General features: G+C 67.7%; 61 protein-coding genes and 1 pseudogene (2 of these 62 running past the window's edge). 37 read left to right on the top strand and 25 right to left on the bottom strand.

The window, feature by feature from the left end:
* The 7 genes from EV662_RS04475 to pyrC form a co-directional block, all read right to left on the bottom strand.
* Nucleotides 1-631, bottom strand: partial view of an ABC transporter ATP-binding protein gene (locus EV662_RS04475; protein ID WP_132460938.1) — the 5' portion only. Its footprint begins 116 nt before the window's first position; the window shows 631 of its 747 coding nt (coding positions 1-631); it begins with the start codon at nt 629-631; its stop codon lies beyond the left edge, outside the window.
* Entirely contained in the window at nt 628-1407 is a 780-nt protein-coding gene (locus EV662_RS04470; protein WP_132460937.1) for an MlaE family ABC transporter permease, read from the bottom strand. Before EV662_RS04470 ends, EV662_RS04475 begins: the two co-directional genes overlap by 4 nt.
* Nucleotides 1404-2456: an alanine racemase gene (gene alr, locus EV662_RS04465; protein ID WP_132460936.1), complete on the bottom strand. Its 1053-nt coding sequence runs from the start codon at nt 2454-2456 to the stop codon at nt 1404-1406. The genes EV662_RS04470 and alr overlap by 4 nt, the downstream gene beginning before the upstream one ends.
* Nucleotides 2425-2622, bottom strand: a complete 198-nt coding sequence (locus tag EV662_RS04460; protein WP_132460935.1) for a hypothetical protein — start codon at nt 2620-2622, stop codon at nt 2425-2427. The genes alr and EV662_RS04460 overlap by 32 nt, the downstream gene beginning before the upstream one ends.
* 215 nt (nt 2623-2837) lie before the next feature.
* Nucleotides 2838-4337 carry a replicative DNA helicase gene (locus EV662_RS04455; protein WP_132460934.1) on the bottom strand — a complete coding sequence of 500 codons (1500 nt, stop codon included), beginning with the start codon at nt 4335-4337 and terminating at the stop codon, nt 2838-2840.
* A 299-nt stretch (nt 4338-4636) separates the two neighbouring features.
* Complete coding sequence (locus tag EV662_RS04450) at nt 4637-5332, bottom strand: orotate phosphoribosyltransferase (RefSeq protein WP_132460933.1); 696 nt, start codon at nt 5330-5332, stop codon at nt 4637-4639.
* 76 nt (nt 5333-5408) lie between these two features.
* A complete protein-coding gene (gene pyrC / locus EV662_RS04445; protein WP_132460932.1) occupies nt 5409-6446 on the bottom strand; it encodes a dihydroorotase in 1038 nt (345 codons plus the stop codon).
* Between the two features lie 240 nt (nt 6447-6686).
* On the opposite strand from pyrC, the gene EV662_RS04440 reads away from it, so the two are divergent.
* Nucleotides 6687-6893 carry a DUF1127 domain-containing protein gene (locus EV662_RS04440; protein ID WP_132460931.1) on the top strand — a complete coding sequence of 69 codons (207 nt, stop codon included), beginning with the start codon at nt 6687-6689 and terminating at the stop codon, nt 6891-6893.
* A 43-nt stretch (nt 6894-6936) separates the two neighbouring features.
* Here EV662_RS04440 and EV662_RS04435 read toward each other — a convergent pair whose 3' ends face one another.
* Together EV662_RS04435 and EV662_RS04430 are read right to left on the bottom strand one after the other, a co-directional pair.
* A complete protein-coding gene (locus EV662_RS04435; protein WP_132460930.1) occupies nt 6937-7881 on the bottom strand; it encodes a phosphoadenosine phosphosulfate reductase in 945 nt (314 codons plus the stop codon).
* A gap of 92 nt (nt 7882-7973) precedes the next feature.
* A pseudogene (locus EV662_RS04430) lies at nt 7974-8591 on the bottom strand (LysE family translocator).
* A gap of 195 nt (nt 8592-8786) precedes the next feature.
* Between EV662_RS04430 and EV662_RS04425 the strand changes: the two are divergent.
* From EV662_RS04425 to EV662_RS04415, 3 genes are read left to right on the top strand one after another with little or no spacing between them, the layout of a single operon-like run.
* Nucleotides 8787-10028 carry an efflux RND transporter periplasmic adaptor subunit gene (locus EV662_RS04425; protein WP_132460929.1) on the top strand — a complete coding sequence of 414 codons (1242 nt, stop codon included), beginning with the start codon at nt 8787-8789 and terminating at the stop codon, nt 10026-10028.
* Nucleotides 10029-10032: 4 nt separating this feature from the next.
* Nucleotides 10033-10743 (top strand): ABC transporter ATP-binding protein, encoded by a 711-nt coding sequence (locus EV662_RS04420; RefSeq protein WP_132460928.1) that lies wholly within the window; start codon nt 10033-10035, stop codon nt 10741-10743.
* The gene (locus EV662_RS04415; protein ID WP_132460927.1) at nt 10743-11951 is read left to right on the top strand and encodes an ABC transporter permease; all 1209 of its coding nucleotides are present in this window, start codon (nt 10743-10745) and stop codon (nt 11949-11951) included. Before EV662_RS04420 ends, EV662_RS04415 begins: the two co-directional genes overlap by 1 nt.
* Before the next feature lie 70 nt (nt 11952-12021).
* Here EV662_RS04415 and EV662_RS04410 read toward each other — a convergent pair whose 3' ends face one another.
* A complete protein-coding gene (locus tag EV662_RS04410; protein ID WP_132460926.1) occupies nt 12022-12879 on the bottom strand; it encodes a PRC-barrel domain-containing protein in 858 nt (285 codons plus the stop codon).
* Nucleotides 12880-13139: 260 nt separating this feature from the next.
* Here EV662_RS04410 and EV662_RS04405 point away from each other — a divergent pair, with 260 nt between their 5' ends.
* Together EV662_RS04405 and EV662_RS04400 are read left to right on the top strand one after the other, a co-directional pair.
* Nucleotides 13140-13328, top strand: coding sequence for a PLDc N-terminal domain-containing protein (locus EV662_RS04405; protein WP_132460925.1), 189 nt, complete (start codon nt 13140-13142; stop codon nt 13326-13328).
* Nucleotides 13329-13359: 31 nt separating this feature from the next.
* On the top strand, nt 13360-14910 hold the full coding sequence (locus EV662_RS04400) for a phospholipase D family protein (RefSeq protein ID WP_132461237.1): 1551 nt from the start codon (nt 13360-13362) through the stop codon (nt 14908-14910).
* Here EV662_RS04400 and EV662_RS04395 read toward each other — a convergent pair.
* Nucleotides 14907-15971, bottom strand: a complete 1065-nt coding sequence (locus tag EV662_RS04395) for an AI-2E family transporter (RefSeq protein ID WP_132460924.1) — start codon at nt 15969-15971, stop codon at nt 14907-14909. The genes EV662_RS04400 and EV662_RS04395 overlap by 4 nt on opposite strands.
* 107 nt (nt 15972-16078) lie before the next feature.
* On the opposite strand from EV662_RS04395, the gene EV662_RS04390 reads away from it, so the two are divergent.
* The gene (locus EV662_RS04390) at nt 16079-16276 is read left to right on the top strand and encodes a CsbD family protein (RefSeq protein ID WP_132460923.1); all 198 of its coding nucleotides are present in this window, start codon (nt 16079-16081) and stop codon (nt 16274-16276) included.
* 69 nt (nt 16277-16345) lie between these two features.
* Here the strand turns inward: EV662_RS04390 and EV662_RS04385 are convergent, their stop codons facing one another.
* Nucleotides 16346-17077, bottom strand: coding sequence for a Crp/Fnr family transcriptional regulator (locus EV662_RS04385; protein ID WP_165915516.1), 732 nt, complete (start codon nt 17075-17077; stop codon nt 16346-16348).
* A gap of 79 nt (nt 17078-17156) precedes the next feature.
* On the opposite strand from EV662_RS04385, the gene EV662_RS04380 reads away from it, so the two are divergent.
* Nucleotides 17157-17549 (top strand): hypothetical protein, encoded by a 393-nt coding sequence (locus tag EV662_RS04380; RefSeq protein ID WP_132460922.1) that lies wholly within the window; start codon nt 17157-17159, stop codon nt 17547-17549.
* 8 nt (nt 17550-17557) lie between these two features.
* On the opposite strand, the gene EV662_RS04375 is transcribed toward EV662_RS04380, so the two are convergent.
* The gene (locus EV662_RS04375; RefSeq protein ID WP_132460921.1) at nt 17558-17920 is read right to left on the bottom strand and encodes a phage holin family protein; all 363 of its coding nucleotides are present in this window, start codon (nt 17918-17920) and stop codon (nt 17558-17560) included.
* Complete coding sequence (locus tag EV662_RS04370; protein ID WP_132460920.1) at nt 17920-18204, bottom strand: hypothetical protein; 285 nt, start codon at nt 18202-18204, stop codon at nt 17920-17922. The genes EV662_RS04375 and EV662_RS04370 overlap by 1 nt, the downstream gene beginning before the upstream one ends.
* Before the next feature lie 170 nt (nt 18205-18374).
* Between EV662_RS04370 and EV662_RS04365 the strand changes: the two genes are divergently transcribed.
* On the top strand, nt 18375-18545 hold the full coding sequence (locus tag EV662_RS04365; RefSeq protein WP_132460919.1) for a DUF1328 domain-containing protein: 171 nt from the start codon (nt 18375-18377) through the stop codon (nt 18543-18545).
* Between the two features lie 97 nt (nt 18546-18642).
* Here the strand turns inward: EV662_RS04365 and EV662_RS04360 are convergent, their stop codons facing one another.
* Nucleotides 18643-19461 (bottom strand): response regulator, encoded by an 819-nt coding sequence (locus EV662_RS04360; RefSeq protein WP_132460918.1) that lies wholly within the window; start codon nt 19459-19461, stop codon nt 18643-18645.
* A 101-nt stretch (nt 19462-19562) separates the two neighbouring features.
* Here EV662_RS04360 and EV662_RS04355 point away from each other — a divergent pair, with 101 nt between their 5' ends.
* The 6 genes from EV662_RS04355 to EV662_RS04330 all read left to right on the top strand — a co-directional run bounded on the left by EV662_RS04355 (nt 19563) and on the right by EV662_RS04330 (nt 23326).
* Nucleotides 19563-19763 (top strand): NepR family anti-sigma factor, encoded by a 201-nt coding sequence (locus tag EV662_RS04355; RefSeq protein WP_243695766.1) that lies wholly within the window; start codon nt 19563-19565, stop codon nt 19761-19763.
* Nucleotides 19757-20314, top strand: coding sequence for an RNA polymerase sigma factor (locus EV662_RS04350; RefSeq protein WP_132460917.1), 558 nt, complete (start codon nt 19757-19759; stop codon nt 20312-20314). Before EV662_RS04355 ends, EV662_RS04350 begins: the two co-directional genes overlap by 7 nt.
* Nucleotides 20311-22119 carry a sensor histidine kinase gene (locus tag EV662_RS04345; protein ID WP_132460916.1) on the top strand — a complete coding sequence of 603 codons (1809 nt, stop codon included), beginning with the start codon at nt 20311-20313 and terminating at the stop codon, nt 22117-22119. Before EV662_RS04350 ends, EV662_RS04345 begins: the two co-directional genes overlap by 4 nt.
* Nucleotides 22120-22195: 76 nt before the next feature.
* Entirely contained in the window at nt 22196-22336 is a 141-nt protein-coding gene (locus tag EV662_RS04340) for an entericidin A/B family lipoprotein (protein WP_132460915.1), read from the top strand.
* 81 nt (nt 22337-22417) lie between these two features.
* Nucleotides 22418-22606, top strand: a complete 189-nt coding sequence (locus EV662_RS04335) for a DUF3008 family protein (protein WP_132460914.1) — start codon at nt 22418-22420, stop codon at nt 22604-22606.
* A gap of 297 nt (nt 22607-22903) precedes the next feature.
* Nucleotides 22904-23326, top strand: a complete 423-nt coding sequence (locus tag EV662_RS04330; RefSeq protein WP_132460913.1) for a DUF1523 family protein — start codon at nt 22904-22906, stop codon at nt 23324-23326.
* 74 nt (nt 23327-23400) lie between these two features.
* Here the strand turns inward: EV662_RS04330 and EV662_RS04325 are convergent, their stop codons facing one another.
* Nucleotides 23401-24621: an acyl-CoA dehydrogenase gene (locus tag EV662_RS04325; RefSeq protein WP_132460912.1), complete on the bottom strand. Its 1221-nt coding sequence runs from the start codon at nt 24619-24621 to the stop codon at nt 23401-23403.
* Nucleotides 24622-24743: 122 nt separating this feature from the next.
* On the opposite strand from EV662_RS04325, the gene EV662_RS04320 reads away from it, so the two are divergent.
* From EV662_RS04320 to EV662_RS04280, 9 genes are all read left to right on the top strand, one after another.
* Nucleotides 24744-25667 (top strand): AAA family ATPase, encoded by a 924-nt coding sequence (locus EV662_RS04320; RefSeq protein ID WP_132460911.1) that lies wholly within the window; start codon nt 24744-24746, stop codon nt 25665-25667.
* 79 nt (nt 25668-25746) lie between these two features.
* The gene (locus tag EV662_RS04315; RefSeq protein ID WP_132460910.1) at nt 25747-27006 is read left to right on the top strand and encodes a vWA domain-containing protein; all 1260 of its coding nucleotides are present in this window, start codon (nt 25747-25749) and stop codon (nt 27004-27006) included.
* Nucleotides 27007-27310: 304 nt separating this feature from the next.
* The gene (locus EV662_RS04310; protein WP_132460909.1) at nt 27311-27853 is read left to right on the top strand and encodes a YeeE/YedE thiosulfate transporter family protein; all 543 of its coding nucleotides are present in this window, start codon (nt 27311-27313) and stop codon (nt 27851-27853) included.
* A 1-nt stretch (nt 27854) separates the two neighbouring features.
* Nucleotides 27855-28457, top strand: coding sequence for a DUF6691 family protein (locus tag EV662_RS04305; RefSeq protein WP_132460908.1), 603 nt, complete (start codon nt 27855-27857; stop codon nt 28455-28457).
* A gap of 128 nt (nt 28458-28585) precedes the next feature.
* Nucleotides 28586-29572, top strand: a complete 987-nt coding sequence (locus tag EV662_RS04300) for an XdhC family protein (RefSeq protein WP_132460907.1) — start codon at nt 28586-28588, stop codon at nt 29570-29572.
* Complete coding sequence (locus EV662_RS04295) at nt 29572-30570, top strand: molybdopterin-binding protein (protein WP_132460906.1); 999 nt, start codon at nt 29572-29574, stop codon at nt 30568-30570. Before EV662_RS04300 ends, EV662_RS04295 begins: the two co-directional genes overlap by 1 nt.
* Nucleotides 30571-30699: 129 nt before the next feature.
* Nucleotides 30700-31185, top strand: coding sequence for a (2Fe-2S)-binding protein (locus EV662_RS04290; RefSeq protein WP_132460905.1), 486 nt, complete (start codon nt 30700-30702; stop codon nt 31183-31185).
* A 49-nt stretch (nt 31186-31234) separates the two neighbouring features.
* The gene (locus EV662_RS04285; RefSeq protein ID WP_132460904.1) at nt 31235-33601 is read left to right on the top strand and encodes a xanthine dehydrogenase family protein molybdopterin-binding subunit; all 2367 of its coding nucleotides are present in this window, start codon (nt 31235-31237) and stop codon (nt 33599-33601) included.
* 10 nt (nt 33602-33611) lie between these two features.
* Complete coding sequence (locus EV662_RS04280) at nt 33612-34403, top strand: FAD binding domain-containing protein (protein ID WP_132460903.1); 792 nt, start codon at nt 33612-33614, stop codon at nt 34401-34403.
* A 69-nt stretch (nt 34404-34472) separates the two neighbouring features.
* On the opposite strand, the gene EV662_RS04275 is transcribed toward EV662_RS04280, so the two are convergent.
* Nucleotides 34473-35813 carry a globin-coupled sensor protein gene (locus EV662_RS04275; protein WP_132460902.1) on the bottom strand — a complete coding sequence of 447 codons (1341 nt, stop codon included), beginning with the start codon at nt 35811-35813 and terminating at the stop codon, nt 34473-34475.
* Nucleotides 35814-35989: 176 nt separating this feature from the next.
* The gene (infC, locus tag EV662_RS04270) at nt 35990-36481 is read right to left on the bottom strand and encodes a translation initiation factor IF-3 (RefSeq protein ID WP_243695765.1); all 492 of its coding nucleotides are present in this window, start codon (nt 36479-36481) and stop codon (nt 35990-35992) included.
* 246 nt (nt 36482-36727) lie between these two features.
* Between infC and EV662_RS04265 the strand changes: the two genes are divergently transcribed.
* Nucleotides 36728-37411: a hypothetical protein gene (locus EV662_RS04265; RefSeq protein ID WP_132460900.1), complete on the top strand. Its 684-nt coding sequence runs from the start codon at nt 36728-36730 to the stop codon at nt 37409-37411.
* 117 nt (nt 37412-37528) lie between these two features.
* Here the strand turns inward: EV662_RS04265 and EV662_RS04260 are convergent, their stop codons facing one another.
* Nucleotides 37529-38350: a ferredoxin--NADP reductase gene (locus EV662_RS04260; RefSeq protein WP_132460899.1), complete on the bottom strand. Its 822-nt coding sequence runs from the start codon at nt 38348-38350 to the stop codon at nt 37529-37531.
* Nucleotides 38351-38744: 394 nt separating this feature from the next.
* Here EV662_RS04260 and EV662_RS04255 point away from each other — a divergent pair, with 394 nt between their 5' ends.
* The 4 genes from EV662_RS04255 to EV662_RS04240 all read left to right on the top strand — a co-directional run bounded on the left by EV662_RS04255 (nt 38745) and on the right by EV662_RS04240 (nt 42893).
* Nucleotides 38745-39458 (top strand): Crp/Fnr family transcriptional regulator, encoded by a 714-nt coding sequence (locus EV662_RS04255; protein WP_132460898.1) that lies wholly within the window; start codon nt 38745-38747, stop codon nt 39456-39458.
* A gap of 213 nt (nt 39459-39671) precedes the next feature.
* The gene (locus tag EV662_RS04250) at nt 39672-40673 is read left to right on the top strand and encodes a DctP family TRAP transporter solute-binding subunit (protein ID WP_132460897.1); all 1002 of its coding nucleotides are present in this window, start codon (nt 39672-39674) and stop codon (nt 40671-40673) included.
* An 87-nt stretch (nt 40674-40760) separates the two neighbouring features.
* The gene (locus tag EV662_RS04245) at nt 40761-41492 is read left to right on the top strand and encodes a TRAP transporter small permease (RefSeq protein ID WP_132460896.1); all 732 of its coding nucleotides are present in this window, start codon (nt 40761-40763) and stop codon (nt 41490-41492) included.
* A 3-nt stretch (nt 41493-41495) separates the two neighbouring features.
* Complete coding sequence (locus tag EV662_RS04240; RefSeq protein WP_132460895.1) at nt 41496-42893, top strand: TRAP transporter large permease; 1398 nt, start codon at nt 41496-41498, stop codon at nt 42891-42893.
* A 97-nt stretch (nt 42894-42990) separates the two neighbouring features.
* Here EV662_RS04240 and tpiA read toward each other — a convergent pair whose 3' ends face one another.
* From tpiA to EV662_RS04225, 3 genes are all read right to left on the bottom strand, one after another.
* On the bottom strand, nt 42991-43740 hold the full coding sequence (gene tpiA, locus EV662_RS04235) for a triose-phosphate isomerase (protein ID WP_132460894.1): 750 nt from the start codon (nt 43738-43740) through the stop codon (nt 42991-42993).
* A 94-nt stretch (nt 43741-43834) separates the two neighbouring features.
* Nucleotides 43835-44203, bottom strand: coding sequence for a HesB/IscA family protein (locus EV662_RS04230; RefSeq protein WP_132460893.1), 369 nt, complete (start codon nt 44201-44203; stop codon nt 43835-43837).
* Nucleotides 44204-44275: 72 nt separating this feature from the next.
* The gene (locus EV662_RS04225; protein ID WP_132460892.1) at nt 44276-44638 is read right to left on the bottom strand and encodes an SUF system Fe-S cluster assembly protein; all 363 of its coding nucleotides are present in this window, start codon (nt 44636-44638) and stop codon (nt 44276-44278) included.
* A 151-nt stretch (nt 44639-44789) separates the two neighbouring features.
* Here EV662_RS04225 and EV662_RS04220 point away from each other — a divergent pair, with 151 nt between their 5' ends.
* Both EV662_RS04220 and EV662_RS04215 read left to right on the top strand, forming a co-directional pair.
* Nucleotides 44790-45236 (top strand): hypothetical protein, encoded by a 447-nt coding sequence (locus EV662_RS04220; RefSeq protein ID WP_132460891.1) that lies wholly within the window; start codon nt 44790-44792, stop codon nt 45234-45236.
* 71 nt (nt 45237-45307) lie between these two features.
* Complete coding sequence (locus tag EV662_RS04215) at nt 45308-45682, top strand: PAS domain-containing protein (protein ID WP_243695764.1); 375 nt, start codon at nt 45308-45310, stop codon at nt 45680-45682.
* A gap of 10 nt (nt 45683-45692) precedes the next feature.
* On the opposite strand, the gene EV662_RS04210 is transcribed toward EV662_RS04215, so the two are convergent.
* Complete coding sequence (locus EV662_RS04210; RefSeq protein ID WP_132460890.1) at nt 45693-46328, bottom strand: alternative oxidase; 636 nt, start codon at nt 46326-46328, stop codon at nt 45693-45695.
* Between the two features lie 229 nt (nt 46329-46557).
* Here EV662_RS04210 and EV662_RS04205 point away from each other — a divergent pair, with 229 nt between their 5' ends.
* The 4 genes from EV662_RS04205 (at nt 46558) to EV662_RS04190 (ending at nt 50545) form a co-directional block, all read left to right on the top strand.
* Nucleotides 46558-47673 carry a cytochrome b/b6 domain-containing protein gene (locus EV662_RS04205; RefSeq protein WP_132460889.1) on the top strand — a complete coding sequence of 372 codons (1116 nt, stop codon included), beginning with the start codon at nt 46558-46560 and terminating at the stop codon, nt 47671-47673.
* Nucleotides 47670-48068, top strand: coding sequence for a DUF1924 domain-containing protein (locus EV662_RS04200; RefSeq protein ID WP_132460888.1), 399 nt, complete (start codon nt 47670-47672; stop codon nt 48066-48068). Before EV662_RS04205 ends, EV662_RS04200 begins: the two co-directional genes overlap by 4 nt.
* A 17-nt stretch (nt 48069-48085) precedes the next feature.
* Nucleotides 48086-48526: a diheme cytochrome c gene (locus EV662_RS04195; protein WP_132460887.1), complete on the top strand. Its 441-nt coding sequence runs from the start codon at nt 48086-48088 to the stop codon at nt 48524-48526.
* A 99-nt stretch (nt 48527-48625) separates the two neighbouring features.
* Complete coding sequence (locus tag EV662_RS04190; RefSeq protein WP_165915515.1) at nt 48626-50545, top strand: heavy metal translocating P-type ATPase; 1920 nt, start codon at nt 48626-48628, stop codon at nt 50543-50545.
* Between the two features lie 24 nt (nt 50546-50569).
* On the opposite strand, the gene argE is transcribed toward EV662_RS04190, so the two are convergent.
* Complete coding sequence (argE, locus tag EV662_RS04185; RefSeq protein WP_132460886.1) at nt 50570-51736, bottom strand: acetylornithine deacetylase; 1167 nt, start codon at nt 51734-51736, stop codon at nt 50570-50572.
* Entirely contained in the window at nt 51736-52959 is a 1224-nt protein-coding gene (locus EV662_RS04180) for a M24 family metallopeptidase (protein WP_243695763.1), read from the bottom strand. Before EV662_RS04180 ends, argE begins: the two co-directional genes overlap by 1 nt.
* A 164-nt stretch (nt 52960-53123) precedes the next feature.
* On the opposite strand from EV662_RS04180, the gene EV662_RS04175 reads away from it, so the two are divergent.
* The gene (locus tag EV662_RS04175; protein ID WP_132460885.1) at nt 53124-53447 is read left to right on the top strand and encodes a pyridoxal-phosphate dependent enzyme; all 324 of its coding nucleotides are present in this window, start codon (nt 53124-53126) and stop codon (nt 53445-53447) included.
* Nucleotides 53437-54043 carry the 5' portion of a cyclodeaminase gene (locus EV662_RS04170; RefSeq protein WP_132460884.1) on the top strand. Its footprint extends 386 nt past the window's final position, so only the first 607 of its 993 coding nucleotides appear in the window; it begins with the start codon at nt 53437-53439; its stop codon lies beyond the right edge, outside the window. Before EV662_RS04175 ends, EV662_RS04170 begins: the two co-directional genes overlap by 11 nt.

Below are 54043 nucleotides of genomic sequence, written 5' to 3'. Positions count from 1 at the left end.
GCAGCATCGCGACGTCGTCGGCGATGGCGCGCACGGAGCTCATGTCGTGGGTGATGGTCATGGCGGTGGCGCCCATTTCCACCACGATCTCGCGGATCAGTTCGTTGATGACGCCGGCCATGATCGGGTCGAGGCCGGTGGTGGGTTCGTCGAAGAAGATGATTTCCGGTTCCGCGGCGATGGCGCGGGCGAGGCCGACGCGTTTCTGCATGCCGCCCGAGAGTTCCGCGGGGAACAGGTCGGCCACCTGCGCTTTCAGGCCGACGCGGCGGAGTTTCTCGATGGCGATCTCGCGGGCCTCTGCCTTGGGGCGCTTGCCGGGGCCGCGCAGCAGGCGAAAGGCCACGTTCTGCCAGACGGAAAGCGAGTCGAACAGCGCGCCACCCTGGAACAGCATGCCGAAACGGGCGAGAAATGCCTCGCGGTCGACGCGGGTCACGTCCTGCCCCTCGATCAGGATTTGCCCCGCATCGGGTTTCACGAGGCCGAGGATGCATTTCAGCAGCACCGATTTCCCGGTGCCGGACCCCCCGATGATCACCATGCTTTCGCCCCTGGGCACGGTCAGGTCGACGCCCCGGAGGACGCGGTTGGCGCCGAACGCCTTGTGGAGGCCCTGAAGTTCGATCATGCGGAGAAGAACAGTTCGGTCAGCAGGTAGTTGGCCGCGAGGATCAGCACCGAGGCGGTGACCACGGCGGATTTCGTGGCGCGGCCGACGCCCTGGGCGCCCCGGGCCGAGTTCATGCCGAAATAGCAGCCGATCAGCGCGATGATGAAGCCGAAGACCGCGCCCTTGATGAGGCCGGAGGTGATGTCCCAAAGTTCCAGGTAATCGGCGGTGTTCTTCAGGTAGGCGGCGGCGTTCAGGTCCAGCCGCCCGGTGCCGACGACGTAACCGCCGAAGATGCCGATGGAATCGCCCACGGCCACCAGCACCGGCACGGCGATGGTCGCGGCCAGCACGCGCGGCACGGTCAGATAGCGCATCGGGTCGGTGGAGAGCGTCACGAGGGCGTCGATCTGCTCGGTCACCTTCATGGTGCCGATCTCGGCGGCGATGGAACTGGCGACGCGGGCCGCGACCATCAGCGCGCCGAGGACGGGGCCCAGTTCGCGGGTCATGCCGATGGCCACGATCGAGGGCACGACCTGCCCCGCGTTGAAGCGCGAGCCGCCCTCGTAGATCTGCAGGGCCAGCGCCCCGCCGGTGAAGAACGCGGTCAGGCCCACCACGGGCAGCGAGTTGTAGCCGATCACCCAAAACGCGTTCAGCACCTCGCGCCAGTAGAAGGGCGGGCGTACCGCCGCCGCCAGCGTCGCCCCGAGGAACAGGGCGATCCGGCCAAGCGCCGCCAGCCCGCCAAGCGTCGAGCGGCCGATGGCGGCGACCGGGGCCAGGATCATGGCGCCGATCCGCCCGTGTAGTGCCGCGCGTAGCGGTGTCCGAGGCTTGTCAGGATCTCGTAGCCGATGGTGCCCGCGGCATCGGCCACGTCATCGGCGCCTTGATCGGGGCCCAGCAGGTCCAGCGCGTCGGGGGGGCGGGACAGGCCGGTGATGTCGGCGGTGATCAGGTCCATCGACACCCGGCCCAGGATCGGGCAGGGCTGGCCGTCGAACCACAGCGTGCCGCGGTTCGTGAGACAGCGCAGGATGCCGTCGGCATAGCCCGCGGCCACGGTCGCGACAACGCGGCGGTCTTCGGCCACCCAGGTGCAGCCATAACCGACGGCCTCGCCCGGTTCGACCTCGCGGGTCTGGATCACCGGCAGGGACAGCCGGACCACGGGGGCGGCGTCCTCGAAGGGGCGGCCGCCGTAAAGGCCGATTCCGGGGCGGGTGATTTCGAAATGGTAATCGGGGCCGAGCAGGATGCCGCCCGTCGCCGCCAGCGAGCGCGGCACGCCGCAGCCCTCGGTCATTTCCCGGAAACAGGCGAGTTGCCTGGCGTTGAACCCGGTGGTGTCCTCGTCGGCGCAGGCGAGGTGGCTCATCAACAGCCTCGGCCCCGCCGCCAGCGCGATGTCGCGCAGCGCGGCCCATTCGGCCGGTTCCATCCCCAGACGGTTCATGCCGGTGTCGAGCTGGATGCCGAACGGGTGGCCGGGCAGTGCCTCCATGTGGCGGGTCAGCTGTTCGACCGAGTTCAGCATCGGCACCAGGTCTAGATCGCCGATCATGTCGGTATCGCCCGCCATGTGCCCCGAGAACACGCAGATCTCCGGGCCGCGGCCCAGCACCTCGCGGATCGCGGCGGCCTCTTCGGCCGCGGCGACGAAGAAACGCCGGGCGCCCGCGCGGGCCAGCGTGCGCGCCACGCGCGCCGCGCCCAGGCCATAGCCGTCGGCCTTGACCACGGCAGCGGTTTCGACGCCCTGGCCGCTGGCGCGGTCAAGGGCGGTCCAGTTGCGCACAAGCGCATCAAGGTCGATCGTGAGGGATCCGGTAGCCATGCTTGCCGTTTTCGACAGGTGCCGGGGCGCCGTCAAGGCGGATTTCGGCCCGGTGGCCGATCCGTCCCCTTTCCATGGAGGGGGCGCCCTGCGGGTCTGTCCAGACCGTTGAACCAAAGATCGCCTTCACGGGCGGGCGTTCCTCGATCTCGGCGGTCAGGTCCACGGCCGGGCCATCGCGCCGGATCGCAAGGCGGACGGTTTGCCCGATTTCCAGGGCCTCTACGACACGCAGCGCGTCCGACAGGGTCTGCGACTGCCTGCCCTCGTCGCCGTCCGTCGTTCCGGTGTGGCAGGGTGTGACCGCGCGCGCGGCGCGGTCATTGACTGGCGTCAGGGTGGCGGCTGTTGGCGAATGGGCGCCGTTGCAAGGCCGTGGGGCTAGAAACCCTCGGCGTCCTGTCCCTGTTGCCAGGGTTTGACCAGGTTGCCGAAGCGGGTGAAGCGGCCTTCGAAGCTGAGTTCCACCGTGCCGATCGGGCCGTGGCGCTGCTTGCCGATGATGACCTCGGCCTTGCCGTGGCAGCGTTCCATGACCTCTTGCCACTTGGCCATCGCCTCGAGATTGTCCTCGCCGGGTTTCTCGCGTTCCTTGTAGTACTCGTCACGGTAGACGAACATCACGACGTCGGCGTCCTGCTCGATCGAGCCGGATTCGCGCAGGTCCGACAGTTGCGGGCGCTTGTCCTCGCGGCTTTCGACCTGGCGCGACAGCTGCGACAGGGCCACCACCGGGATATCCAGTTCCTTGGCGATGGCTTTCAGGCCCTGGGTGATCTCGCTGACCTCGTTCACCCGGCTGTCCTTGGCGGTGGCGGGGCGGACAAGCTGGAGGTAGTCGATGAACAGCGCGTCCAGCCCATGGGTGCGTTTCAGCCGGCGCGCGCGGGCGGCCAGCTGGCTGATCGGCAGAGCAGGCGTGTCGTCGATGAACAGCGGGCAGGCCTCCAACTCCTTGGCGGCCTCGACGAAGCGGCGGAACTCGGCCTCGGTCATGTCGCCGCGGCGGATCTGTTCGCTGGGCACCTCGGAGGCCTCGGACAGGATCCGTGCGGCAAGTTGCTCGGCGCTCATCTCGAGGCTGAAGAAGCCGACGACGCCACCATCCACCGCCCCTTCGGAGCCATCGGGCAGGGTGCCGCGCCGGTAGGCCTTGGCGATGTTGAAGGCGACGTTGGTGGCCAGCGAGGTCTTGCCCATCGAGGGCCGGCCGGCGAGGATCAGCAGGTCCGACCGGTGCAGCCCGCCCAGCTTGCGGTCCAGGTCGATCAGCCCGGTCGACACGCCCGAAAGCTGGCCCTCGCGCTGGTAGGCGGCGTTGGCGACGTTCACCGCGTCGGTCACCGCCTTCAGGAAGGACTGGAACCCGGTTTCGGACTGGCCCTGTTCGCCCAGCTTGTAGAGCGCCTGTTCGGCCTCGACGATCTGGGCGCGCGGTTCAGAGGCGATATCGACCTTGGCGGCCTTGTCCGAGATGTCGCGGCCCAGCCGGATCAGTTCGCGGCGGATCGCGAAATCATAGATCATCTGGGCGTAGTCGCGCGCCGCGAAGGTCGAGATCGCCGCGCCCGCCAGCCGCGCCAGGTAGGCCGGCCCGCCCAGTTCCTTGAGTCCCTCGTCGTCTTCCAGGAACGCCTTCAGCGTCACCGGCGAGGCCAGCGCGTTCTTCTGGATGCGCGCGGCGGCAATCTCGAAGATGCGGGCATGCACCGGTTCGTAGAAATGATGCGCCTGAACCAGCGACGCGATGCGGTCGAAGACGTCGTTGTTGGTCAGGATCGCGCCCAGCAGCTGCTGTTCAGCCTCGATGTTGTGGGGCAGGGTGCCGCCCTCGTCCTGGGCTTCGCCCGCGCCCGGCTGAATCGTTCTGATTTCATTCATAACGTGTGCCCCGCCTCGCTGAGGGCCTGATGTACGCCAGGGCCGAGGGCCGGTTCAATCTGGATATCCTGTGAGTTTCTTGTGGATAAGTTTCCGGTCCCTGTGACACCTCATCTTGCGGGCGCGAGGGGGTATCCGTCAAGATCTGGCTGTTTGCGGCCGCGCTTGTGGCGCCAAAGGCACGGCCAAACGGAAACGAACCCGGCCGGGCAACGCCCTTTCGTCGCACACGTTATGCGCGAATCCCTTTGATCGGGCGCAACGCCAGGCCACCCGGGCGGCGGAATAATCCAGCGAACTCAAGGGGCGGGGGGGCTGTCGGTTTTCCGCGCCTCTTGCCAGGCGCGCGGCGCGGTCAGGAACGCCTCGACCTCGGCCAGCGTCGCGGCGTCAAAGGCGCCTTGCGCGCGCGCCTCGGCCAGCACGTCCCACCAGGTGCACAGGTGGTGCAGCGCCACGCCGTGATCGCCCAGTGTCTTTTCGGTTTCGGGGAAGATGCCGTAATAAAAGATCACCGCCGTGTGCCCGCAGGTGGCGCCGGTCTCGCGGATCGCGTCGACGAAGGACAGCTTCGATCCGCCATCGGTGGTCAGGTCCTCGACCAGCAGCACCCGGTCGCCTTCGCCCATCACGCCCTCGATCCGGGCGTTGCGGCCATAGCCCTTGGGTTTCTTGCGGACATAGGTCATCGGCAGTGCCAGCCGTTCGGCCACCATCGCGGCGAACGGAATCCCCGCGGTTTCACCGCCCGCGACATTGCTGAACGCCTCGAACCCCGCTTCGCGCATCACCGTGACGGCGAGAAAATCCATCAGCGTCGAGCGGATACGTGGATACGAGATCAGCTTGCGGCAGTCGATATAGGTGGGCGAGGGCAGGCCCGAGGCCAGCGTGAAGGGGGTTTCCGCGTTGAAATGGACGGCGCGGATTTCCAGCAGCATGCGGGCGGACAGCCGCGCGATTTCGGCCTTGTCCGGGAAGGAGGATGGGATCATGGCGCGCACCTTTCGATATGGTGCCGAGATGTTCCGGGGGAATTCTCGGCAAATCCCTGGGCGGGAAATCCGCGGCTCACCGCTCGACCCGCCAATGCAGGGGGAAACCGGGGTCAAAGACCGTCACGGGGCCCGCGCCTGTCGCGATCTTGTCGGGATAGGCGACCGCGTCGCCCTTCACCAGGGTGATCGTGTCGTCGTTCGGCGCCATGCGGTAGAAGGCCGGTCCGTTGAGCGATGCGAACGCCTCCAGCCGGTCCAGCGCGCCTTCGCGCTCGAACACCTCGGCCAGGCAGGACAGCGTGTTGGTGGCCGAGAAGATGCCGGCGCAGCCGCAGGCGCATTCCTTGGTGGGGTCGGTATGCGGCGCGCTGTCCGTGCCCAGGAAGAACCGCGCGTCGCCGCTTGTGGCGGCGGCGACCAACGCGTCGCGGTGGCGGGCGCGTTTCGCGACCGGCAGGCAGTAGTAATGCGGCTTGATGCCCCCCACCAGGATGTGGTTGCGGGTGATGATCAGGTGATGGGTGGTGATCGTCGCACCCAGGTCGGCCTCGTTCGCCTTGACGTAATCGACCCCGTCGGCCGTGGTCAGGTGTTCCATCACCACGCGCAGGCCGGGTGTCGCGCGCCGGATCGGGTCCAGCACCCGGTCGATGAACACCGCCTCGCGGTCGAAGATGTCGACCTCGGGGTCCACCACCTCGCCGTGAACGCAAAGCGGGCAGCCGATCTCGGCCATCTTCTCCAGAACGCCGCGAACCTTGTCGAAATCCGTCACGCCCGAGGCCGAGTTGGTCGTCGCCCCCGCGGGGTACAGCTTGACCGCCGCGATCAGACCGCTGGCATGGGCGGCGGCCACGTCCTCCGCGTCCGTCTCCTCGGTCAGGTACAGCGTCATCAGCGGCGTGAAATCCATGCCCTCGGGCAGCGCGGCGAGAATGCGGTCGCGATAGGCGGTCGCATCCGCGGCGGTCACCACCGGCGGGACCAGGTTGGGCATGATGATCGCACGGGCGAAATCGCGGGCACTTTCGGGCAGCACGCCTTTCAGCATGGCGCCGTCGCGCAGGTGAAGGTGCCAATCGTCGGGGCGGCGGAGAGTGAGGCGTGTCATGGGGATGCGCGATACACAATCGGCGCGGGGCTTTCCAGTGCCGATCGCGCCGCGCCCGTCGGGGGGCGCCCAGGCCGATGCGATGCGCATTGTCGTGAATATCCCGTTAATATTCTTGGGTTCCGCTGCCCGCTGGGTGCAAGGCCGGCTTTCCGGCTTGGCATTGGAAATGTCAGCGTATCTGCCCTATCTTGGATCGCATGGGAGGAAACATCTGTATCCCCACAGGAGTTTCCACGAATGGCAGTTGCAAACACCAATATCACCGGTCACAAGGTCTCGGTTTTCACGGCGCTGATCGACATGCTGGTTCGGGTGATGGAGAACCACCCGCATGCCCGCCAGATCGAGCGATTGAACGCCATGAGCGACGAGGATCTCGCCGCCAAGGGCCTGACGCGACAGGACGTGATCCGCCACATCTTCCGCGACCGGTACTACATCTGACCGACCCCCGGACGGTCCGGCCGTTCCGGTCGGGCCGCCCCGATCAGGCGGTGACGCCCGCGGGAACGCGGTGCATGTCTTCAAGAAGGAAACGGCCCAAGGGTTTCTTGGGTGCGGGGACGGAGGTATGTTGCCCGATTGGCGTGCCGGTCATCGATCGTGCGGCACGTTTGCCAGGGGCGATGCGCCCCGCCCGGGCCACGCGGTCCAGCAACGCCGAGACATACGGCGCATAGGTCCGTCGCGCCCGGAACAGCCTGTGAAACACTTGCGCTGTCAGGTGGCCTTCGCCGGCGGCGTCGATCAGTTCGGGCAGCACGCCCATCGCCAGCAGGTGTTCTTCCAGGCCGCTGCCGCAAAACGGTGCGCGCGCATGAACCACGTTCGGGCCGCGGAACAGCGCCGCGTGCATCGCATCGAGTGGGCGCCTGGGGTCGTAGACGATCATCGCCAGCCCGGCCGCTTCGATCATGTCCGGGGCAAAGCCGAACCGCGAGGTGAAATCCAGCCGCCGCGCGGCGGCGAAACGCGGATCCCATCCCGCCTGCGCCGGGTTCAGCGTGGCCTGCGGGGCAAGCGCGATCACCGTGGCGCCGGGGGCGGCCACCGAATACGCGGCGGCGGCATGGCCGCACATGCCATCCCCGTAAAACACCACGCGGTCGAACCGGTCGAAATAGCCCTGGTCGATCAACCGGTCGAAAAAGGCATAGACCGCCGGGTCGCGGAACCAGGTCTCGCCGCGGGCCACGACGGACAGCCGCGACCAGCCCGCATCCTCGGCCAGGGCAGCGGCCAGCGGCCGCCCGCCGGGCCCATCCGCCAGAATATCCCCCGCGCGTTCGAAGGTGACCAGCAACACCGCGTCTTCCTCGGCACGGATCGCGGCGTGATCGCGGCCCAGCTGTTCGACGATGCCCGCACCGCCCCCCAGCAGGTCATGGTGCCATCCAAACGCCTCGATCCCGCTTTCGACTCGGTCTTTCATGATGCCCCCCATCATTCTGCCCGATTTTAGCCACATATGGCCTTTCGCGAAAGCGAGAATACCACATTTATTGTGTGCTGGGTGGCCGGGGGTCAGATGCGGGCGCTGGCGGTCAGCGCGCCCATGCCGATCAGCGCGCCGCCGCCCGCGCGTGTCATCCAGCGCAGCACCGCGGGCCGGCGGATCTGCGCCCGCAGCCGGTCGGCGAGCAGCGCGTAGGCCAGCGCGTTCAGCGCGGCGAGCCCGACGAATGTTGCGATCAGCACTGCGAATTGCGGAGCGAGGGCCGCTCAGGGGCGGAGGAATTGTGGCACGAAGGCGATGAAGAAGGCGATGGATTTCGGGTTAAGCGCGGTCACCGTGGCGGCATGGCCAAAGATCGCGCGAGCGGGCCGGCTTTCGGGTTCGATTTCGGCGGCGAAAGCCGGGCGCGAGCGGATCAGCTTGACCCCCAGCCAGACCAGGTAGGCCGCGCCGATCCATTTCAGCGCGGTGAACAGGGTGGCCGAGGCCAGCACCAGCGCGCCGAGGCCCGCCAGAGAGGCGCTCATCGCGATGAAGTCCCCGAGTGCGACGCCCAGCGCCATCGCCACCGCGACCCGCCGCCCCTGGCTCAGCGCGTAGGACAGCACCAACAGAATCGTCGGACCGGGAATGATCAACAGCACGGCGGATGCGGCGGTGAAGGCAAGCCAAAGGTCAAGCGGCATGGGCGGGTCTCCTGGGGTGGCGCCAAGTCAGCCACGGCACAGGCCGTGACGCAATGGCAAAGCCGGGGGCCGGGCGATTTTTGGCGCGGCCGCTGGCCGAGCGGCGTTGCGGGGGCGCGACGGAACGGTGATACATGGCCGTATACCGGTCATTGACCGGACGCGCGGGTACGGCATCGCGGACGAGAGGGACAGATGAGCGAGCGGGACGAACTGTCGGCGAAGCTGGGCCTCGGGGCGCACCGCAAAACCCGGCCCGGATGGGTGAAATACGCCCTGATCGTGGTGGCCCTCGCGGCCGCCTGGGTTTTCTATCCGCGCGGGGACGCGGGTGGCGTCATGCGTTATGTCACCGAACCGGTCACGCGCGGCGGGTTCGATGTTCTGGTCACCGCCACCGGGTCGATCGAGCCGACCGAACTGGTCGAGATTTCCAGCGAATTGTCGGGAACCATCGAAACCGTCGAGGTCGATTTCAACGACCCGGTCGAGATCGGCACGGTGCTGGCGACGCTGGACACCGCCAAGTTGCAGGCCGAACGCGCGGTGCGCGAGGCCTCGGTGGGCGCTGCGCGGGCGCGGATCGCGGTGGCCGCGGCGTCGCTGAACGAGGCGCGGGCATCTTACCTGCGGGGCGAGGAATTGATCGAACGCGGGGTCGAATCCGAAGAGGTCTTTATCGCCCAGCAGGCCGCCTATGCCCGGGCGCAGGCCGAACTGGGCGTCGCCGAGGCCGACCTTGCGCTTGCCGAGGCCAATCTGCAAAGCGTGAGCGTGGATATCGAGAAATCGACGATCGTTTCGCCGGTTCGGGGCATCGTGCTGGAACGTGACGCCGATCCGGGCCAGATCGTCGCCGCGTCGCTTTCGGCCCCGATCCTGTTCACCGTCGCCGAGGACCTGGCGCAGATGGAATTGCAGGCCGATATCGACGAGGCCGATATCGGGCTGGTCGCCGTGGGCCAGAGGGCGCAGTTCACCGTCGAGGCCCATGACACGCGCGTCTTTCCCGCCGAGATCGCCGAGGTCCGCTTTTCCCCCGAAACAACCGAGGGCGTGGTCACCTACAAGGCCATCCTGGCGCTGGACAATTCCGACATGGCGCTGCGGCCCGGCATGACTGCCACGGCCGATATCGTGGTGGCCTCGGTCACGGATGCGCTTTTGGTGCCCAACGCCGCGTTGCGCTATGCGCCGCCAAGGGTCGCCGAGGCGGCACAGGGCGAACGCAGCGGCCTGATCGGGCTGGTGATGCCCCGCCGCCCCGGGGCCGGGGGCGGTATCGCCACGGGCAAAAGCGTCTGGGTCTTGCGCGACGGTGCCCCGACCGAGGTGGCCGTGGTTCCGGGCCAGACCGATGGCACGGTGACCGAGATCCTGCAGGGCGATCTTGGGCCGGGCGACAGGGTGATCACCGACCAGGTCGAGGAAGACTAGGCCCATGGCCACGCCCGTTTCCCCGGTCATCGAATTCCGCGATGTGGCGCGCGTCTACGGTTCGGGCGCGGCCGAGGTGCGCGCGCTGGACGGGGTCAGCCTGACGGTCGAAAAGGGCGAGTTCGTCGCCGTGATGGGCCCCAGCGGATCGGGCAAGTCGACGGCGATGAACATCATGGGGTGCCTCGACCGGCCGTCATCGGGGCACTACCTGTTCGACGGTGTCGAGGTGGGCGGCCTGACGCGGGACCAGCGCGCATTGCTCAGGCGGCATTACCTTGGGTTCATCTTCCAGGGTTACAACCTGCTGGCCCGGACCACCGCCTTGCAGAACGTCGAATTGCCCTTGATCTACAAGGGGTTGGGCCGGGCCGAGCGGAAGGCGGCGGCGCTGGCCGCGCTGGACAAGGTGGGGCTGGCCGACCGCGCCCACCACGACCCGTCGCAACTTTCGGGCGGCCAGCAACAGCGCGTGGCCATCGCGCGGGCGCTGGCCACCGGCCCGCAGGTCGTTCTGGCCGACGAACCCACCGGGAACCTGGATACAAGGCGGTCGGTCGAGATCATGGACCTGTTGCAGGCGCTGAACCGAAAGGACGGGCTGACCATCGTGATGGTCACGCACGAGGAAGACATGGCCGAATATGCCAGCCGGCTGATCTGGATGGTCGACGGCCAGATCCAGTCCGACCGCCGCATCACGGGGGCGGGCTGATGCTGTGGGAAACCTTCAAGCTGGCGTTGCAGGCGATCCTGCGCAACCCGATGCGGTCGTTCCTGACGGTGCTGGGCGTCGTGATCGGGGTGGCCGCGGTGATCGCCATGGTCACCATCGGCAAGGGGTCCACCGCGCAGGTGACGGCCGATGTCGAACGGATGGGCGCCAACCTGATGATCCTCAGCCCCGGCCAGATGCGGTTCGGCCCGAACAGCGGCGGCGGGTCGGAACGGGCCTTTGCCCTGGCGGATGTCGACCGGATCATCGACCAGGTCGCCAGCGTCGAAACCGCCGCGCCCTCGGGCAGCGCGTCGCAGGTCGCGGTGTTCGGAAACACCAACTACCGCACCAGGGTCACCGGCACCGACAGCCGCTATCTCGTGGCGTCCGACTGGCCGGTGGCCGCGGGCCGCGCCTTTACCGCGGCCGAGGAAAGCGCCGGGAAAACCGTGTGCATCCTGGGCGAAACCGTCCGCCGGGAGCTGTTCGGCCAGACCGACCCGGTGGGCGAGAAGATCCGGCTGGGCGCGATGTCCTGCACGGTGGTCGGCCTGCTGGCCCCCAAGGGGGCGTCGTCCTTCGGAACCGACCAGGACGATGTCGTGCTGATGCCGTTCCGCGCCTACGGCCGCCGCATCGCGGGCAGCATGGACGTGCCGATGATCTATATCGCGGTGCGCGATGGCGTCTCGATGGAGCGCGCGACCAACGACATCACCGCGCTGATGCGCGAGGTCCGCCGCATCGGCCCCGGCGAAGAGGACGATTTCAGCCTGCGCGACATGGAACAGGTGGCCTCGATGCTGAACAGCGTGAACGCGGTGCTGACGGGGCTGTTGTCGGCGGTGGCGGCGGTCAGCCTGCTGGTGGGCGGCATCGGGATCATGAACATCATGCTGGTCTCGGTCACCGAACGCACCCGCGAAATCGGCATCCGCATGGCGGTGGGCGCGCAGGCGGGGCAGGTGCTGCTGCAATTCCTGGTCGAGGCGATCGTGCTGTCGGCGCTGGGCGGTGTGCTGGGGGTGGCGCTGGGGCTGGGCCTGGCCGCGGTGGGGGCGCAGGTGCTGAACGTGCCCTTCACGCCCGATGCGGGCACCATCGCGCTGGCCTTTGCCTTTTCGGCGCTGGTCGGCGTGGTCTTCGGCTATTTCCCCGCGCGCCGGGCTGCCCGGCTGGACCCGATCGAGGCGCTGCGGCACTGATCCCCGCGGCGACCATGAAAAAGGCCGGGGCCGCGCGGTGGCGGCCCCGGCCGGGTTGCGCGTGCGCGGGTCAGCCTTCCCAGCGCGTCATCTGTTCCAGTTCGCTTGCGCTATGCCCGGTGCTCAGCCGGATCGCGTCACCGTCGGTGCGCGCGATCTCGATCTCGGAAAACGGCAGTGCCACGGGCTTTTCGCCGATCCCGAGAAAGCCGCCGATATCGACAATGGCCTTGTCGATCGTGCCATCCTCGGTCAGCACCAGGTCGCTGATCTCGCCGATCCGTTCGCCCGAGGAATCCTCGACCGGCTGGCCTTCCAGGTCCCCGGCGGTCAGGGCCGCACGTTCAGCGGGGGCAAGCATGTCACCCGGTCGGGCGGGGTCGCCGGGGTCCGCCATCGCGGTGCTTTCGGCCCCGTTGTCGGCGTTCATCCGGTCGTTGCGTGCCTGTTCTTCGCCCACCGACAGCAACCAGGCGTCGTCGCCGGTTTCGCCGCGGTCAAAGGCGCTCTTGTCCTCCAGCAATTCGCGTTCGCCCCGGTAAAGGACGAAATAATCGCCCTGGTCATCCCGGTCGGCCGCGAAATGCAGGTTGTCCAGGCTTAGCGCCACCTCGCGTTCGCCCACGCCGAGAAAGCCGCCGATATCGGCGATCACCGAGCGGACCTCGCCGTTCTTGCCGACGATCACGTCACCGACCTCGCCGACATCGGTCCAGCTGTCGGGCGCGTCGGTCAGGTCGGCCAGCGAAAACCCGGCCCCGTCCGAGGCGCCCTCGATGTAAAGGCGCTTGCCGATCAGCGTTTCCGCGCTCAGCGCATCGTTGCCCACGCTGATTTCCGGCGCCGACATCCTTGCGGCATCGCCTTCGGCATGCAGGGGCAGGGCGGTCAGGGCCATGATGGCGGTGGTTGCGAGAATGCGTTTCATTTCAGCCTCTCCTTTTCGGTTTCCCGAGCGGGCGCCGGTGCGGCGCTGCTCTCGGTGGGCCAACGGCGCCAGAGCGCATCTGGTTGCGTCGAGAAGGCGAAAAAAACTGGTGGAATCAGGGGGAACCGGCGGCGCGGGCGGGCGTTACGCGCGGCCCGGCGTCGCCCGTGTTCACGCGGGCGGCGGAACCTAACGCCGCGGCCCGCGTTCCCACCTGACCCCGGCGCGTCGGCGCCATGCGGACAAGAAAGGAGAAGACGATGGTCGAAGTCATGGGAATTGGCGGGTTCATCCTTCTGGTGCTGGACCTCTGGGCGATCGTCTCGGTCCTGGGATCGGCCAGCGGGACGGGCCAGAAAGTGCTTTGGGTGCTGTTGATCCTGGTGCTGCCGCTGCTGGGGTTCCTGGCCTGGCTTCTGTTCGGCCCCAAGGCGGTCGCGGCGCGCTGATCCGCGGGTCATGGAGGGGCGGTTGCGCGAGATGCCATCGGATGACGCCGGGGCCGCGATCACGCGGTTCCGGGTCCTGCTGACGGCGGCAGAGGCCTACCCGGCGCTGGAGCGGTGCTTCCTGGAGGCCGAGCGGTCGATTTCGGCCGGGTTCCGTCTGTTCGATCCCGCGACCCGGCTGCGGTCGGCCGAGGCGCGCGAGATCGGCGTGGACTGGTTCGACCTGGTCGTGCACACGCTGCGGCGCGGGCTGTACCTTAGGCTGGTGATCTCGGATTTCGACCCGATCGGGGCCGTCGATCTGCACCGGTCCTGCTGGAGCGCGCATCGCCGGCTGATCGCGGCGGGTGAACTGGCCGGCGCCGGGCGTCTGGAGGTGATCAGCGCGATGCATCACGCCGAGGCCGGGCTGGGCCCGCGCCTCGCGTTCGCGCCCGTGGCGTTCGGCCGGCTGCGCGGGGTGGTTCGACGCGTGAACGCGCTGCCGCCGGCCAGGCGGGCACATTTCGCGAAAACGGCGCCCGGCCTTGCCCTGATCACCCGTGTGCAGGGCGGTCGGCTGGTCCATCGCGCCCGCTTGCCCAGGCTGTTTCCCGCGACCCACCACCAGAAGATGGCGGTTTTCGACGAACATCGGCTGTATATCGGCGGGCTCGACCTGAACGAACGGCGCTATGACACGCCGCGCCACCGCCGCCCGCCCGACGCCACCTGGCACGATGTTCAGGTCATCGCCGAAGGCCCGGTGGTGCGCGCCGCACAGACGCATCTGGACGGGTTCCTTGCCTGTGTCGCGGGCACGGAACCGCCTGCGCCACCCGCGGCCGGCTTTCTTCGGACGCTGTCACGGCGACCGCGCAACGCGCCGTTCCGGCTGGCGCCCGAGCCGCTGATTGCCGAGATCGAACAGGCCCATCTTGCGGGCGTCGCCGCGGCAAACCGCCTGATCTATCTGGAAACGCAGTTCTTCCGGCACCTGCCGCTGGCGCGGGCGCTGGCGCGGCGGGCGCGGGCCTGCCCGGACCTGAGGCTGATCCTGGTGCTGCCCGCCGCGCCCGAAGATGTCGCCTTTGACGACAGTGCGGGCACCGACAGCCGGTTCGGCGCATTCCTTCAGACGCGTTGCCTGGATCGCTTGCGCCGCGCCTTCGGGCCGCGAATTCTGGTGCTTTCGCCGGTCCAGCCACGTCCGGGCGACAGCGAGGGGCGCGACAGCCTGAGGGCCGCGCCGCTGGTCTATGTGCATTCCAAGGTGTCGATCTTCGACGACTGCCGGGCGATCGTGTCGTCGGCCAACCTGAACGGGCGCAGCCTGCGCTGGGACACCGAGGCGGGGCTGGAGTTTCGCGCGGCGGGGCATGTGGCCGAGCTGCGCCGCCGCGTGATGGGGCACTGGCTGCCGCCGGATGCGGCACCGGCGGACCTGGACCCGGCGACCGCGTTCGACCGCTGGAAGGCGCTGGCCGATCGCAACAGCCGCCTGCCGCCGCGGGACCGGCGCGGGTTCCTTGTGCTTCACGACCTGGATCCCGCGCGCGACTTGGGCCGGCCGGTGCCCGGCCTGCCCGACGAGATGGTCTAGGCCCCCGGGGCCAGCGATTGCCCCAGCGGCCGGTCGAAGGCGTTCAGCATCGCAAGGGCGATCACCAGGACGGGGATCGCGATCACGCCGCCGATCGGCCCCCACAGCCACAACCAGAACACCAGCGAGATGAAGACGAGGAGCGGGTTGATCGCGATGTGCCGCGCCACGAAGCCGGGCGTGACGAACTGCGCCTCGATCATGTTCAGCGCCAGGAAGATGGCGGGCGGCAGGATACTGCCGACCCCGTCGAAGGCGATCATCCCGCCGATCAGCAGCGCACCGATCATCGCCGCCGGACCCAGGTAGACGACGAAGTTCAAGAGCGCCGCCGCCACCCCCCAGGCGACCGCGCCGGGCATCCCGATCAGCGACAGCGCGACGGCAACGGCAAAGCCAAGCCCGGCATTGACCAGGGTGATCGCCAGGAAATACCGCGAGACCAGCCATTCCGCCGTGCGAATCCGCGCCAGCACCGCTTCGGCGCCAAGCGTGCGCCCGATCCGTTCGGCGGTCCAGGCATAGATCCGGTCGCGCGTCAGCAAGAAGAAGAACAGGGCACCGAGAAAGATCATCATCTGCGCGGCCAGCCGCGGCGCGAGGAACAGCGCATCCGCGAGGCTGGGAATGGCGCGCGCCGTGGCCTTGGCGTCGTCGCCGCCGCTGTTGCCGTCACCGCCGCCCAGCGCGCTCGTGACATCGTCGTTCACCTCGCCGACCTGTTGCACCAGGCCGCGGAAATCGTTCAGGACCCCGCGCAATTCCCATCGGATCTGCGGCCAGGCGTCGATCACCCGCCCGATCAGCGGCTCGACCAGGAAGGCCAGCGCGAACAGCCCGACAAGGCCCAGTGCCGGCAGCAGCGCGGCCACGGCACTGCGTGGCAGGATGCGTTCCAGCATCGCGGCGGCGGGGGCCAGGATGATGCCCGCGACCAGGGCGAGCGTCAGCGGCGCAAGGACGTCCTCGGCCAGCTTCAGCGCGGTGAAACCAGCCACCAGTGCGATCACGGCAACGGCCACGCGGGACAATGGATCGGGGGTGGGGGAACGGTCGGACATCGCCTTTCAACGCGCGGGCCGGGGCCAAGGTTCCCCGCGCCGGGCATGGAACAACCCGAGCCGGTCCGCGTTGACTCGACGATGACCGAACCACGAAGGAGGCTGTCATGAATGTCGACGAACTGAAGGGCAACTGGAAACAGATCAAGGGCCGCGTGCGCGAGGCCTGGGGCGTCCTGACCGACGACGAGCTGGAACAGATCAACGGTGATCGCGAACAGCTCGTGGGCAAGGTGCAGGAAAAATACGGCAAGACCCGCGAGGCGGCCGAGCGCGAGGTCGACGATTTCCTGAGCCGCCACTAGGGGCACCGCCCTTGCGCGCCCCGTGGTGCGCCTGCCGCCCTGCCGCCATGGCAGGGCGGTTTTTCGTGGTCAGATCAGCGGACGGGGCGGCGGCGGGCGATCCTCGGGGACCAGTGCCAGGTCGCGCAACCGGTTTTCGTCGAGCACATGCAGATGCCCGTCGGACCAGCCTGCGATCCGCCCCTCGCGGAACGTGCGCAACAGCTTGTTGGTATGCACCAGCGACAGGCCCAGCGCATCGGCCAGGTCCTGCTGGATGAAGGGCATCCGCATGCGGCCGTCGCGCACCAGCCCAAGCGCATCGCCGCGCCGGTAAAGCCGGTAAAGCCCGCGGGCAAGCCGCTGCTTTCCGCCAAGCCGGCCCAACGCGGCCAGGCTTTCGCCCAGCAGGTGTTCCTCGAGCGCTGCCAGCCATGTCAGGTCATGGGCGCGCTCGGGGTGTTCCCGGAACAGATGCCACAGCGCGTCGCGCCGAAACACGCAGACCGTCATCTCGGTGCGCGCCTCGACGCTGTGCTGCATTGCGTCCATCACGCCGGCCTGAAGGCCGACGAAATCGCCCGGAAACACGACGCCCACGACCTGCCGGCCGCCATTGGCCAGCGCTTTCGACCGCAGGCCAAGGCCCGCGAGAACGGTGAACAACTCGTCGCTGGGTTCGCCTTCGCTCAGCAATTGGGTGCCCGGTGCGATGACGCGCTCGCCCACCTTGAAACGCCGCATGAACGCCAGTTCCGACGGGGACATCGGGTGGAAAAGCGCCTTGGTGCGCAGCGGGCAATCGGTGCAATCGACGGGCAAGGGGGGCCTCACGCTGTCTATGTCATATTTAAATGCGCGGGGCGCCTTTCCGGCCTAAGGTTCCGCCAGGGGGTGGCCCATGTCAACGCACCGTCAAAGCGAATCCCATGCCGATCAGGCTGCGCCTGCGCAGCATGGCCCGGTGTTCTTCGTGCTGGAGAAGGACGCGCTGGTGTCGTCCGACCTGATCCAGGCGTTGCAGTCACGCGGTCCGTGCCGGGTGCTGCACGTCGCCCGGCCCGAAGAGGCCGAGGGCGCGCTTGACGGCGTGCGGCGGGTGGATGCGGCCTTTCTGGCGATGGGCTTCGACGACGCGATGCAAAGCGGTCTGACGGGGGTGCTGCGCGGACTTGGGGCGCGGATGGTGCTGACCATGGGCGAGGACAGCCAGCGCGTGCTGGATCACGGATGGCACTTGCTGCTGCGCCCGTTCACCGAACGAATGGTCCATGAGATGCTGAGCGACGGCTAGGCGACGGGTCAGGCCCGCCCGTTCGGCCCGTCGCGCGCCGCGCGGCCCGCCTCCAGCCCCGCCGCGAACCCCTCGGCCATCCGGGCAAAGGTGTCCTGGGGGTCGTGGCAGGGTTTCGGCGCATCGTCCCGCGGCTCGTTGCGGCGTGCGGCCGCGATGGCGGCCAGCACCAGGCCCAGGCCCAGGTAGGCCATCCCGATCACAGCCGCCGCGAACACCGCCCCGTTCTGCGCCGACAGCACCAGCCAGGCCGCCACCGTCAGAAAGCCCAGCCCCGCGGCCATCGCCAGCCCCGCGATGGTGCCAAGCGCAAGCCGGCGCGACAAGTCCGCGACGCGCCGTTCGGCCGTCCTGATCGGGTGCAAGCCCATCAGCGCCGGCCCGTCATCAGCCCCACGATGAAGCCCGCCCCCACGGCAAGCGCCATGGCTGTGGCGGGTTGCTGCCGGACCGCGTCAGCGGCCTGTTCGCCGATCGCGGCGCCCTTGCGCTGTATCTGGGCGGCGGTCTCGCGCATGCCATCGACCGTGGCATCGCGACGGTCCGCGCCCATTTGCGCCAGCGTCTGCGAGATGTCCGAGATATCCGTTTTCAGCGCCTCGATCTGCCGTTCCAGATCGTCCCGCGTGGCGGTGCCGTTCCCCGATCGCGCCATGTCTGCTCTCCTTTTTTCCGGCTGTGGGCGTGCATGTGAGAAGGCCAAACGCGTATCCGGGCGGACGGGTTCCCACCGCGCGAAAAGATCGCCCGGGCGGCAAACGCGGGGGAACCCGTGGCGAGGTGCGGCGTTGAGGATGCATCACCACACAGGAAAGGAACGACGACATGCTTCAGTGGGCACTCATCTTTCTTCTCGTGGCGCTTGTGGCCGGGGTTTTCGGCTTTGGCGGCATCGCCTCGGCGTCGGCGGGGATCGCGCAAATCCTGTTCTTCATCTTCATCGCGCTGTTCGTCGCGGCGCTTCTGTTCCGGGTGATCAGCGGGCGCGCGCCCTGATCCCTGGCGCCGGGCTGCCATGCGAAAAAGACCGGGCCCCGCCGTTTGACCGGCGGGGCCCTATCCGTTCGCGCGGGCAGGATCGGCCAGGGCGCGCTCAGGCGCCCAGCGTTTCGGTGCTGGCGAAGAACATCGCCTGGCTGACGGCCGAGCGGACCTGGTGTTCGCTATAGGGTTTCGAGATCAGGAAGGCCGGTTCGGGCCGCTCGCCGGTCAGAAGGCGTTCGGGGAAGGCGGTGATGAACACCACCGGCACCTCGCCGATATCCGACAGGATATCGTTCACCGCGTCGATCCCCGAGGATTTGTCGGCCAGCTGGATATCGGCCAGCACCAGGTGCGGCGGGTCCTTGCGCGCCAGGTCGACCGCGGCGGCATGGGTGCGGGCGATGCCGGTCACCTCGTGGCCCAGCCCCTTGACGATTGCGGCGATATCGACGGCGATGATCGCCTCGTCCTCGATGACCAGCACGCGGCCTGCGATGGCTTTCGACATCTCGTCGCGTGCGATGTCGATCAGTTCGCCCGCCTCGCTGGCCGCCACGCCCATGATCGCGCCGATATCCTGGGTCGAGAACCCCTCGATGCTGTGCAGCAGCAGCGCCTCGCGCGTGTTCGCCGTCAATCCCGCGAGGCGTGCCTGCACCTGCGCCTCCAGGCCGGTTGCGGGCTGGACCGCGCCGGTCGGGGCGCCGGTCGACATCCAGATGCGGTTGAATGCCTTGAACAGTGCCACCTTGGGCGAAAGGCCCGCATCGAATACCTGCGGATCGGCCAGGATCGCTTCCAGCGTGGCGACGGCATAGGCATCGCCGCTTTGCTGGTTGCCGGTCAGCGCGCGCGCATAGCGCCGCAGATAGGGCAGTTCGGCGCCAATCCAGGTTGAAAGGTCATCGGGAGTCGGGGCTTGCGTCATACGCCACCTCTGAAATTCTTGATCCATGCGGGAACCCAACGCCGTTCTGCGCGTTAGGGTTCCCGCAGCACGCGCGAAAAACTGCACGAAGGATCGTTGACGTGAACGGGCGAGGCAAGATGCCGGACAAGGACCGGAAGGGGCGGATGGAAGAACAGATCGACGAGAACCTGCGCCGCGTCTATGCGCAGGCGACCGAGGAAGAGGTGCCCGAACGGTTCCTGACCCTGCTCGACCAGCTGCGCAAGCAGCCGCGCAAGGCGGACAAGACGCCGGGCGACGGCGAAGGGGATGCATCTTGAGCGCCGCTCCCGATCCGCGCGACGAACTGGTCGAGCACCTGCCCGCCATGCGCGCCTTTGCGCTGAGCCTGGCGCGCAACCCGGCGACGGCGGACGACCTGGTGCAGGACGCCCTCGTCAAGGCCTGGGACAATCTCGACAAGTTCGAGCCGGGCTCGAACCTGCGGGCCTGGCTGTTCACCATCCTGCGCAACACCTATTACTCGATGCACCGCAAGCGCCGGCGCGAGGTCGAGGACCCGGAGGGCCTGCACGCCGCGAGCATGTCGGAAAAGCCGCACCACGACGGGCGCCTTGCGCTGGGCGATTTCCGCGCGGCCTTCGTGCAGCTGACCGACGAACAGCGCGAGGCGCTGACGCTGGTGGGCGCCGAAGGTTTTTCCTACGAAGAGGCGGCGGCGACCTGCGGCTGCGCGGTGGGCACGATCAAAAGCCGGGTCAACCGGGCGCGCGCGCGGTTGATCGAACTGATGCATCTCGACGACGAGGGGGATGTGGTGATGACCGATTCCGCGACGCTGGCCGTGCTGACCGACAAGCCGCTGGCATGACCGACAAGCTGAAGGCGCGGCTTCAGGCACGGCGCTGGACCCATGGTCTTGCGATCTGGCTGATCGGGGCGCTGACCATCGCGATGCTGCCGCTTGGGCTGATCTCGGTCTACCAGACCTCGCAGGTTCTCAACGAATCGCGCCGGCTTTCGGGCGTGGCGTTGATGGATCGCACGCAACGCGCCGCCGCACGCACCCAGGCGCTGATCCAAAGCGCGTTCGGCGCCGCCCGGGCCGTCGCCGCGGCCAACGTGCTGTTAGAACAGGGAACCCTGACCTGCGATGCGGTGCTGGGCCGGCTGGTCGACGAGACCGACGATTTCATGTTCGCGGGGTTCATCGCCCGCGACGGCACGATCACCTGTTCGTCCAGTGGAAACCACCCGAATGTCGCGGACGACGCCTATTTCCTGGAAATCCTGCGCGACCCGCGCCCGCGTGTCGATACGCGGATGAACCGCGACCTGCCGAACCCGCGCGTGGTTCGGGTCAGCGTGCCGGTGTTCGGGGATGCGGGGCTGACGGGGTTCGTTTTGATCTCGATCCCCTATGTCGCGGCCTATTACACGCTCGACGACCAGGGGCAGTCGGTGGACCTGCTGGTTTTCGACGAAGACGGCGAGTTTCTGACCGCCGAGGCGGCCAGCCGCGAGGGCGGTTCCGGCCCGGACAATATCGAGGCGGTGTTGCCGCGCGGGCGCACGCCCCAGGACATGGCGCGCGCGGGGCGCCAGACCTTTCGCGGCGAGAACCGGCTGGGCGAAACCCGCGATTTCGCGGTGGTGCCGGTGGTCGAGGGGCGGGTCTACGTCCTTGGCAGCTGGGAGCCGCAGCGCAGCAGCCTGCTGCCCACCGCGGGGCGCGCCATGGCGTTGTATTTCCCCATCCTGATGTGGGGGGCGGGCATCGTCGTTGCCTATTTCGCCGTTCACCGCCTGGCGATCCGCCATATCCGGCGGCTGCAATCCTGGATGCGGCTTTACGCCGGCGGCAAGACCGATTTCGAGAATGCCCGGCTCGACCGCGCCCCGGACGAGCTGGAGGTGGTGGCCGAGGCGTTCCGCTCGATGACCCGGCGCCTGGCCGAACAGGACCGCGCCCTGGAAGAGGACCTGGCGGAAAAGACGATGCTGCTGAAAGAGGTGCATCACCGGGTCAAGAACAACCTGCAGATCATCACCAGCATCATGAACATGCAGATCCGCAACGCCCGAAGCGCCGAGGCGCGGGTGCTGCTGCGCCGGGTGCAGGACCGGGTGATGGCGCTGGCCGCGATCCACCGCTACCTCTACCTCGCGCGGCGGTTGTCGATGGTGCGGGCCGACAAGCTTCTGGATGACATCATCGGCCAGCTCGTGGTGATGGGCGATATCGACAAGGGCGAGAACGCGGTCAAAATCTCCACCCGGCTCGACCCGGTGGAGATCAGTCCCGACCAGTCGGTGCCGCTGTCCCTGCTGGCCGCCGAGGCGGCGTTCAACGCGGTCAAGTATTGCGGTGCGCCCACAGGCGAGGCGCCCTGGATCGTGGTGGCGCTGCAGCACCTGGCCGACGGGCGCATCTGCCTGAGCGTGGTGAATTCGCGCTCGGCGTCGGGCGACACGCGCACAGCCGCGGGCTCGGGCCTCGGGCAGGACCTGATCGCCTCTTTCGCCGCCCAGCTTGACGGCACGCTGGAGGTCGAGGCGAAGGACGATCGCTACGAGCTTCACGTCACCTTCACGCCGCTGCCGCCCGATTATGCCTATCCCGAGGAAGACGATCTCGCTGCGGATGCGCCTGTGGCGCAGGACCAGCGGATTTAGGCGATTTTCACCGGAACCCGGGGCCGTTCCGCGCGTTTTGTCCGGCATACCGCAACCCACCAGATCAGGAGATCCCATGACACCGAAACTGCTGCTGTCGATTCCGTTGCTTGCGTTGACCGCCCTGGCCGCGTGCGAAACCGTCGAAGGCGCGGGCCGCGACCTGGAACAGGCCGGCCAGGCCATCGAGAGCGAGGCGCAACAAGCCCAGAACTGACCGCGCAGCGGCTTTGCAACCGAGGGGCCGGGGGTCGCGTGCAGCGCCCCGGCCCGTCATGCCGAGGAAAGGAGGCTGACAATGCCCCCGGCACGATCCAAGGCCCAGCAGCGCGCCGCCGGTGCGGCGCTTTCGGCGAAACGCGGCGAGACCCCGGTGGCCACGTTGAAGGGCGCCTCGAAAGAGATGCATGACACGATGACCGAAGAGGAACTGGCGGCGCTGGCCACGGGCGATATCGACGACCTGCCCGAACGAAAGGGCGACTGAGCGGGCCCCGAACGCCCCGCCGCCGGGCCACCGAATGCGCGCCCGCGTCGCGGCGCGGGCGCACGCGTCAATCCATGCGTCGACCTTGCGCGGGCAGGTGCCTGCAGATTTTTCCGGGCCCGCCCGCCCAGCTGAATCCAGTCCTGAAAACAGATGCTTGGCGCCGGTCCGATACATGGCCTTCGGACCGGGTGACGGTCGTTTTCGGGAACTCCGCCGCCGGTTGCGCGTTGGGAAGGTGCATCGCGACGCAACGAACCGGAAATTGACCCAATCACCATTCGAGGAAAGTTTGACATGACATCCAAGACCAAGATCAAGATCGGGCTGGGGCTTGTCCTGGTGGTCGCGCTGGGCCTGGTCTGGGTACGCTGGGGCCCTGATTCCTGGGAGGTCCAGATCACCGGCACGACCGGCGACGGGCGCGATGTGCAATACCGGATCGAAACGGTCTATGCGGGCACGTCCGACACGCTGATCTTCAAGAACCGCGATGCGGGCCTGATGCCGCCCTATTTCAAGTTCGATTCGGCCGACCTGCAATCGGTGGCCAGCCGCGTCACCCGCGAATGCCCGCAGGAACCCGTTATCGTGAACGGCTATGGCCTGCGCATTCCGTTCCTCGACATGTTCCCGAACGCCACCTCGATCGAGGCGCCCGAACGCTGCCGCAGGGCGCCGTCCGACCAGGGCGAGGGCGAAGTCAGCGGCACCGGCTGACATGCCATGTCAGGCGGCCCCACGACCCGGGGCCGCCCGGCCGTGAGTGGGGCGGCCCGCCCGTCCGGCCTGCTTCAGAAAAACGCCTGAAGCCCCGTCTGCGCGCGCCCCAGGATCAGCGCGTGAATGTCGTGCGTGCCCTCGTAGGTGTTCACGGTCTCCAGGTTGATCATGTGCCGGATCACCTGGAAGCTTTCGGAAATCCCGTTGCCGCCATGCATGTCGCGGGCCGCCCGCGCGATTTCCAGCGCCTTGCCGCAATTGTTCCGCTTGATCAGCGAAATCATCTCGGGCGCGGCGCGCGCCTCGTCCATCAGGCGCCCCACCTGCAGACAGGCCATCAGGCCCAGCGAAATCTCGGTCTGCATGTCGGCCAGCTTCTTCTGGAACAGCTGCGTGCCCGCGATGGGCTTGCCGAACTGCTTGCGATCCAGCCCATAGGCCCGCGCCCGATGCCAGCAATCTTCGGCCGCCCCCAGCACCCCCCAGGCGATACCATAGCGGGCCCGGTTCAAACAGCCGAACGGCCCCTTCAGCCCCTCGACGCCCGGCAAAAGCGCCTCGTCGCCGACCTCGACCCCGTCCATCACGATCTCGCCCGTGGTCGAGGCTCTCAGCGAGAGCTTGCCCTCGATCTTGGGCGCCGACAGCCCTTTCATGCCCTTTTCAAGCACGAAACCGCGAATCTTGCCGCCATGCGCCTCGGACTTGGCCCAGACCACGAAGACATCGGCGAAGGGGCTGTTGGAAATCCAGGTCTTGGTGCCGGTCAGCCGATAGCCGCCGGGGGTCTTCTCGGCCCGCGTCTTCATCCCCGCCGGGTCCGACCCCGCATCAGGTTCGGTCAGCCCGAAACAGCCGATCAGCGTGCCGGCGGCCAGCCCGGGCAGGTATTTCCGCCGCTGCGCCTCGGTCCCGTAGGCATGGATCGGGTACATCACCAGGCTGGACTGCACCGACATCATCGACCGATAGCCCGAATCCACCCGCTCGATCTCGCGCGCGACAAGGCCATAGGTGACATAGGACGCGCCCAAGCCCCCGTATTCCTCGGGCACCGTCACCCCCAGCAATCCCGCCTCGCCCATCTCGGCAAAGATCTCGGGCTCGGCCCGCTCCTCGCGATAGGCGTCTGTCACCCGCGGCTGCAGCCGGTCCTGCGCAAAGGCGCGCGCCGCGTCGCGCAACATCCGCTCGTCCTCGTCCAGGCGATCCTCCAGCCGCAGCGCATCCTCCCAGTCGAACCGGGAAAGGTCGGGGGCATCCTTCGGTTTCAGGGGGGCGGCGCTGTCCATCGGGGGCTCCTTGGCTGTCTTGCCCGAGGGATAACCCGCACGCGCCCTCGGGGCAATCGTCCGGCAGGCGCTTGACCGCCGCCCGCCCCCATGCAGTTCTAAGGACAGGGGAGGACAGGCGCATGGGACAGACAATCGGCTCGATCGACGAGGTTCAATCGCTGTTGGCGGGGCAGGATTACGTCTGCAGCCGCGCGCTGGCGACCGTGGCCTTCCTGTCGCTGCGGCTGGGCAAGCCGCTGTTCCTCGAGGGCGAACCCGGCACCGGCAAGACCGAGATCGCCAAGGCCATCGCCACCGCGCTGGGCCGCCGCCTGATCCGGCTGCAATGCTACGAGGGGCTGGACGCGGGCAGCGCGGTCTACGAATGGAACTTCGCCGAACAGATGATCGCAATCCGCACCGCCGAGGCCGTGGGCTTCGAAGGGGCCGGCGCCGACCGCACCGCGCTCAAGGACGAACTCTTCTCGTCCGACTACCTCATCGAACGCCCGCTCCTGCAAGCCATGCGCCCCCAAGTCGAGGGCCCGCCCGTCCTCCTGATCGACGAGCTCGATCGCACCGACGAACCCTTCGAGGCCTTCCTGCTCGAGGCGCTGTCGGATTTCCAGGTCACGATCCCCGAACTCGGGACGATCCGCGCCGAGCATCCCCCCATCGTCATCATCACCTCGAACCGCACGCGCGAGGTCCACGACGCCCTGAAACGCCGCTGCCTCTACCACTGGGTCGACTACCCCAGCTTCGACCGCGAACTCGACATCCTCCACGCCCGCGCGCCCGAGGCCGCCGAAACGCTGTCCCGCGAGATCGTGGCCTTCGTCCAGAAGCTCCGCGCGCAGGACCTCTTCAAGAAACCCGGCGTCGCCGAAACCATCGACTGGGCGAAATGCCTGCTCGCGCTCGACGTGATCGACCTCTCCCCCCAGGTCATCGCCGACACGATCGGGGCGCTGCTGAAATACCAGGACGACATCCAGCGGATCGAGGGCTCCGAGGCGAAACGCCTCCTCGACGAGGTCCGCGCCGAACTCGCCCCCGCCTGAGCCTTCTTCTGGCCGAAAATATCCTCGGGGGTCCGGGGGCAGACAGCCCCCGGCCTCTCCGCCAAAGCCGAGGCCCCGCATGGCAAACCTGCCCCCGCTCGACATCCCCGAGGACGGCAAGCTCTCCCACAACATCCTCCATTTCGCCCGTGCCTTGCGCAAGGCGGGGCTGCCCGTGGGCCCGGGGCGCGTCATCGACGCGATCCGCGCGGTCGAGGCGGCGGGGTTTTCCGAACGGGGCGATTTCTACCACACGCTCGCCGCCTGCTTCATCTCGCGGCCCGAACACCGCCAGGTCTACGACCAGGTGTTCCGTCTCTACTGGCGCGACCCGCGCTTCCTCGAACACATGATGAGCCTGATGCTGCCCTCGATGCGCGGCGTCGCCGAGGAGCGCAAGGCGCGCGCGGCCGAGAAACGCGCGGCCGAGGCACTGCTTGACGGGGTGGACCGCGACCTGCCCGACCTGCCCGAGGAGGAGGGCGGCGAAGAGCTCGAGATCGACGCCAGCCAGACCCAGTCCGGGCGCGAACGGCTAAAGACTCTCGATTTCGAACAGATGGGCACCGCCGAGATCGCCGAGGCCAAGCGGATGCTCGCCCGCCTCAGCCTGCCGGTCAAACCGCTCACCTCCCGCCGTACCCGCGCCGACCGCCACGGCCGGATGCCGGACTGGCGTGGCACGATGCGCACCGCGCTGCGCGAGGGCGGCGAGATTCGCGCCTTCGAGCAGAAGGCCCGGCGCACCCGCTGGCCGAATCTCGTGGTGCTCTGCGACATCTCCGGCTCCATGTCGCAATATTCGCGCATGGTGCTGCATTTCCTGCACGCGGTGGCCAACGAAAAGGGCGCGGGTTGGGCGAAGGTGCACGCCTTCACCTTCGGCACGCGGCTGACCAACATCACCCGGCAACTGGCCACCCGCGATGTCGACGCGGCCCTCGCCGCCGCCGGCGCCGAGGCGCAGGACTGGGAGGGCGGCACGCGAATCGCGTCGGCGCTCCATGCCTTCAATCGCGACTGGTCGCGCCGGGTGCTGGGTACGGGCGCGGTGGTGCTTCTGATCACCGACGGGCTGGATCGCGACGAGGCGGACACCTTGTCGCAGGAGATGGAGCGGCTGCACCTGTCCGCGCTTCGCCTGATCTGGATCAACCCGCTGTTGCGTTGGGACGGATTCGCCCCGAAAGCCAAGGGAATAAGGGCGATGCTGCCGCATGTGGACTGTTTCCGGGCGGGCCACTCGATCGCCTCGCTCGAGGATCTGGCCCGGGCGATCAGCCATGCCGACGACCCGGGCGAGCGCGACCGGATGCTTCGCGTGATGCGACAATCCTGACCTGTTTGATCTGGATCAAGGTTCGGCGCAGCTAAAATATACATTCAGCATGTGTTGTTTGTGGCGATGCCCGCATGTTCCCGGCGCGCATCGAGGTTCCACATTCATCGGTCCTGCCGCTTTTCCCGGCGCAGGACCTCGGGTGCAAGAGGGCCCTCCCTCCCTCTGTACCATTCCCAGAAACGCCGTGGGCCCTCCCTCCCACGGCGTTTTTCTGTTGCCGCGTCATCATTGATCTGGATCGGCACCGTCCGGCGTGACAGAATTCATTCGAAATAAAGAATATTACGAGGGGGACATTCCCATGGTTCTGAACTGGAAGATCGGCGGCCCGCTTCTGGGCGTCGTCTTTTTCCTTGCCGTGCTGCTGGTCAAGCCGATCGGCGTGTCGACGCAATTCGTCGTGCTGGACGGCATTCTCTGGAACACGCAGGTGCCCGGAACGGTCGCGCAGGGCGCCGATGGCGCCTGGACGTCGTCGAACGCCTATCTGGCGAAATACGCCGATGACATCGCCGACCCGGTGAACTACTCGTTCATCTTCGTGGCCGCGATGATGGGCGGCGCGCTGCTGTCCTCGATCGTCTTCGGGCGCATCCCCCTGCGCGAGCGGTTCAACCCCGACCTTTGGCGTGCGAATTTCAGCCTGGGCTGGATCGGCCGCTGGATCATCGCCTTCATCGGGGGGGCGCTGGTGCTGTTCGGCGCGCGCCTGGCGGGGGGGTGCACCTCGGGGCACATGATGTCGGGGATGATGCAGACCGCGGTGTCGGGCTACATCTTCGCGTTCGGCGCGTTCCTGACCGCCTTCCCCACCGCCCGCATCCTGCTGAAGAAGGAGGCCTGAGATGGAAATCTTTCTGGCAATCGCGATCGGGGGCCTGTTCGGGGTCATGCTGGAACGCATCGGGGCGACCGATCCCAACTGGATCGGCCGGATGCTGAACCTGACCAACATTCACCTGATGAAGACCATCCTCGTGGCCATCGGCACCGCCTCGATCCTGATGTTCGGCGGCCAGATGCTGGGCCTGGTCGAGGTCGGCCACATGTCGGTCAAGGCGATCAACGTGGGCGTGCTTCTGGGCGGGGCGATCCTGGGCATCGGCTGGGCCATCGCGGGCTATTGCCCGGGCACCGGGGTCTGCGCGGCCGCCACGGGCCGGCTGGACGCGTGGTTCTTCGTCGCCGGCGGCCTGCTGGGGGCGGGCGCCTATGCGCTGACCTATCCGTTCTGGAAACAGATCGGGTTTCTCAACGGCGAGAAATGGACGTTGGGTGCGATCCCGGGGGCCGACTATCCGGCGGCGCTGCCGAACCTGCCGTTCTCGGGCGATGTGCTGGGCATCGGCATCGGCATCGCCTTCATCATCGTGGCGATCATCCTGCCCCGGCGCCTGGCCGGGCAAAAGGCGCCCGCGGGCGAGGGCGTGGCCGAACCGGCCGAGTAACCTCTTCCCGATTGCCTGCCATCGGCGCCGCGGGACTGTCCCGCGGCGCCGTCGCGTTTGCGGGGGCGATTCCCTCTGGCGAAGCCACCCGGCCACCCCCATTATCGGCCCCGGGAGGAGGGCCAATCATGCAGATCGGCGATTTCGAGGCGATTCCGGAAACCGCGCTGGACTGGCATCGCGCGGGCAGGGGGGCGGTCCTGGCCACGGTGGTGGAAACCTGGGGCAGCGCGCCGCGCCCCGTGGGCAGCCAGTTGGCGATTTCGGGCGAGGGCGGCATGGCCGGCTCGGTATCGGGCGGTTGCGTCGAGGGCGCGGTGATCGCCGAGGCGCTGGAGGCGCTTGCGGACGGCAAGCCCCGCATGCTGGAATTCGGCGTCAGCGATGACGACGCCTTCGCCGTGGGGCTGGCCTGCGGCGGGCGCATCCGGGTGCTGGTCGAACCCGTGGGCGCGGCCTTGCCCGAGCCGTTGCTGGCAGACCTTGCCGCCGCCCGCGCCGAACGGCGGGCCGTGGCCTATGTGGTGAATACCGAAAGCTGGGCACGGCGCCTCGCGGGGCCTGACGATCCCGCGCTGGGCCCGCAGATCGCGGACCGGTTGCGCGCGGACAGGTCGGGCTTCGAGGGCAACGCCTTCATCGGCATCCACAACCCGCCCTTGCGCATGGCCATCGTCGGGGCCGTCCATATCGCGCAACCCCTTGTGCAGATGGCCCGCCTGGCCGGTTTCGCCCCCACGCTGATCGATCCGCGGCCTGCCTTCGGCGCGTTGGACCGGTTTCCCGGCGAGGTGATCCTGGACGACTGGCCCGACGCGGCGCTGGCCCATCACGGGCTGGACGCGCGCACCGCCGTCGTCACCCTGACCCATGACCCGAAACTCGACGACCCGGCGATCCTGGCCGCGCTGGACTCGGATGTGTTCTACCTCGGCTGCCTCGGGTCGACGCGGACCCATGCGAAACGGGTGGAGCGGCTGCGCGGGGCCGGTATCCCGGACGACCGCATCGCCCGTATCCACGCCCCCGTGGGCCTGAATATCGGTGCGAAAAGCCCGGCAGAGATCGCCGTTTCCATCATGGCCCAGATCATCGAACGGCTGAGGAAGGGCTGATGCGCTTCGGTCCCGTGCCGCCCGATCAGGCCGAGGGCGCGATCCTGGCCCATTCCTTGCGCGTCGGTGGGCGGATGTTGAAAAAGGGGCTGGTGCTGGGGCCTGACGAGGTCGCCGCGTTGATGGCCGCCGGGGTGGGTGAGGTGACGGTGGCCCGACCCGATCCCGGCGACGTGGCCGAGGATGCCGCCGCGGCCCGACTGGCCCGTGCGCTGGTGCCCGACCCGAAGGGCGCGGCGCTCAGGATCGGCAAGGCGGCGCGGGGGCGGGTGAACCTGCACGCCGTTTGCGCCGGGGTGGTCGGGCTGGATGCCGAGGCGATCCACGTGCTGAACCGGGTCGATCCCGGCGTGACGCTGGCCACGCTGGCACCCTTCACCCGGGTCACGCCGGGGCTTTTGGTCGGCACCGTCAAGATCATCCCCTACGCGGTCCCCGGGGCGGCGCTTGACGCCGCCTGCACCGCCGCGCCCGGTGCGCTCCGCGTGCACCCGGTGGCGCGCAGGACCGCGGGGCTGATCCTGTCCGAGGTGGCCGGCCAGAAACCGGACCTGGCCGCCAAGGGCCGCGCCGCGGTCGAGGCGCGGCTGGCCGCGCTGGGCATCGCGCTGGTTGCCGTCGAAACCGTGCCCCATGACACAAGCGCGATGGCCGCGGCGCTGGCCGTGCTGCCCGGTGACATCGCGCTGATCCTGACCGGTTCGGCCACCTCGGACCTGTACGATACCGGCCCCCGGGCGGTGCGCGCCGCGGGCGGCGCGGTCGAACGGTTTGGCATGCCGGTCGATCCCGGCAACCTGCTGTTTTTGGGCGACCAGGGCGGGCGGCCGGTGATCGGGCTGCCCGGCTGCGCCCGCAGCCCGGCCTTGAACGGGGCGGATTGGGTGCTGGAACGGGTGGCCTGCGGGCTGAGGCTCGGAGCGGACGAGATCGCGGCGATGGGCGTCGGGGGGCTGCTCAAGGAAATCCCCTCGCGGCCCCAGCCGCGCGAGGGCTGATCGACGGGAATGCCGCATCCTAGCGGGACGTAACGGCACCCGCAGCCTAGACCAAAGCATGTGCAAATCAACGGTTCTCAAAGCCCGGTCGCCATGCTTAAGTATCGTCGAAATCGAGGGAGGAGATCGATGACCAAGGTCACGATGACCGTGAACGGGAAACCCGTTTCCGGAGAGGTGGAGGGGCGCACGCTGCTGTCGCAATTCCTGCGCGAGGGGCTGGGGATGACCGGCACCCATATCGGCTGTGACACCAGCCAGTGCGGCGCCTGCGTGGTGCATGTGAACGGGCAGGACGTGAAATCCTGCACAATGTTCGCGCTGGAATGCGAGGGCGCCGAGGTCCGCACGATCGAGGGCATGGCCAACGCCGATGGGTCGCTGTCGACGATCCAGCAGGCGTTCCAGGACCATCACGGCCTGCAATGCGGGTTTTGCACGCCCGGCATGGTGATGACGGCCGCAGCCCTTCTGGAGAAGAACCCCAAGCCCAGCGAGGCCGAGATCCGCGACTATCTCGAGGGCAATATCTGCCGCTGCACGGGCTATCATAACATCGTCAAGGCGATCATGGCGGCCTCGGGCCAGGACGTGGGCGCCATCGCCGCCGAGTAGGGCGGGTTCGGGCGGGCCGGGAGACCCGCCGTTTCAGGGAGGATCAGACATGCCGAAAGATCACGGCATCGGCGCCAGCTCCAAGCGGCGCGAAGACGTGCGGTTCCTGACGGGACGGGGCCGCTATACCGATGACATCAACCTGCGCGGCCAGGCCTATGCCTGTTTCGTGCGCAGCCAGGTGGCCCATGGCCGGCTGAACGGCGTGAACACCGCCGATGCCGAGGCGATGCCCGGCGTGATCCGCGTCTTCACCGGCGCCGATTTCGAAGGCATCGGGGGGCTGCCCTGCGGCTGGCAGGTGACCGACCGCCATGGCGAGGTCATGCAGGAACCGGGCCACCCGGTGCTGGCGCAGGGCAAGGTGCGCCACGTGGGCGACCCGATCGCCGTGGTGGTGGCCGAAACCTATGACCAGGCCCGCGACGCCGCCGAGGCGGTGGTGATCGATATCGAGGAATTGGAACCGGTCCTCGACATGAAGGCGGCGCTGGAAGACGGCGCGCCCAAGGTGCATGACGATCTGACCTCGAACCTTTGCTACGACTGGGGCTTTGTCGAGGAAAACCGCGAGGCAGTGAACAAGGCGTTCGAAACGGCGCATCACGTCACCACGCTGGAACTGGTGAACCAGCGCCTTGTGCCGAACGCGATGGAACCGCGCGTGGCCATCGGCGATTTCGACCCCGGCACCGAGGACTCCACGCTTTACACCACGTCCCAGAACCCGCACGTGATCCGCCTGCTGATGGGCGCCTTCGTGCTTGGTATCCCGGAACACAAGTTGCGCGTGGTGGCGCCCGATGTGGGCGGGGGCTTCGGCTCGAAAATCTTCCACTACGCCGAGGAAGCCTTTTGCACCTTCGCCGCCAAGCAGTTGAAACGCCCGGTGAAATGGACCTGCTCGCGCAGCGAAAGCTTCATCACCGACGCCCATGGCCGCGACCACGTCACCAAGATCGAACTGGCGCTGGATGCCGAGGGCCATTTCCAGGCGATCCGCACCGAGACCTACGCCAACATGGGCGCCTACCTTTCCACGTTTGCGCCCAGCGTCCCCACGTGGCTGCACGGCACGCTGATGGCGGGCAACTACAAGACCCCGCTGATCTACGTGAACGTCAAGGCGGTGTTCACCAACACCGTGCCCGTGGATGCCTATCGCGGCGCGGGCCGCCCCGAGGCGACGTTCCAGCTGGAGCGCGTGATCGACAAGGCCGCGCGCGAGATGGGGATCGACCCGGTGGAGCTGCGCCGCAAGAACTTCATCACCCAGTTCCCCTATGCCACGCCCGTGGCAGTGGAATACGACACCGGCGACTACAATGCGACGCTCGACAAGCTGCTGGAGATCGCGGACGTCTCGGGCTTCGAGTCCCGGCTGGCCGAAAGCAAGGCGCGTGGCAAGCTGCGCGGTCTTGGCATCAACTGCTATATCGAGGCCTGCGGGATCGCGCCCAGCCACCTTGTCGGCCAACTTGGGGCTCGTGCCGGCCTGTATGAATCGGCCACCGTGCGGGTGAATGCCACCGGCGGGCTGGTCGTGATGACCGGTTCGCATTCCCACGGGCAGGGGCACGAGACGTCCTTTGCCCAGGTCGTGGCCGACATGATCGGCATCGACGAGAACATGGTGGAAATCGTCCACGGCGACACCGCCAACACGCCAATGGGCATGGGCACCTACGGCTCGCGCTCGCTCGCGGTGGGCGGCTCTGCCATGGTGCGGGCCACCGAAAAGATCATCGCCAAGGCCAAGAAGATCGCGGCCCACCTGATGGAGGCCTCGCCCGACGATATCGAGCTCAAGGACGGCGCCTTCACCGTCGCGGGCACCGACAAGTCGGTGGCCTGGGGCGACGTGACGCTTGCCGCCTACGTGCCCCACAACTACCCGCTCGAGGAAATCGAACCGGGGCTGGAGGAAACCGCCTTCTACGACCCCAACAACTTCACCTATCCCGCGGGTGCCTATGCCTGCGAGGTCGAGGTCGACCCCGAGACCGGCAAGGTAACGATCGAGCGCTTTGCCGCGGCCGACGATTTCGGCAATATCGTCAACCCGATGATCGTCGACGGCCAGGTGCATGGCGGCATCGCCCAGGGCATCGGCCAGGCGCTGCTGGAAGGGGCGGCCTATGACGAGTACGGCCAGCTTCTGTCGGGGTCCTACATGGATTACGCCATGCCGCGGGCCGATGACGTGCCGTTCTACACGGTCGATCATTCCTGCCAGACGCCCTGCACCCACAACCCGCTGGGGGTCAAGGGCTGCGGCGAGGCCGGCGCCATCGGCAGCCCGCCCGCGGTGGTCAATGCCGTGGTCGACGCACTGCAACGCGCCGGGCACACCGGTGTTACCCATATCGACATGCCGCTGACGCCCTCGCGCGTCTGGTCGGCGATGCAGGGCTGAGGAGGCAGACATGTACGCATTCGATTTCGAGCGGCCCACCACCCTGGACGAGGCGGTCGCGGCCCTGGGCACGGAAGAGGCGCAGGCGCTGGGCGGGGGGCAGACCCTGATTCCCACGCTGAAACAACGTCTTGCGGGGCCCGCCAAGCTGGTCAGCCTGACCGGTATCGCCGAACTCAGGGGCGTGTGCATCGCCGATGACGGCGCGGTTTGCATCGGCGGCGCGACGCCGCACGCCGTCGTCGCCGCCGAGGCCGCGGCGCATTACCCGGCGCTGGCGGCGCTGGCCGGCAATATCGGTGATCCGGCGGTGCGCAACCGCGGCACGATCGGCGGGTCGCTGGCCAACAACGACCCCTCGGCCTGTTATCCTGCCGCCGCACTGGGCTCGGGTGCCATGATCCGCACGAACATCCGCGACATCGCCGCGGATGACTATTTCCAGGGCATGTTCACCACCGCGCTGGAAGAGGGCGAGATCATTACCGAGGTCCGCTTCCCGGTGCCGCAAAAGGCGGCTTACGTGAAGTTCGAACAGCCCGCCTCCCGCTTTGCGCTGACCGGGGTCTTCGTGGCGAAATACGCCGATGGCGTGCGCGTCGCGGTGACGGGCGCCTCCGAAGAGGGGGTGTTCCGCTGGTCCGAGGCCGAGGCGGCGCTGTCTTCCGACTTTTCGGCGGGCGCGATTGCGGGTCTTGCGGTGGATGCGGAGAACATGATCGGCGATCTGCACGGCTCGCCCGAGTATCGCGCCCATCTCGTCAAGGTCCTGACGGGCCGCGCGGTCACCGCCGCGGGCTAGGCCACGGCGCGAACCGGATCGGGGGCGCCTTCGCCACGGGCGAGGGCGCCCTTTCGCTGTCCGGGGCGCTCAGGCCGCCTTGAGTGCGCCGAGAAAGGCGCGCACCCGCTCGGACAACGTCCCCGTCTCGCCCGAGACGGTGGCCACCGCATCCTTGAGCGTGCCCGAGGTCGTGCCGGACCGTTCCACGCGGCAGGACACGTCATGGATCATGTCGGCCATCTCGTTGCTGCTGGCCGCGGTCGATTCGGCGTGCTGGGTGATATGGCGCGCGGCCGCCTTCTGTTCGTCCACCGCGACGCGGATGCTTTCCGTGAAGGTCTTCATCCGCAACACGCTGTCGCCGATGCCGCTCATCCGGTTGGCCATCGAGCCGCTTTCGGTCTGGATGCGCTCGATCCGGTCGCTGATCGAGGCGGTGGCGTCGCTGATCCGCTGGGCCAGGGCCTTGACCTCGAAGGCGACCACCGCGAATCCCTTGCCGGCATCGCCCGCGCGGGCGGCCTCGACGGTGGCGTTCACGGCCAGCAGGTTGGTCTGCCGCGCGATGGCCGAAATCAGGCTGACAACCTCGCCGATTTCCTCGACCGCGGTCTGCAATGCACCGACCTGGCTGGCCGAGGCCTCGGCCTCGGTGGCGGCGCTGACCGAGGCTGCGGCGGCCTCGCTGACATCCTGGGTGATCGACGCGATCGAGGCGGACAATTCCTCGATCGCGGCGGCGACCGACTGGGTGCTGGTGGCGATCTGCACCGCGTTGGCCGAAACCGACCCCGCGCCCTGGCGCGCGCCCAGGATTTCGTCGTCAAGCCCGTTCGCGGCGCCCGACAGGCGACACATCGATCCGTTCAGCACGTCGACCACGCGGCTGACCTCGGATTCGAAGCTTTCGCCCAGCCGTTCCATGCGCTGGGCGAACTCTTCGCTCTGGGCCTCGTGAAAGCCCGAGACGGCCAGTTCGATATCCAGCATCAGCGCGCGGGTCAGCGCGTCGGAATGCATGCAGGACCGGCGCCGCAGCAGCGCGCGCAATCGCCCATTCTGTTCACAGGAAATGATCCGCTGCAGCGTTGCCGCGACCCGCGCATAGGCGCCGACATAGTGCCGCAACGGCAGCCCGATGCGATAATGCACGCGCCCGATCTTGTCCGCCTGGGTGAAATAGTCCTGCGTGTAGTCACAGGAAAACATCCGCTCCCAATGGATTTTCTGATGGGATTTCGCGTGGTTGAGCAGCTTGGGCGAGTTGAAGAACTGCGACCAGTCGGGCGTCGCGTCGACATCGGTGTAGAAATCGCCCAGCACCTCGTCGAGGCGGGGGATCACGATTTCTCCAACCTCGCGGAGGGCGGCGCGGGTTTCTTTGTCGAGGCCATAGGCCCAGAGCCGGGCGGGGGAACGCTGCTGCATGAAGTCTTTCCGGTCAAGGTCAACGCAAAAGGGGTGGGCGGTCTCCCCTACCGGATAGCGGCCGTTCGGTTGCCAGGAAGTTAGCGCCGCCGGTTCGGGCCCCGGAAAGAGCTTAAAGTTCAAATGAAAAGGCCGCCCCGCAGGACGGCCTCGACACGTGACAAACGGTGCGCAGGCTATTTCAGCGACCCGATCATCATGACCATCTGGCGGCCTTCCATCTTGGGCATGTTCTCGACCTTGCCGATTTCCTTGACGTCCTCGGCCACCCGCTCCAGCAGCTCGCGCCCAAGGTTCTGGTGCGCCATCTCGCGACCGCGGAAGCGAAGCGTCACCTTCACCTTGTCGCCGTTCTCCAGGAAACGGACCACGTTGCGCATCTTGACTTCGTAGTCATGGGTGTCGGTGTTCGGGCGGAACTTGACCTCCTTGACCTCGATGATCTTCTGCTTCTTGCGCGCCTCGGCCTCGCGTTTCTGGGTTTCGTACTTGAACTTGCCGAAATCCATGATCTTGCAGACCGGGGGCGTGGCGTTCGGTGATATCTCGACCAGGTCGAGCCCGGCTTCCTCGGCCAGCTCAAGGGCGCGGGCGGGTGGCACCACGCCGATGTTCTCGCCCTCTGCGCCGATCAGGCGGATTTCAGGGGCGCGGATACGATCGTTCACGCGGGGGCCGGTATCGCGCGTAGGGGGCGCGTTGTGGGGTCTGCGGGCTATGGTGTCGTTCCTTGTTCTGCCAATGTTGACGCGCTACAAATTACTCGTGGGAACGCCTTGCTTCAAGGCGGTTTTCCGGGAACGTTCGGCAGAGAAACGCCGCTGCGGCGTTCGGGCGGTTTGCACGCCGTGCCTATCATGCGAAAACCGCGCCAGGACAGGGATCGCGCAATCCCGGGATGTGAGGACACAGCGATGAAAAAGGCCCTTATCACGATCGTCATTCTCGCCGCCGTCGGGGTTGGCGGCTATATCTGGTATCTTGGTAACATGACCGGGGACGGCTCGGCCCCCGAAGCCGCCGCGCCCGAGACTGCGGCCCCCGAAGCCGCCGAAGCCGTCGAGGAAACGGTGGATGAGGCCGTCGAGGCGACCGAGGAGGCCGCCGAGGCTGTCGAGGAAACCACCGAGGAGGCTGCCGAGGCCACCGAAGAGGCTGCCGGCGAGGCCGTCGAGGCCACCGAAGAGGCCGCCGGTGACGTGGCCGAGGCCGTCGAGGAAGCCACCGAAGAAACGGTCGAGGCCGTGGACGAGGCCACCGAAGAGGCCGCGGAAGCGGTAGAGGCGACGACCGAGGCTGTCGAGGAAACCGCGACCGAGGCCGTAGAGGAAACCGAAGCCGCCGCAGAAGCGGCCGCCGAGGCCACGGAAGAGGCGGCTGAAGATGCGGCCGCCGCGGTCGAGGAGACCGCCGAAGAGGTCGTGGATGTCCTTAGTCCCGAGGGCTTCGATGCCGATGCGGTGATCGAGATGATCGACAACTCGTCGCTGGGCGATGGCCAGAAGCGGGCGCTGAAATCCGCGGTCGAAACCGCCCGGAACAGCCCTTCGGTGGCGGCAGACGTGCTGGCCCAGGTGCGCAGCGCGCTGGGCATGTAAGACCGGGGGCGGGCCTGGGCGCGTGTCGCGCCCGGCCCATCCGCCCCGAAAACCAGTCAAGAAAAAGCCCCGCAAGGCAGAACCTTGCGGGGCTTTTCGTTCGGTGCGCTGGCAGCCCTAGCCGACGAAGGCCTTTTCCACCACGTATTCGGCCGGTTCCGAATTGGCGCCCTCGCGCAGGCCCCAGCCTTCCATGATCGCCATCACGTCCTTGTTGAAGTCGAGCGAGCCGCAGACCATCGCGCGGTCGGTGGCCGGGTCCATCTGGGTGCCCTCCAGGCCCAGATCGGCGAACACCTTGCCCGAGGCCAGGTTGTCGGTGACGCGGCCCATCCACTTGCTCTCTTCGCGGGTGGTGGTGGGATAGTATTTCAGCTTGTCGCCGACGAATTCGCCGATCAGCGGGTCTTCGGGCAGGCTCTCGATCAGCTGGCGGCCGAATTCCAGTTCCGCCACCTCGCGGCAGGTGTGCATCATGATGACCTCGTCATACTGCTCGTATGTCTCGGGGTCGCGCATCAGGCTGGCGAAGGGGGCGATGCCGGTGCCGGTGGCCAGGAACCACAGCCGCTTGCCCGGCAGCAGCGCGTCGAGGACCAGCGTGCCGACCGGTTTTGGCCGCAGGATGATCTCGTCGCCTTCCTTGATATGTTGCAGCCGGCTGGTCAGCGGGCCGTCCTGCACCTTGATCGAGTAGAAATCCAGCCCGTCGTCCCAGGACGGCGAGGCGATGGAATAGGCGCGCATGATCGGTTTGCCGTCCTCGCCCGGCAGCCCGATCATCACGAACTCGCCCGAGCGGAAACGCAGGGATTGCGGTCGCGTCGTGCGGAAATAGAACAGACGGTCGGTGTAGTGGCGCACTTCGGTCACGGTCTGCGCGTCGGGCAGATGCTTCTTGGCAGCGTTGGGTTGGGTCACGGCGGTCTGTTGATTCATGTATGCGACAACGGGGCAGGGCGCCCCGCTCCTTTCTTTCTAGGTGTCCTCGTCGTCCGGGGAAACCCCCCACCTGCGGGCCCGGACGCCTTGGGTCCGGCGCCGCCCGTCCCGCCGGGTATTCCCCAGCGGCGGGGCCGCGACCATGACCCAGATCAACCCCTCATGTCGCAGGCGCCCCGGCCCGGCGCGCTGCGTCGCATCGCCGCGCCGTGCGATCGGCCCGTCTCAGCACAGGCCGGTTTTGCAGCACTCCGGTCAACATGAGCGGAATCCGTGCAGTGTTCCGCCCATGCAACAGATCGGTGGAAATTTGTGCACAATGACAAAGACATTGCGATAATGTCTCCAAATTGACAGTCTGCGCCATTTCTTACAGCTATTCTAAGTCGCTATGGACCTGAATCACGCAAGACGCACGATCCGCGAAATGGGCTGGCTGCGCAGCCTGCCCAGCACGTTCTGCACGGCCCTGCTTGCGGGGTCGCACCTGCGCCGTGTCGGTGCGGGCGAAGTGCTTTTCCACAAGGAGGACCCGGCCCCCGACGTCCTGGGGCTGGTCGATGGGCTGCTCTATGTCTACAGCGATGCAGGCGAGGACGGGCACAAGCTGACCTTCGTCGCGCATCCGGGATGGTGGGCCGGCAGCATCGCCATCGTCGGCGGGTCCGACCGGCGCGGCACCGTGGTCGCACGTTCGGATTCGGTGCTGTTGTCGGTGCCACGCATGCATGTCGAGGCGCTGGCCCGGCGCGACAGCGAGGCCTGGCGCCACGTCGCCGCGAATATCGCGGCGAATTACGACAGCCTGGCGCTTTTGCTGACGGCGCATTGCCATCCCGACCCGCGTGCGCGCTTGCTGATCTCGCTGCACCGCCTGCACAAGTTCAACGACGGCGCCACGATCTTTCCGCTGACGCAATCCGAACTGGCCGAGATGTCGGGACTGTCGCGCAATTCGGCGAACCGGGCGATGCGCCAGTTCGTGGCGGAAGGGCTGATCGAGACCGGATATGGATGGCTTCGGATCGTCGATCCATCGGACTTTGCCGCGGCGTTCGACGCGGTCCGCATCTCGTCCGGAACCCGCGCCCTGAAGGCCGGCTGACCCCGCGCAGGTTCCCCGAACGTCTTGTCCTGGACCTGCGTGCGACCCCATGGCTGCGCGGGGCGGGGGTGGCTCGCCCATGGCGCGAAGCGGACCCGCCGCGGGCCGGTTTCGCTTGAGGCCCGGGCCTTCATCGGTGATAGTCGGACGCCGCCGCCCTGTCGGGGCGTGCGTTTTCGACAGATACAAACGGGTTATCTGGGAGGATACCGAATGAAAGTCCTGACTGCCGCCGCCGCTGCCGTGGCGCTGTCCGTATCGGCCGGTGCCGCGCTGGCGCAGTGCGACGATGGCGAGATGGTCATCAAGTTCAGCCACGTGACCAATTCCGACAAGCACCCCAAGGGCATCGCCGCATCCCTGCTGATGGATCGTGTGAACGAAGAGATGAACGGCGTGGCCTGCATGGAGGTCTATCCCAACTCCACGCTCTACAACGACGACCAGGTGCTGGAGGCGATGCTGAACGGCGACGTCCAGTTCGCCGCGCCCTCGCTGTCGAAATTCGAGCAGTTCACCAAGGTCTTCCGCATCTTCGACCTGCCGTTCATGTTCAAGAACATCGAGGCGGTGGATGCCTTCCAGGCCTCGGAGACCGGCCAGGCGATGAAGGAATCGATGACCCGCCGTGGTCTGCTGGGTCTGCAGTTCTGGCATAACGGGATGAAGCAGTTCTCGGCCAAGGTGCCGCTGCTGGACCCCGCCGACGCCAAGGGTCTGAAATTCCGCGTCCAGACCTCGGACGTGCTGGTCGCGCAGATGGAAGCCCTGGGCGCCAGCCCGCAGCCCATGGCCTTTTCCGAGGTCTATGGCGCGCTGCAGACGGGCGTCGTCGACGGGCAGGAAAACACCTGGTCGAACATCTACGGCCAGAAATTCTTCGAGGTGCAGGACGGCATCACCGAGACCAACCATGGCGTGATCGACTACCTGGTGGTGACCTCGGTCGACTGGTGGGACAGCCTCGACCCGGCGGTGCGCGACCAGCTGGCAACGATCCTTGCCGAGGTGACCGAGGCCCGCAACGGCGAATCCTTCGCCGTGAACGAACAGGCCAAGCAGGCGATCATCGAGGCCGGCGGCGAAGTGCGCCAGCTGACGCCGGAACAGCGCCAGGCCTGGGTCGACGCCATGAAGCCGGTCTGGAGCCAGTTCGAAGGCGATGTCGGTGCCGAGAACATCGCCGCCGCGCAGGAAATCAACGCCGGCCTCTGAGGCCGCGGCGCATGACAGTCGGGGACGGCGGCCCTTGGGCCGCCGTCTTCGCCCAGTAAAGCCGAATTTATCCGGGGAGACAGGGGGATGAGCTCGTCTTACCGGCCCGAGACCGCGCTCGGGCGTGCCGTCCATGCCTTCGAGGAAACGGCGATCGCGGCCCTTCTGGGGCTGATGACGCTGGTGACCTTCGCCAACGTGGTTGTCCGCTACGTGTTCAACCTGCCCTGGGTGCGCAGCGCCGCCGAGGCGGTGGGCGTGCAACTGCCCACCACGATCATCTGGGCGCTGGAAATGACGCTTGTGCTGTTCGCGTGGCTGGTGCTGTTCGGCATCGCCTACGGGTTCAAGATCACCATGCACCTGGGCGTCGACGCGGTGCTGAACCTGGTGTCGCGGGGCACGCGGCGGGTGATGTCGCTGACGGCGGTCGCGATCTGCCTGGTCTACGCGCTTTTGCTGATGAAGGGGGCGTGGGACTACTGGGCGCCCTTCGCGGGGCTGGATGCGACCACGGGTCGGTGGTTTCCCACCGGGTTCGCCAATAGCCGCGACCAGGGCTGGTACGAGACCGAGCAGATCCCGATTCCCGACTGGCTGCGTTTCATCGAACCGATCTTCAACGAGGGCGAGGAATACGAGAAACTGCCCCGTTTCATCCCCTATGCGATGTTGCCTGTCGCGGCCGCGCTGATCCTGTTCCGGCTGGGCCAGGCATCGTGGCGCATCGTCACCGGCCGCCAGGAATGGCTGATCGTCAGCCACGAGGCCGAGGATGCCGTGGCCGAGGCCGAGGCCGCCGCGCGCAAGGAAGGCTGACCGATGGAAGTTGCACTTCTTTTTGCCATGGTGATCGGCTTCCTGCTGATCGGGGTGCCGATCGCGGTGTCGCTGGGCTTTGCCTCGATGCTGTTCCTGCTGGTGTTCTCGGACACCTCGCTGGCCTCGATCGCCCAGTCGCTCTACCAGGCGATGGCGGGGCATTACACGCTTCTGGCGATTCCGTTCTTCATTCTTGCGTCCAGCTTCATGTCGACGGGCGGCGTGGCGCGGCGGATCATCCGCTTTTCCATCGCCTGCGTGGGGCATTTGCGCGGCGGTCTTGCCATCGCGGGCGTGTTCGCCTGCATGCTGTTCGCAGCCCTTTCGGGATCCTCGCCCGCCACCGTGGTCGCCATCGGGTCCATCGTGATCGCCGCGATGCGCAAGGTGGGCTATACCCGCGACTTCGCCGCCGGCGTGATCTGCAACGCCGGCACGCTGGGCATCCTGATCCCGCCGTCGATCGTGATGGTGGTCTATGCCTCGGCCACCGACGTGTCGGTGGGGCGGATGTTCCTCGCGGGCGTGATCCCGGGGCTGATCGCGGGGCTGATGCTGATGACGGCGATCTATGTCATCGCCACGATCCGCGACATGCCCAAGGGCGAATGGCAGGGCTGGGGCGAGATCTTCGCCAGCTTCCGCGAGGCGTTCTGGGGGCTGATGCTGATCGTGATCATCATGGGCGGCATCTACGGGATCCCGGGCGTGACGGGGGCGATCTTCACGCCCACCGAGGCCGCCGCCGTCGCATCGGTCTATGCCTTCGTGATCGCGGTCTTCGTCTATCGCGACATGGGGCCGCTGAAACCGCGCGAGGAGGGCGGCGCGCCGGTCGCGCTGTTCCGCCAGCCGCAGGCGCTGCTGACCGGGTTCGTGCACCGCGACACGCGGGTCACGCTGCTCGAGGCGGGCAAGCTGACCGTGATGCTGATGTTCATCATCGCCAACGCGCTGATCCTGAAACACGTGCTGACCGACGAGCAGATCCCGCAGAAGATCGCGGGCGCGATGCTGGAGGCGGGGTTCGGCAAGATCATGTTCCTGGTGGTCGTGAACGTGATCCTGCTGATCGGCGGGCAGTTCATGGAACCCTCGGGGCTGATCGTGATCGTCGCGCCGCTGGTCTTTCCGATCGCGATCGAGCTGGGGGTGGATCCGATTCACCTGGGCATCATCATGGTGGTGAACATGGAAATCGGGATGATCACGCCGCCGGTGGGGTTGAACCTGTTCGTGACCTCGGGCGTGGCGGGCATGCCGATGATGCGCGTCGTGCGTGCCGCGCTGCCCTTCCTGGCCGTGCTTTTCGTGTTCCTGATCCTGGTGACCTACGTGCCCTGGCTGTCGACCTGGCTGCCGACGTCGCTGATGGGCCCCGAGATCATCACCAATTGATCCAAAGGCGCGCCGGCCCCTGCGGGCCGGCGCAAGAGATGCGAAAAGGGCCGCGCGATAGCGCGGCCCTTGGCCTGTGGCAGATGTGACGCGCCGCTCAGGCGGCTTCGAGCGCGGCGATGATCGCCGAGAAATCCGTGGCCTTCAGCGAGGCCCCGCCGACCAGCGCGCCGTCCACGTTGGAGGTGGCGAAGATTTCCGCCGCATTGTCCGGCTTGACCGATCCGCCATACAGCAGCCGGATGCGCTCGCCCGCGTCGCCGAAGCGTTTCACCAGCTCGGTGCGCAGGAAATCGTGCACTTCGGCGATCTGGTCCAGCGTCGGCACGCGGCCCGTGCCGATGGCCCAGACCGGTTCATAGGCGACAACGACGGTGCCCCCGGTCACGCCCGCGTCGGGCAGCGATCCGGCCAGTTGCGCGCCGACCACCGCCAGCGTGTCGCCTGCGTCGCGCTGGGCTTCGGTTTCGCCGACGCAGACCACCGCGACCAGCCCCGCCGCCAGGGCGGCCTGGGTCTTGGCGCGCACGTCGGCATCGGTTTCGCCGTGATCGGCGCGGCGTTCGGAATGGCCGAGGATCACGTGGGTGGCCCCCGCATCGGTCAGCATCTCGGCCGAGATGTCGCCGGTATGCGCGCCCGAGGGTTTGGCGTGGCAATCCTGCCCGCCCACGGCCACCGCGCTGTCGACCGCGGTGCGCGCCATGCGTTCGATCAGGGTCGCCGGTGGGCAGATCAGGATGTCGATATTCGACGTCATGTAGTCCTTGGAAATCTCGACCACCTCGGCCAGCGATTTGCCGGTGCCGTTCATCTTCCAGTTGCCGGCCGCAAGTTTCCGCCGCATGCGCTCTCTCCCTCGTTACGGATGTCGGGGGATGTCCTAGGACATTTCGGCGCGCGGCGGAACGGCCCTTTTCCGCGCAGGGGGGGGCGGGGCGTCAGTCGCCCTGCGCCTCGTCCATTTCGCGGAACTTGATCGATTCGCCGCAGCCGCAGGCATCGACCACGTTGGGGTTGCGGAACTTGAACCCCGATTCCAGCAGCGACACCTCGTAGTCGATCTCGGTGCCGAACAGGAACATCTGCGCCATCGGCGCAATGGCGACGCGCGCGCCGTCCTGTTCCACCACCTCGTCATGGGGGTCCAGATCGGCCACGTAATCCATGGTGTACTCCATGCCCGCGCAGCCGCCCTTTTTCACGCCGATCCGTAGGGCGGCGGCGTCGTCGCGCGCCATCAGGCGCGCCACCTGGGCCGCCGCGGCGGGGGTCAGGGTGATGGGCGGTTTTCCCGGGATGCCGAACATGGATGCGTCTCCTTTTCCACATTCGAGGGTAGGGATTGCGGCGCCGCCCGACAAGGGGCAGGCCGGCCCCCTTTACATGAAGCCCAGTTCCAGTCGGGCCTCGTCGGACATCATGTCCATGCCCCAGGGCGGGTCCCAGGTGATCTCGACATCCACCTGCTTGACGCCCGGCAGCGGTTCCACCGCCTCGGCCAGCCAGCCCGGCATTTCGCCCGCGACCGGACAGCCCGGCGCGGTCAGCGTCATGATGATCGACACCGCGTTCTCGTCATCGATCTCGATCGTGTAGATCAGGCCCAGATCGTAGATATTGACCGGGATCTCGGGGTCGAAGACCGACCGGCAGGCCGCGACGACCTGATCGTAAAGCGGGTGATCGGTGGATGAAGGCCGGATGAGGGGCGCCCCCTCAAGCTTTTCCTGCTGCATCGACATGGCGTTTCCTGCAAATCCTACAAAAGATATAAGGAATGGACGGCGCGGCGTCCAGTGCCGGTTTTGCCCCTGCGGGCTTGCAACTGCGCGCGTCAGGGAACAGCATTTCCCTAACGGGCGGCCGGTCCGCCGCTGAGCATGGAGAAAGCCCTTGAAAGGTTGGATCATGGGGGGCGTCGGTCTGGCAGCGATCTGCTTGCCGGGCGTTGCAGCGGCCGGGGCCGATCGGATCATCGCCGCCGCGCGGGAGATTTGCGCGAATTACGAGAACGGCGTCTTCTCGCAGGGCGACGCGCTTGCGGCGGTCGATCTGGACGGCGATGGTGATCTCGATACGCTGATCGACGAAAGCCGGTTCGAGTGTTCCTCGGCGGCGTCGATGTATTGCGGGTCGGGCGGGTGCATGCTGCACGCGGTGATCGACGGCCAGGCCTGGGCGTTCCAGGCCGAGGGCTGGCGCATGATCGACTGGAACGGGCGGCCCATCCTGCTGATCGCGCGCGACGGCGGCTGGTGCGGCGGGGCCGGGGCGCAAATCTGTTACGAGGCCGTCAGTTGGAGCGATGGGCGGATGATGACGGTGATGCCGCGGCCGTGACCGGCCCCGGCTTGTCCGCGGCGGCATTGCGGGATAGGCCTTGGGGGGCAGGGTGACTGACGGGGAACGCGGTGCGACGGGATCTTACGGTGGACGAGGCGCGGGCGCTTCTGGCAAGCGATGAACGCGAAATGAGCGTGGTGATTTCCGATCCAGGCCTGCCCGACAACCCGATGATCTATGTCAGCGAGGAATTCGAGCGGCAGACCGGCTATTCCGCCGCCGAGGCGGTGGGCCAGAACTGCCGCTTCCTGCAGGGGCCGGACACCGACCCCCACGCGGTCGAGGCGATTCGCCACGCGCTGCGGGCGCAGACGCGGTTCAGCATCGACATCCTGAACTACCGCAAGGACGGCACGCCCTTCGTCAACCGGCTGCGCATCCGCCCGATCTTCGACGAGGACGGGCGGCTGATGTATTTCGCCGGCGCCCAGAACCCGGTCTGAACGGCGCCGGTCAGGATCCGGCCAGTTCGTCGGCCATTTCGTGGTTGCGGTCGCGGTGGCCGGCCTCGTCGGCGCGCACGGCGACGATCACCTCGCGCAGGCGTGCATCGGTGGGCAGGCCCCAATAGTCGATGGCCAGTTGCGGGGCGGGCACGTTCTCGGCCGCGCCCGCGTCGACCTGCGACAGGTATTGCGTGTAGCTGATCACCGCCTCTTCCTCCAGGTAACCGACCACCCGGTGCGCGAAGCGCGGGAACAGCAGGTAAAGGAAGAAATAGGCGTTGAAGAACAGCGCCTGCCCGACAAGGATGATCCCGCGTTCCAGCGCCGAGGGTTGCGCGATCTTGATGAAGGTCATCAGGTGCATCCGCTCGTTCTCGGCCTCGTCCAGCAACTCGCGGATCCAGCCCTGGTCGTCGCGGATATGGCGGATCGCCTTGAGGTGCTGCAACATGCCGCCCACCATGCCGGGCACGGCGGCCACGGTTTCCAGCACCACCGCCCGGTGGCCATAGCGTTTGGCGAAAAAAGCGTCGGCGAAGACGCGCATGACCTTGACCAGCCGCAGCGCGATCCGGTCGCTCAGATCGGCGGGCGGCTTGTGGGTGGTAAGGTCGAGGTCGGGCCGGTCGGTATTGTCGAACATTGGGGTCTCCACGTTGTTTCGGGCAGAGCTATTCCGGCACACGCCCGGTCAATGCGGGTGCGACAGTTCGGACCGCCCGCCCACGCAAGCGTGATTGCGCGGTGAGAGGGGCGTGCGCGCAGACGCGCGCCGCCGTCCCGCTGACAGAACGCTGACAGCCCCGGGCAGGCCGCCGTCAGCCCAGCCATGCGAAGACCGCTCCATGTCGACCCCAGGAACAGGCCAACCGATGTCCCGACCCACCCCTGTCTCTTACGTCCCGGCCTGGGACATCTGGGTGCGCCTGTTCCACTGGGCGCTGGTCCTGGGCGTCGGGGCCGCCGCCCTGACCGGTTTCCTGGGCGACGCACGATGGACCCTCGTCCATGTCGCAAGCGGGCTGACGGCGACCGGCCTGGTGCTGGCGCGGATCGTCTGGGGTGTCTTCGGCCCGACCCATGCCCGGTTCGCCGATTTCCTGCCGCGCCCCGGCGCGGTGATCGCGCATCTTTCCGGGCGGGATCGGCGCCATCGCGGGCACAATCCGCTGGGGGCGTTGATGGTGCTGGCGCTGTTCGCGGCGATCCTCGCGCTTGCGGGGACGGGGCTGGCAGGGCTGGGCGGCTGGCTGCGCATCGGTCCCTTGGCGGCCGATCTCGGCACCGATACCGGGCGCATGGCGCTGGACCTGCACGGGGGCGTTGCACTTGGCGTGCTGGCCCTGGTCGCCCTGCATGTCGGCGGCGTCGTCTTCGAAAGCCGCCGCGAAGGCGAGAACCTCGCCCGCGCGATGGTGACGGGCCGCAAGCAAGCGCGCCCCGGCGATGCCCCCGTCGCCCCGGCGCGCGCCCGCGGCGGGCTCGCTCTCGGGCTCGTCGCGGGGCTTGGCGCGGCGCTCGGGCTGGGGGGCGCGACGCTGTCGGCGCGGCCGGCGCCGAACCTGCCGGTCGCCGTGACAGACCCGCTTACCGCCCAGGAATGCGGCGCCTGCCACATGGTCTATCACCCCAGCCTGCTGCCCGCGGCCTCGTGGTCGGACCTGATGGCCGGGCTCGACGCCCATTTCGGCGAGAACGCCTGGATCGACGCCGGCGACGCCGCCGAGATCGAGGCCTGGCTGACCGCCCATGCCGCCGAGACGGTCGATACCGCGCCCGCGCGCCTGTTCGTCCGCACCGATCCGGCCGCCCCGGCCACACTGACCGAAACCCCGGCCTGGGAACGGTTGCACGACGACCTGCCCGACGGGCTGTTCGCCCGGGCCCCGATCTTCACCCGCGCGAACTGCGCGGCCTGCCACGCGGATGCCGCGACGGGCCGCTTCAGTCCCTTTGCCATCGAAATCCCGAAGGAGACCCCCAAATGACCCGATTTCTTGCGCTTCCCCTGATCCTCGCCGCGGCCGCGGTACCGGCGCTTGCCCAGGACACCTCGCCCGCCCAACTCCGCTCCGGGTACGAGGCCGAGTCCGGCGCTGCCGCTGATCCCGCAGCGGGCAAGGCGTTCTTCCTGGCCGAGCATTCGGGCGGCAAGCCCGAGACGCCGTCCTGCGTCACCTGCCACACCAGCGACCCCCGCGCCGCCGGGCAGGCCCGCACCGGAAAGACCATCGAGCCGCTGGCGCCCGCGGCCAACCCCGAGCGCCTGACCGACAGCGCCAAGGTCGAGAAATGGTTCGGCCGCAACTGCAACAGCGTGCTGGGCCGCGACTGCACCGCCGCCGAAAAGGCGAACATCGTCGCCTGGCTCGCCAGCTTCTGATCCCGAGGAGACCGACCATGATCCGCCGTTTCACCCTGATCCTGGCCCTTGCGTTCCCGGCCGCGCCCGTGCTGGCCGACGACGACTACATGCCGCCCGTCACACATCCGGCCACGGCCGAGGAATGCTCGGCCTGCCACATGGCCTATCCCGCGGGCTTCCTGCCCGCGCGGTCCTGGCAGGCGATCATGGGCAACCTGGAAAACCATTTCGGCGAGGACGCACGCCTGGACGAGGCGACCCGCGCCGAGATCGAGGCTTACCTGGTTTCGAACGCCGCGCCGCGGGTCCGGGGCGTGGCCGAAACCGCCACGCCGCTGCGGATCAGCGAACTGCCCTGGTTCAAGCGCGAACATGAAAGGGAGGTTTCCGCACGGATGATGGAGCGCGCCAAATCGATGTCGAACTGCGTGGCCTGCCACAAGGGTGCCGAGCGCGGCTATTTCGAGGACGACTGACACCGCTTTCGGTTCGGTGTATACCGCCCCGGCGACTCCAGGTGGAGCCGCCGGGGCATCGACATGTGAGACCCCCGGGACCGGAGCGCGCGGAACGGCATGACGAAGTTGAACAACGAGAGCTGGCCGCTGGTCCTGACCGGGCTGACCCTGGCGGGCATGAGCCTTGCTGCGGTGGCGCATTGGGCATTGCCCGCGGACCGCGTCGCCCACACGCTGGAAATCGCCGCGTTGCTGGGGGTTTACGCCGCCGGGGGCGTTCCGGCGGGCGTGCGGGCGTTGGGTGCCCTGTGGCGGGACCGGGACCTCGACATCGACCTTCTGATGGTCATCGCCGCAATCGCCGCGGCGGCCGTGGGCGCGCCCCTTGAAGGTGCCGTGTTGCTGACGCTGTTCAGCCTGTCGACCACGCTGGAACAGCGGGCCATGGGCCGGGCGCGCCGCGCCATCGAGGCGCTGATGGAACTGCGCCCGGACCGGGCGCTGCGCCGCACCGCCCAAGGCACCGAAGAGGTGCCGGTCGAGGCGCTGGTCCCCGGCGACGTGGTGATCCTGCGCCCCGGCGCGCGGGTGGCCGTCGACGGCGTCATCGTCGAGGGCGAGGGGTCGCTGGACGAATCCACCATCACCGGGGAATCCGTGCCGGTCCACAAATCGCCCGGTGCGCAGGTCTTCGAGGCCACGGTCAACCTGCACGGCGTACTGGCCGTCGAGGTCAGCCGGCCGCTGTCCGAAAGCACGGTTGCCCGGATGATCGCCCTGGTGACCGAGGCACAGGCGGCCCGCGCGCCCTCGGAACGGTTCTCGGACTGGTTCGGCCAGCGCTATACCGTCGCGGTCCTCGCCGGGGCGATCCTGGCCTTCGCCGTGTTCATGGCGCTGGGGTTGGGCTGGCACGGCGCGCTGTACAAGGCGGCGACGCTTCTGGTCGCGGCCAGTCCTTGCGCCATCGTGATCTCGGTGCCCGCGGCGATCCTCTCGGCGCTGTCGGCCTCGGCGCGGGGCGGGGTGCTGTTCAAGGGCGGCGCGGCGCTGGAAACGCTGGCGCGCGTCGACATCTTTGCCTTCGACAAGACCGGCACGCTGACCACCGGGCGCCAGGAAGTGGTGGACATCGCCTGCGAGGGCGACGAGACCGCGTTCCTGTCCCGGCTGGCAGGCATCGAGGCCCATTCCGAGCACCCGATCGCCGACGCGATCCGGCGCGTGGCCGAGGCACGGCAGATCGTGCCGGCTGCCGTGCGCGAGGCTCGCGCGGTGCCCGGCGCCGGCATGGTCGGCGTGGATGACGAGGGCATGATCTGGGCCGGCAATGTCCGCATGGCCGAACGGATGGGCGCCCGCGACGCGCCCGCGCAGCGCTCCGCCCGGATCGACGCGCTGCACGCGGGCAGCCAGACCCTGGTCCTCATGGGGCGCGGGGCGCGCATCCTGGGCGCGGTGACGGTCGAGGACCGGCCCCGCGACAGCGCGCTGGCGGGCCTGAAGGCGCTGCGCGACCGCGGGATGCGGCAGGTGACGATGCTGACCGGGGACCGGCGCGCGGTGGCCGAACGCATCGGCGCGGAACTGGGGATCGGTGCGGCCGAGATCCATGCCGACCTGCGGCCCGAGGACAAGGTTCGGATCGTGGCCGACCTGACGGCGCAGGGGCGCGTGGCCTTCGTGGGCGACGGTGTGAACGACGCCGCGGCGCTTGCGCGGGCGGATGTCGGCATCGCGATGGGCGCGGCCGGGTCCGAGGTCGCGCTGCAGGCCGCGGACGTGGCGCTTTTGTCCGATGATATCGCCCGCCTGGCCGCGGCGCACCGTCTGGCGCGGCGGACCGCGCGCATCATCCGCCAGAACCTGATCTTCGCCATGGGCGCGATGGCGGTGCTGGTGACCACGGGGCTGTTCTTCCACCTGCCGCTGCCCGTCGCGGTCGTCGGGCACGAGGGCGGCACGGTTCTGGTCGTGCTGAACGGTCTGCGGCTGCTGGCCGATCCGATCCGCAAGCGCGAGGCGCGGACGCGCTGATCCGAGCCGGGCGAAGCGGGGGTGTCACGCCGCCGTCAGAACCCCCGACAGGCCCTCCAGCATGTCGAGGCATTGGGACAGCTGGTCGAGGCTGACATATTCGTCGGGCTTGTGGGCCTGGGCGATGGACCCCGGGCCACAAACCGCCGCGGCGCAGCCGATTGATTGGAACAGCCCCGCCTCGGTCGAGAAGGGCACCGTTTCGGCCCGCACCTGGCCGGTAAGGTCCGCCAGCAAGCGGCGCGCCGCGCTGTCATCCATCGGCTCCAGCCCGACCACCTCGCCGATCACCTCGGTCAGGATGCTGGCCCCCGGATCGACCGCGCGCATGCCGGGCAGCAGGACATCCTCGACATGGCGGGCCATCGCGTCCTTGACGAAACCGATATCCGATTGTTGCACGGGCCGCATTTCCCATTCCACCTCGGCGCGGCCCGGGATCACGTTGTGGGCGTGCCCGCCCGCGATGCGGCCCAGGTTGATCGTGGTCCAGGGCGGGGTGAAGGGGCTGTTATGGGGCGTGCGCCCCTTCAGCGCCTCGGCCAGTTCCATCAGCCGGGTGACATAGCGCACCGCCGCCTCGGCGGCATTCACGCCCGCCTCGGGGTTCGACCCGTGCCCCTCCAGCCCGTGAAACTCCACCGTGTATTCACAGCAACCCTTGTGCGCCTCGACGATGCGCATCTCGGTGGGTTCGCCGATGATCGCCACCTCGGGACGGATGCCGCGCGCGGCCAGTTCCCGCACCAGCGCCTGACCGCCAAGGCACCCCACCTCCTCGTCATGGGTGAACGCGAAATGCAGGGGGCGTTTCAGGTCCAGCGCGGCGAAGCCGGGCGCCATGGCCAGCGTGCAGGCGATGAACCCCTTCATGTCGCAGGTGCCGCGCCCGAAAAGCCGCCCATCCTTTTCCACCATCTCGAAGGGATTACTGGACCAGTCCTGGTCGGTCACCGGCACCACGTCGGTATGCCCCGACAGCACGATGCCGCCCCCCGCCTCGCGCGGGCCCAGCGTCGCGAACAGGTTCGCCTTGTGCCCGCTTTCGTCATGGAACAGGTCCACATGTGCGCCCAGCTCGCCCAGCATCGCCGCGATATGGACGATCATCTCCAGGTTCGAGTCGGACGAAACCGTGGGAAACGCCACCAGGTCCGACAGGATCGAACGGGTCTGCGCCAGCGGTGTCATCACGGTTTCACGTACAGCTTGCGCGGACGGTTGCACAGCGTTTCCGCCGGGCCATCCTCGCGGATCAGGATCGATTCCGTGATCTCCAGCCCCCAGGTCTCCATCCAGAGACCGGGCATGAAATGGAACGTCATCCCCGGTTCCAGAACCGTCTCGTCCTCGGGGCGCAGCGAAATCGTGCGTTCGCCCCAGTCGGGCGGATAACTCAGCCCGATGGGATAGCCGCAGCGCGCGCCGCGGTCGATGCCCGCCCGCGCCAGCGCCCCGTTCAGCGCGTTGGCGATATCGCAGGCGCGGTTCCCGGCCTTGGCCGCCCACAGCCCCGCCTCGATCCCCTCGATCAGCGCGGCTTCGGCGGCGCGCATGTAATCGGGCGGCTCGCCCAGGAACACCGTCCGGCAGAACGGCGCGTGATAGCGCCGGTAACAGCCCGAGATCTCGAAGAACGTGGCCTCGCCTTCGGCGAATTCGCGGCCGTTCCACGTCAGGTGACAGGCCGCCGCGTCCGATCCCGACGGCAACAGCGGCACGATCGCCGGGTAATCGCCCCAGTCGCCATCCAGCCCCGTCAGCGCATCGCGATAGATATCGGCCACCAGCTCGTTCTTGGGCAGGCCCGGCTCGATCCGCTCGAGCACGCCATCGATGATCTTTTCCGAGATTTTCGCCGCGCGCCGCATGAAATCCAGTTCCTCGTCGGATTTCACCGTGCGCTGGCGGTTCACCAGGGCGGTTGCGTCCACAAGGTCGGCGTCGGGCAGGGCCTCGCGCAGCGTCAGATAGGCCTTGGCCGAGAAATAGTAATTCTCCAGCTCGACCCCGATCCGTTTCGCCCCATAGCCCAGTTCGTGGATGATGCCCGCAAGCTGCTGCATGGGGTGGCGCGTGGTAGATTGCACGTATTCGTCGGAATAATGCGTGATGTGCACGCCCGCCATCCAGACGGTCCGCACCGCCCCGTTCGCGTCCATCTGCCGGCCCCACCACATCGGGTCCGCATCGTGGAACACCAGAACCCCCTGGTGGACATAGAAGGACCAGCCGTCATAGCCCGTCAGCCACGCCATGTTCGACGGGTCCTCGACGAACAACAGGTCGATGCCGCGCTCGTCCATCGCGCGGCGCACCAGGCCCAGCCGGCGCTCGTATTCGGCAAGGGAAAAGGGGGCGCGGCCCTCGGCGGCATAGCCGAACTGGACGATTTCCTCGTTCATGTCGAACATGGCTCCTTTGTGCACGCCTGCGGTGTGCTTGACTTCGGGCGGACCCGCATGGTGCTTTGGGGGGCGCGGTCGGGCGTTGTGGACATCAGACGATGCGCGCAGGGCCGCGTCAAGGTCTGTCCCGGGGCGACGCCGAATTGCCCAATTGCGACAAGGGGATGGCGATGTGCCTGTCACTGGCCGACATCATGGCCGCCGCCGCGCGGATCAGGGGCGTGGCCGACGCACCGCCGCTGGTGCCGTCGCCGTTCCTGTCGAGGCTGGCGGGCACCGATGCCCTGTTGAAACGCGACATCGCGCAACCCATCGGCGCGTTCAAATTGCGCGGCGCGCTGAACGCCGTGGCGGGGCCGGGCGATGTGCCGGGCGTGGTGCCCAGGGCCAAGGTCACGGGCATGCGCGCGCTGCGCGCCGAGGCGTGGATCGTCACCGTGCAGGACGTGACGCTGGGCGATCTGACCGTGAAGGAAACCCCCTATGCCCCATGAGGTTCTGATCGTCACCGAGGCCGAGTTGCGCCGCGTGGTACCCTTGGACATGGCCTCCATCGACACCGTCGAACGGGCCTTTGCCGCGCTGGGCGCGGGCGGCGTGGTGATGCCCCCCGTGCTGTCGATGGAGCTTCCCGAGGTCCATGGCGAGGTCGACGTGAAAACCGCCTGGCTGCCGGGTTTCGACGGGTTCGCGGTCAAGGTCAGCCCCGGCTTCTTCGACAATCCGAAACTGGGCCTGCCCAGCCTGAACGGGCTGATGATCCTGTTCGCGGCCGGCACCGGTCTTGTGCAGGCGCTGTTTCTGGACAACGGCTATCTCACCGATGTCCGCACCGCTGCCGCCGGGGCGGTCGCGGCCAAATACCTCGCGCCGGAAACCGTTAGCACCGCCGGCGTGATCGGCACCGGCGTGCAGGCGCGGTTGCAGATGCGGGCCGCCCACCTTGTCCGCCCCTTCGAACGGGTTCTGGTCTGGGGCCGCGACGCCAAAAAGGCACGGGCCTGCGCCGAGGACCTGGCTGCCGCGCTGGGCGTCGATGCGGTGCCGGTGGACGACCCCGCGCGGCTGGTGGCCCAGTCCCAGCTTGTCG

The organism is Rhodovulum marinum, from assembly GCF_004343075.1.
In the GTDB taxonomy this organism is placed as follows: domain Bacteria; phylum Pseudomonadota; class Alphaproteobacteria; order Rhodobacterales; family Rhodobacteraceae; genus Rhodovulum; species Rhodovulum marinum.
The sequence above is the reverse complement of the archived record's forward strand: the minus strand, read 5'-3'. Positions and strand labels throughout refer to the sequence as shown.

Excerpts from the sequence above, each read along its gene's own strand:
- EV662_RS04470 (WP_132460937.1), bottom strand. The coding sequence starts at position 1,407 with ATGATCCTGGCCCCGGTCGCCGCCATCGGCCGCTCGACGCTTGGCGGG.
- alr (WP_132460936.1), bottom strand. The coding sequence starts at position 2,456 with ATGGCTACCGGATCCCTCACGATCGACCTTGATGCGCTTGTGCGCAAC.
- EV662_RS04455 (WP_132460934.1), bottom strand. The coding sequence starts at position 4,337 with ATGAATGAAATCAGAACGATTCAGCCGGGCGCGGGCGAAGCCCAGGAC.
- EV662_RS04450 (WP_132460933.1), bottom strand. The coding sequence starts at position 5,332 with ATGATCCCATCCTCCTTCCCGGACAAGGCCGAAATCGCGCGGCTGTCC.
- pyrC (WP_132460932.1), bottom strand. The coding sequence starts at position 6,446 with ATGACACGCCTCACTCTCCGCCGCCCCGACGATTGGCACCTTCACCTG.
- EV662_RS04440 (WP_132460931.1), top strand. The coding sequence starts at position 6,687 with ATGGCAGTTGCAAACACCAATATCACCGGTCACAAGGTCTCGGTTTTC.
- EV662_RS04435 (WP_132460930.1), bottom strand. The coding sequence starts at position 7,881 with ATGAAAGACCGAGTCGAAAGCGGGATCGAGGCGTTTGGATGGCACCAT.
- EV662_RS04425 (WP_132460929.1), top strand. The coding sequence starts at position 8,787 with ATGAGCGAGCGGGACGAACTGTCGGCGAAGCTGGGCCTCGGGGCGCAC.
- EV662_RS04420 (WP_132460928.1), top strand. The coding sequence starts at position 10,033 with ATGGCCACGCCCGTTTCCCCGGTCATCGAATTCCGCGATGTGGCGCGC.
- EV662_RS04415 (WP_132460927.1), top strand. The coding sequence starts at position 10,743 with ATGCTGTGGGAAACCTTCAAGCTGGCGTTGCAGGCGATCCTGCGCAAC.
- EV662_RS04410 (WP_132460926.1), bottom strand. The coding sequence starts at position 12,879 with ATGAAACGCATTCTCGCAACCACCGCCATCATGGCCCTGACCGCCCTG.
- EV662_RS04405 (WP_132460925.1), top strand. The coding sequence starts at position 13,140 with ATGGTCGAAGTCATGGGAATTGGCGGGTTCATCCTTCTGGTGCTGGAC.
- EV662_RS04400 (WP_132461237.1), top strand. The coding sequence starts at position 13,360 with ATGCCATCGGATGACGCCGGGGCCGCGATCACGCGGTTCCGGGTCCTG.
- EV662_RS04395 (WP_132460924.1), bottom strand. The coding sequence starts at position 15,971 with ATGTCCGACCGTTCCCCCACCCCCGATCCATTGTCCCGCGTGGCCGTT.
- EV662_RS04390 (WP_132460923.1), top strand. The coding sequence starts at position 16,079 with ATGAATGTCGACGAACTGAAGGGCAACTGGAAACAGATCAAGGGCCGC.
- EV662_RS04380 (WP_132460922.1), top strand. The coding sequence starts at position 17,157 with ATGTCAACGCACCGTCAAAGCGAATCCCATGCCGATCAGGCTGCGCCT.
- EV662_RS04375 (WP_132460921.1), bottom strand. The coding sequence starts at position 17,920 with ATGGGCTTGCACCCGATCAGGACGGCCGAACGGCGCGTCGCGGACTTG.
- EV662_RS04370 (WP_132460920.1), bottom strand. The coding sequence starts at position 18,204 with ATGGCGCGATCGGGGAACGGCACCGCCACGCGGGACGATCTGGAACGG.
- EV662_RS04365 (WP_132460919.1), top strand. The coding sequence starts at position 18,375 with ATGCTTCAGTGGGCACTCATCTTTCTTCTCGTGGCGCTTGTGGCCGGG.
- EV662_RS04360 (WP_132460918.1), bottom strand. The coding sequence starts at position 19,461 with ATGACGCAAGCCCCGACTCCCGATGACCTTTCAACCTGGATTGGCGCC.
- EV662_RS04345 (WP_132460916.1), top strand. The coding sequence starts at position 20,311 with ATGACCGACAAGCTGAAGGCGCGGCTTCAGGCACGGCGCTGGACCCAT.
- EV662_RS04340 (WP_132460915.1), top strand. The coding sequence starts at position 22,196 with ATGACACCGAAACTGCTGCTGTCGATTCCGTTGCTTGCGTTGACCGCC.
- EV662_RS04335 (WP_132460914.1), top strand. The coding sequence starts at position 22,418 with ATGCCCCCGGCACGATCCAAGGCCCAGCAGCGCGCCGCCGGTGCGGCG.
- EV662_RS04330 (WP_132460913.1), top strand. The coding sequence starts at position 22,904 with ATGACATCCAAGACCAAGATCAAGATCGGGCTGGGGCTTGTCCTGGTG.
- EV662_RS04325 (WP_132460912.1), bottom strand. The coding sequence starts at position 24,621 with ATGGACAGCGCCGCCCCCCTGAAACCGAAGGATGCCCCCGACCTTTCC.
- EV662_RS04320 (WP_132460911.1), top strand. The coding sequence starts at position 24,744 with ATGGGACAGACAATCGGCTCGATCGACGAGGTTCAATCGCTGTTGGCG.
- EV662_RS04315 (WP_132460910.1), top strand. The coding sequence starts at position 25,747 with ATGGCAAACCTGCCCCCGCTCGACATCCCCGAGGACGGCAAGCTCTCC.
- EV662_RS04310 (WP_132460909.1), top strand. The coding sequence starts at position 27,311 with ATGGTTCTGAACTGGAAGATCGGCGGCCCGCTTCTGGGCGTCGTCTTT.
- EV662_RS04305 (WP_132460908.1), top strand. The coding sequence starts at position 27,855 with ATGGAAATCTTTCTGGCAATCGCGATCGGGGGCCTGTTCGGGGTCATG.
- EV662_RS04300 (WP_132460907.1), top strand. The coding sequence starts at position 28,586 with ATGCAGATCGGCGATTTCGAGGCGATTCCGGAAACCGCGCTGGACTGG.
- EV662_RS04295 (WP_132460906.1), top strand. The coding sequence starts at position 29,572 with ATGCGCTTCGGTCCCGTGCCGCCCGATCAGGCCGAGGGCGCGATCCTG.
- EV662_RS04290 (WP_132460905.1), top strand. The coding sequence starts at position 30,700 with ATGACCAAGGTCACGATGACCGTGAACGGGAAACCCGTTTCCGGAGAG.
- EV662_RS04285 (WP_132460904.1), top strand. The coding sequence starts at position 31,235 with ATGCCGAAAGATCACGGCATCGGCGCCAGCTCCAAGCGGCGCGAAGAC.
- EV662_RS04280 (WP_132460903.1), top strand. The coding sequence starts at position 33,612 with ATGTACGCATTCGATTTCGAGCGGCCCACCACCCTGGACGAGGCGGTC.
- EV662_RS04275 (WP_132460902.1), bottom strand. The coding sequence starts at position 35,813 with ATGCAGCAGCGTTCCCCCGCCCGGCTCTGGGCCTATGGCCTCGACAAA.
- EV662_RS04265 (WP_132460900.1), top strand. The coding sequence starts at position 36,728 with ATGAAAAAGGCCCTTATCACGATCGTCATTCTCGCCGCCGTCGGGGTT.
- EV662_RS04260 (WP_132460899.1), bottom strand. The coding sequence starts at position 38,350 with ATGAATCAACAGACCGCCGTGACCCAACCCAACGCTGCCAAGAAGCAT.
- EV662_RS04255 (WP_132460898.1), top strand. The coding sequence starts at position 38,745 with ATGGACCTGAATCACGCAAGACGCACGATCCGCGAAATGGGCTGGCTG.
- EV662_RS04250 (WP_132460897.1), top strand. The coding sequence starts at position 39,672 with ATGAAAGTCCTGACTGCCGCCGCCGCTGCCGTGGCGCTGTCCGTATCG.
- EV662_RS04245 (WP_132460896.1), top strand. The coding sequence starts at position 40,761 with ATGAGCTCGTCTTACCGGCCCGAGACCGCGCTCGGGCGTGCCGTCCAT.
- EV662_RS04240 (WP_132460895.1), top strand. The coding sequence starts at position 41,496 with ATGGAAGTTGCACTTCTTTTTGCCATGGTGATCGGCTTCCTGCTGATC.
- tpiA (WP_132460894.1), bottom strand. The coding sequence starts at position 43,740 with ATGCGGCGGAAACTTGCGGCCGGCAACTGGAAGATGAACGGCACCGGC.
- EV662_RS04230 (WP_132460893.1), bottom strand. The coding sequence starts at position 44,203 with ATGTTCGGCATCCCGGGAAAACCGCCCATCACCCTGACCCCCGCCGCG.
- EV662_RS04225 (WP_132460892.1), bottom strand. The coding sequence starts at position 44,638 with ATGTCGATGCAGCAGGAAAAGCTTGAGGGGGCGCCCCTCATCCGGCCT.
- EV662_RS04210 (WP_132460890.1), bottom strand. The coding sequence starts at position 46,328 with ATGTTCGACAATACCGACCGGCCCGACCTCGACCTTACCACCCACAAG.
- EV662_RS04205 (WP_132460889.1), top strand. The coding sequence starts at position 46,558 with ATGTCCCGACCCACCCCTGTCTCTTACGTCCCGGCCTGGGACATCTGG.
- EV662_RS04200 (WP_132460888.1), top strand. The coding sequence starts at position 47,670 with ATGACCCGATTTCTTGCGCTTCCCCTGATCCTCGCCGCGGCCGCGGTA.
- EV662_RS04195 (WP_132460887.1), top strand. The coding sequence starts at position 48,086 with ATGATCCGCCGTTTCACCCTGATCCTGGCCCTTGCGTTCCCGGCCGCG.
- EV662_RS04190 (WP_165915515.1), top strand. The coding sequence starts at position 48,626 with ATGACGAAGTTGAACAACGAGAGCTGGCCGCTGGTCCTGACCGGGCTG.
- argE (WP_132460886.1), bottom strand. The coding sequence starts at position 51,736 with ATGACACCGCTGGCGCAGACCCGTTCGATCCTGTCGGACCTGGTGGCG.
- EV662_RS04180 (WP_243695763.1), bottom strand. The coding sequence starts at position 52,959 with ATGTTCGACATGAACGAGGAAATCGTCCAGTTCGGCTATGCCGCCGAG.
- EV662_RS04175 (WP_132460885.1), top strand. The coding sequence starts at position 53,124 with ATGTGCCTGTCACTGGCCGACATCATGGCCGCCGCCGCGCGGATCAGG.